The sequence below is a fragment of the Mycobacteroides franklinii genome, assembly GCF_001853795.1.
GTDB lineage: Bacteria > Actinomycetota > Actinomycetes > Mycobacteriales > Mycobacteriaceae > Mycobacterium > Mycobacterium franklinii.
In genome coordinates, this window is record NZ_MLIK01000004.1 from 685,027 (window position 1) to 739,430 (window position 54,404).

The 54,404-nt window shown below is 64.5% G+C and carries 62 protein-coding genes (2 of these 62 only partly in view); 29 read left to right on the forward strand and 33 right to left on the reverse strand.

Going from position 1 to position 54,404, the window contains the following annotated elements:
- On the reverse strand, positions 1 to 649 hold the 5' portion of the coding sequence (ychF, locus tag BKG76_RS03820) for a redox-regulated ATPase YchF (protein ID WP_070936105.1). Its footprint begins 425 nt before the window's first position; the window shows 649 of its 1,074 coding nt (coding positions 1-649); the start codon lies at positions 647 to 649; its stop codon lies beyond the left edge, outside the window.
- Between the two features lie 3 nt (positions 650 to 652).
- Here ychF and BKG76_RS03825 point away from each other — a divergent pair, with 3 nt between their 5' ends.
- On the forward strand, positions 653 to 1,039 hold the full coding sequence (locus BKG76_RS03825; protein ID WP_070936107.1) for a DUF488 domain-containing protein: 387 nt from the start codon (positions 653 to 655) through the stop codon (positions 1,037 to 1,039).
- Positions 1,040 to 1,063: 24 nt separating this feature from the next.
- Here the strand turns inward: BKG76_RS03825 and BKG76_RS03830 are convergent, their stop codons facing one another.
- From BKG76_RS03830 to BKG76_RS03845, 4 genes are all read right to left on the reverse strand, one after another.
- Positions 1,064 to 1,366 (reverse strand): hypothetical protein, encoded by a 303-nt coding sequence (locus BKG76_RS03830; RefSeq protein WP_070936109.1) that lies wholly within the window; start codon positions 1,364 to 1,366, stop codon positions 1,064 to 1,066.
- 66 nt (positions 1,367 to 1,432) lie between these two features.
- A complete protein-coding gene (locus tag BKG76_RS03835; RefSeq protein WP_070936848.1) occupies positions 1,433 to 1,759 on the reverse strand; it encodes a hypothetical protein in 327 nt (108 codons plus the stop codon).
- A gap of 116 nt (positions 1,760 to 1,875) precedes the next feature.
- On the reverse strand, positions 1,876 to 2,097 hold the full coding sequence (locus BKG76_RS03840) for a PspC domain-containing protein (protein WP_070936111.1): 222 nt from the start codon (positions 2,095 to 2,097) through the stop codon (positions 1,876 to 1,878).
- A gap of 33 nt (positions 2,098 to 2,130) precedes the next feature.
- Positions 2,131 to 2,454 (reverse strand): hypothetical protein, encoded by a 324-nt coding sequence (locus tag BKG76_RS03845; RefSeq protein WP_070936113.1) that lies wholly within the window; start codon positions 2,452 to 2,454, stop codon positions 2,131 to 2,133.
- A gap of 120 nt (positions 2,455 to 2,574) precedes the next feature.
- On the opposite strand from BKG76_RS03845, the gene BKG76_RS03850 reads away from it, so the two are divergent.
- From BKG76_RS03850 to BKG76_RS03860, 3 genes are all read left to right on the forward strand, one after another.
- Positions 2,575 to 4,839: a carbon starvation CstA family protein gene (locus tag BKG76_RS03850; protein WP_070936115.1), complete on the forward strand. Its 2,265-nt coding sequence runs from the start codon at positions 2,575 to 2,577 to the stop codon at positions 4,837 to 4,839.
- Positions 4,836 to 5,015: a YbdD/YjiX family protein gene (locus BKG76_RS03855; protein WP_070936117.1), complete on the forward strand. Its 180-nt coding sequence runs from the start codon at positions 4,836 to 4,838 to the stop codon at positions 5,013 to 5,015. Before BKG76_RS03850 ends, BKG76_RS03855 begins: the two co-directional genes overlap by 4 nt.
- A 62-nt stretch (positions 5,016 to 5,077) precedes the next feature.
- On the forward strand, positions 5,078 to 6,016 hold the full coding sequence (locus BKG76_RS03860) for a DUF6542 domain-containing protein (protein WP_207543733.1): 939 nt from the start codon (positions 5,078 to 5,080) through the stop codon (positions 6,014 to 6,016).
- Positions 6,017 to 6,022: 6 nt separating this feature from the next.
- On the opposite strand, the gene BKG76_RS03865 is transcribed toward BKG76_RS03860, so the two are convergent.
- On the reverse strand, positions 6,023 to 7,021 hold the full coding sequence (locus BKG76_RS03865) for a 4-hydroxy-3-methylbut-2-enyl diphosphate reductase (RefSeq protein ID WP_070936120.1): 999 nt from the start codon (positions 7,019 to 7,021) through the stop codon (positions 6,023 to 6,025).
- 60 nt (positions 7,022 to 7,081) lie between these two features.
- Here BKG76_RS03865 and BKG76_RS03870 point away from each other — a divergent pair, with 60 nt between their 5' ends.
- From BKG76_RS03870 to BKG76_RS03880, 3 genes are read left to right on the forward strand one after another with little or no spacing between them, the layout of a single operon-like run.
- Complete coding sequence (locus BKG76_RS03870) at positions 7,082 to 7,750, forward strand: lipid droplet-associated protein (protein ID WP_070936122.1); 669 nt, start codon at positions 7,082 to 7,084, stop codon at positions 7,748 to 7,750.
- Positions 7,743 to 8,975: an exodeoxyribonuclease VII large subunit gene (gene xseA / locus BKG76_RS03875; RefSeq protein ID WP_070936124.1), complete on the forward strand. Its 1,233-nt coding sequence runs from the start codon at positions 7,743 to 7,745 to the stop codon at positions 8,973 to 8,975. Before BKG76_RS03870 ends, xseA begins: the two co-directional genes overlap by 8 nt.
- On the forward strand, positions 8,972 to 9,178 hold the full coding sequence (locus tag BKG76_RS03880; protein WP_070936126.1) for an exodeoxyribonuclease VII small subunit: 207 nt from the start codon (positions 8,972 to 8,974) through the stop codon (positions 9,176 to 9,178). The genes xseA and BKG76_RS03880 overlap by 4 nt, the downstream gene beginning before the upstream one ends.
- A 13-nt stretch (positions 9,179 to 9,191) precedes the next feature.
- Here BKG76_RS03880 and BKG76_RS03885 read toward each other — a convergent pair whose 3' ends face one another.
- Genes BKG76_RS03885 through BKG76_RS24740 form a run of 5 tightly spaced genes read right to left on the reverse strand, consistent with a single transcriptional unit; the run spans position 9,192 to position 14,949 of the window.
- Complete coding sequence (locus tag BKG76_RS03885) at positions 9,192 to 10,130, reverse strand: MerR family transcriptional regulator (protein WP_070936128.1); 939 nt, start codon at positions 10,128 to 10,130, stop codon at positions 9,192 to 9,194.
- A 28-nt stretch (positions 10,131 to 10,158) separates the two neighbouring features.
- The gene (locus BKG76_RS03890) at positions 10,159 to 11,709 is read right to left on the reverse strand and encodes a flavin-containing monooxygenase (RefSeq protein ID WP_070936850.1); all 1,551 of its coding nucleotides are present in this window, start codon (positions 11,707 to 11,709) and stop codon (positions 10,159 to 10,161) included.
- Between the two features lie 47 nt (positions 11,710 to 11,756).
- Positions 11,757 to 12,686, reverse strand: a complete 930-nt coding sequence (locus BKG76_RS03895) for an alpha/beta fold hydrolase (RefSeq protein WP_083337901.1) — start codon at positions 12,684 to 12,686, stop codon at positions 11,757 to 11,759.
- Positions 12,683 to 13,480, reverse strand: a complete 798-nt coding sequence (locus tag BKG76_RS03900) for an SDR family NAD(P)-dependent oxidoreductase (RefSeq protein ID WP_070936130.1) — start codon at positions 13,478 to 13,480, stop codon at positions 12,683 to 12,685. Before BKG76_RS03900 ends, BKG76_RS03895 begins: the two co-directional genes overlap by 4 nt.
- Complete coding sequence (locus BKG76_RS24740; protein WP_236737515.1) at positions 13,477 to 14,949, reverse strand: cytochrome P450; 1,473 nt, start codon at positions 14,947 to 14,949, stop codon at positions 13,477 to 13,479. Before BKG76_RS24740 ends, BKG76_RS03900 begins: the two co-directional genes overlap by 4 nt.
- A gap of 160 nt (positions 14,950 to 15,109) precedes the next feature.
- Here BKG76_RS24740 and BKG76_RS03910 point away from each other — a divergent pair, with 160 nt between their 5' ends.
- A complete protein-coding gene (locus BKG76_RS03910) occupies positions 15,110 to 16,192 on the forward strand; it encodes a D-TA family PLP-dependent enzyme (RefSeq protein WP_070936134.1) in 1,083 nt (360 codons plus the stop codon).
- 76 nt (positions 16,193 to 16,268) lie between these two features.
- Here the strand turns inward: BKG76_RS03910 and BKG76_RS03915 are convergent, their stop codons facing one another.
- Positions 16,269 to 16,895, reverse strand: coding sequence for a DUF4245 domain-containing protein (locus tag BKG76_RS03915; protein WP_070936136.1), 627 nt, complete (start codon positions 16,893 to 16,895; stop codon positions 16,269 to 16,271).
- A gap of 63 nt (positions 16,896 to 16,958) precedes the next feature.
- Between BKG76_RS03915 and glpX the strand changes: the two genes are divergently transcribed.
- Positions 16,959 to 18,035 (forward strand): class II fructose-bisphosphatase, encoded by a 1,077-nt coding sequence (glpX, locus tag BKG76_RS03920; protein ID WP_232783652.1) that lies wholly within the window; start codon positions 16,959 to 16,961, stop codon positions 18,033 to 18,035.
- Between the two features lie 30 nt (positions 18,036 to 18,065).
- Entirely contained in the window at positions 18,066 to 19,460 is a 1,395-nt protein-coding gene (locus BKG76_RS03925) for a class II fumarate hydratase (protein WP_083337903.1), read from the forward strand.
- 19 nt (positions 19,461 to 19,479) lie between these two features.
- Here BKG76_RS03925 and BKG76_RS03930 read toward each other — a convergent pair whose 3' ends face one another.
- Positions 19,480 to 19,998 (reverse strand): hypothetical protein, encoded by a 519-nt coding sequence (locus BKG76_RS03930; RefSeq protein ID WP_070936137.1) that lies wholly within the window; start codon positions 19,996 to 19,998, stop codon positions 19,480 to 19,482.
- Between the two features lie 71 nt (positions 19,999 to 20,069).
- Entirely contained in the window at positions 20,070 to 20,630 is a 561-nt protein-coding gene (locus BKG76_RS03935) for an RNA polymerase sigma factor (protein ID WP_083337940.1), read from the reverse strand.
- A gap of 149 nt (positions 20,631 to 20,779) precedes the next feature.
- On the opposite strand from BKG76_RS03935, the gene BKG76_RS03940 reads away from it, so the two are divergent.
- From BKG76_RS03940 to BKG76_RS03965, 7 genes are all read left to right on the forward strand, one after another.
- Complete coding sequence (locus BKG76_RS03940) at positions 20,780 to 21,247, forward strand: Asp23/Gls24 family envelope stress response protein (protein WP_070936140.1); 468 nt, start codon at positions 20,780 to 20,782, stop codon at positions 21,245 to 21,247.
- Positions 21,244 to 21,537 (forward strand): hypothetical protein, encoded by a 294-nt coding sequence (locus BKG76_RS03945; RefSeq protein ID WP_070936142.1) that lies wholly within the window; start codon positions 21,244 to 21,246, stop codon positions 21,535 to 21,537. The genes BKG76_RS03940 and BKG76_RS03945 overlap by 4 nt, the downstream gene beginning before the upstream one ends.
- On the forward strand, positions 21,534 to 21,779 hold the full coding sequence (locus tag BKG76_RS24215) for a hypothetical protein (RefSeq protein WP_236737516.1): 246 nt from the start codon (positions 21,534 to 21,536) through the stop codon (positions 21,777 to 21,779). Before BKG76_RS03945 ends, BKG76_RS24215 begins: the two co-directional genes overlap by 4 nt.
- Positions 21,780 to 21,784: 5 nt before the next feature.
- Entirely contained in the window at positions 21,785 to 21,967 is a 183-nt protein-coding gene (locus tag BKG76_RS03950; RefSeq protein ID WP_070936144.1) for a DUF2273 domain-containing protein, read from the forward strand.
- A gap of 2 nt (positions 21,968 to 21,969) precedes the next feature.
- Positions 21,970 to 22,746 carry a hypothetical protein gene (locus BKG76_RS03955; protein ID WP_070936146.1) on the forward strand — a complete coding sequence of 259 codons (777 nt, stop codon included), beginning with the start codon at positions 21,970 to 21,972 and terminating at the stop codon, positions 22,744 to 22,746.
- A complete protein-coding gene (locus BKG76_RS03960) occupies positions 22,743 to 23,297 on the forward strand; it encodes a hypothetical protein (RefSeq protein ID WP_070936148.1) in 555 nt (184 codons plus the stop codon). The genes BKG76_RS03955 and BKG76_RS03960 overlap by 4 nt, the downstream gene beginning before the upstream one ends.
- 135 nt (positions 23,298 to 23,432) lie before the next feature.
- A complete protein-coding gene (locus BKG76_RS03965) occupies positions 23,433 to 23,642 on the forward strand; it encodes a CsbD family protein (RefSeq protein WP_070936149.1) in 210 nt (69 codons plus the stop codon).
- A gap of 60 nt (positions 23,643 to 23,702) precedes the next feature.
- Here the strand turns inward: BKG76_RS03965 and BKG76_RS03970 are convergent, their stop codons facing one another.
- The 6 genes from BKG76_RS03970 to BKG76_RS03995 form a co-directional block, all read right to left on the reverse strand.
- Positions 23,703 to 26,060 carry a penicillin acylase family protein gene (locus BKG76_RS03970; protein WP_070936151.1) on the reverse strand — a complete coding sequence of 786 codons (2,358 nt, stop codon included), beginning with the start codon at positions 26,058 to 26,060 and terminating at the stop codon, positions 23,703 to 23,705.
- Positions 26,061 to 26,062: 2 nt separating this feature from the next.
- Entirely contained in the window at positions 26,063 to 26,929 is an 867-nt protein-coding gene (locus tag BKG76_RS03975; protein ID WP_109420555.1) for a polysaccharide deacetylase family protein, read from the reverse strand.
- A gap of 22 nt (positions 26,930 to 26,951) precedes the next feature.
- The gene (locus tag BKG76_RS03980; protein ID WP_070936155.1) at positions 26,952 to 28,265 is read right to left on the reverse strand and encodes a PhoH family protein; all 1,314 of its coding nucleotides are present in this window, start codon (positions 28,263 to 28,265) and stop codon (positions 26,952 to 26,954) included.
- A gap of 326 nt (positions 28,266 to 28,591) precedes the next feature.
- A complete protein-coding gene (locus BKG76_RS03985; RefSeq protein WP_070936157.1) occupies positions 28,592 to 29,398 on the reverse strand; it encodes an acyl-ACP desaturase in 807 nt (268 codons plus the stop codon).
- Between the two features lie 129 nt (positions 29,399 to 29,527).
- A complete protein-coding gene (locus tag BKG76_RS03990; RefSeq protein ID WP_109420617.1) occupies positions 29,528 to 30,985 on the reverse strand; it encodes a glycine hydroxymethyltransferase in 1,458 nt (485 codons plus the stop codon).
- Positions 30,986 to 31,006: 21 nt separating this feature from the next.
- On the reverse strand, positions 31,007 to 32,215 hold the full coding sequence (locus BKG76_RS03995; RefSeq protein WP_070936161.1) for a DUF885 domain-containing protein: 1,209 nt from the start codon (positions 32,213 to 32,215) through the stop codon (positions 31,007 to 31,009).
- A gap of 53 nt (positions 32,216 to 32,268) precedes the next feature.
- Between BKG76_RS03995 and coaA the strand changes: the two genes are divergently transcribed.
- From coaA to BKG76_RS04010, 3 genes are read left to right on the forward strand one after another with little or no spacing between them, the layout of a single operon-like run.
- Positions 32,269 to 33,201, forward strand: coding sequence for a type I pantothenate kinase (gene coaA / locus BKG76_RS04000; protein ID WP_070936163.1), 933 nt, complete (start codon positions 32,269 to 32,271; stop codon positions 33,199 to 33,201).
- A gap of 40 nt (positions 33,202 to 33,241) precedes the next feature.
- Complete coding sequence (locus BKG76_RS04005) at positions 33,242 to 33,640, forward strand: nuclear transport factor 2 family protein (RefSeq protein ID WP_070936165.1); 399 nt, start codon at positions 33,242 to 33,244, stop codon at positions 33,638 to 33,640.
- Between the two features lie 41 nt (positions 33,641 to 33,681).
- The gene (locus BKG76_RS04010) at positions 33,682 to 35,364 is read left to right on the forward strand and encodes a GMC oxidoreductase (protein WP_070936167.1); all 1,683 of its coding nucleotides are present in this window, start codon (positions 33,682 to 33,684) and stop codon (positions 35,362 to 35,364) included.
- 75 nt (positions 35,365 to 35,439) lie between these two features.
- Here the strand turns inward: BKG76_RS04010 and BKG76_RS04015 are convergent, their stop codons facing one another.
- Positions 35,440 to 35,874 (reverse strand): hypothetical protein, encoded by a 435-nt coding sequence (locus BKG76_RS04015; RefSeq protein ID WP_070936169.1) that lies wholly within the window; start codon positions 35,872 to 35,874, stop codon positions 35,440 to 35,442.
- 139 nt (positions 35,875 to 36,013) lie between these two features.
- On the opposite strand from BKG76_RS04015, the gene BKG76_RS04020 reads away from it, so the two are divergent.
- Positions 36,014 to 36,922 carry an oxygenase MpaB family protein gene (locus BKG76_RS04020; RefSeq protein WP_070936170.1) on the forward strand — a complete coding sequence of 303 codons (909 nt, stop codon included), beginning with the start codon at positions 36,014 to 36,016 and terminating at the stop codon, positions 36,920 to 36,922.
- Here BKG76_RS04020 and BKG76_RS04025 read toward each other — a convergent pair.
- The 7 genes from BKG76_RS04025 to BKG76_RS04050 form a co-directional block, all read right to left on the reverse strand.
- On the reverse strand, positions 36,905 to 38,302 hold the full coding sequence (locus tag BKG76_RS04025) for a hypothetical protein (RefSeq protein ID WP_070936172.1): 1,398 nt from the start codon (positions 38,300 to 38,302) through the stop codon (positions 36,905 to 36,907). The genes BKG76_RS04020 and BKG76_RS04025 overlap by 18 nt on opposite strands.
- 67 nt (positions 38,303 to 38,369) lie before the next feature.
- A complete protein-coding gene (locus BKG76_RS25265; protein WP_407937642.1) occupies positions 38,370 to 38,534 on the reverse strand; it encodes a DUF5701 family protein in 165 nt (54 codons plus the stop codon).
- A 4-nt stretch (positions 38,535 to 38,538) separates the two neighbouring features.
- Entirely contained in the window at positions 38,539 to 39,762 is a 1,224-nt protein-coding gene (locus tag BKG76_RS04030) for a hypothetical protein (RefSeq protein ID WP_070936174.1), read from the reverse strand.
- The gene (locus BKG76_RS04035; RefSeq protein ID WP_070936176.1) at positions 39,755 to 40,138 is read right to left on the reverse strand and encodes a carboxymuconolactone decarboxylase family protein; all 384 of its coding nucleotides are present in this window, start codon (positions 40,136 to 40,138) and stop codon (positions 39,755 to 39,757) included. Before BKG76_RS04035 ends, BKG76_RS04030 begins: the two co-directional genes overlap by 8 nt.
- Positions 40,131 to 40,982 (reverse strand): NAD(P)-dependent oxidoreductase, encoded by an 852-nt coding sequence (locus BKG76_RS04040; protein WP_070936178.1) that lies wholly within the window; start codon positions 40,980 to 40,982, stop codon positions 40,131 to 40,133. The genes BKG76_RS04035 and BKG76_RS04040 overlap by 8 nt, the downstream gene beginning before the upstream one ends.
- Complete coding sequence (locus BKG76_RS04045; protein ID WP_070936180.1) at positions 40,979 to 41,740, reverse strand: SDR family oxidoreductase; 762 nt, start codon at positions 41,738 to 41,740, stop codon at positions 40,979 to 40,981. Before BKG76_RS04045 ends, BKG76_RS04040 begins: the two co-directional genes overlap by 4 nt.
- A 13-nt stretch (positions 41,741 to 41,753) precedes the next feature.
- A complete protein-coding gene (locus BKG76_RS04050) occupies positions 41,754 to 43,223 on the reverse strand; it encodes an aldehyde dehydrogenase (protein ID WP_070936181.1) in 1,470 nt (489 codons plus the stop codon).
- A 170-nt stretch (positions 43,224 to 43,393) separates the two neighbouring features.
- Here BKG76_RS04050 and BKG76_RS04055 point away from each other — a divergent pair, with 170 nt between their 5' ends.
- The 7 genes from BKG76_RS04055 to BKG76_RS04085 are packed head-to-tail and all read left to right on the forward strand — an operon-like array spanning position 43,394 to position 49,492.
- Positions 43,394 to 43,984, forward strand: coding sequence for a TetR/AcrR family transcriptional regulator (locus tag BKG76_RS04055; protein WP_070936183.1), 591 nt, complete (start codon positions 43,394 to 43,396; stop codon positions 43,982 to 43,984).
- Entirely contained in the window at positions 43,981 to 45,216 is a 1,236-nt protein-coding gene (locus tag BKG76_RS04060) for a cytochrome P450 (protein ID WP_407937635.1), read from the forward strand. The genes BKG76_RS04055 and BKG76_RS04060 overlap by 4 nt, the downstream gene beginning before the upstream one ends.
- Complete coding sequence (locus BKG76_RS04065) at positions 45,216 to 46,043, forward strand: SDR family oxidoreductase (protein ID WP_070936187.1); 828 nt, start codon at positions 45,216 to 45,218, stop codon at positions 46,041 to 46,043. The genes BKG76_RS04060 and BKG76_RS04065 overlap by 1 nt, the downstream gene beginning before the upstream one ends.
- The gene (locus tag BKG76_RS04070) at positions 46,040 to 47,431 is read left to right on the forward strand and encodes a cytochrome P450 (RefSeq protein WP_070936189.1); all 1,392 of its coding nucleotides are present in this window, start codon (positions 46,040 to 46,042) and stop codon (positions 47,429 to 47,431) included. The genes BKG76_RS04065 and BKG76_RS04070 overlap by 4 nt, the downstream gene beginning before the upstream one ends.
- Positions 47,431 to 47,631 carry a ferredoxin gene (locus BKG76_RS04075; protein WP_070936191.1) on the forward strand — a complete coding sequence of 67 codons (201 nt, stop codon included), beginning with the start codon at positions 47,431 to 47,433 and terminating at the stop codon, positions 47,629 to 47,631. Before BKG76_RS04070 ends, BKG76_RS04075 begins: the two co-directional genes overlap by 1 nt.
- Before the next feature lie 11 nt (positions 47,632 to 47,642).
- Positions 47,643 to 48,200: a Cif family virulence factor gene (locus BKG76_RS04080; RefSeq protein WP_070936193.1), complete on the forward strand. Its 558-nt coding sequence runs from the start codon at positions 47,643 to 47,645 to the stop codon at positions 48,198 to 48,200.
- A 5-nt stretch (positions 48,201 to 48,205) separates the two neighbouring features.
- On the forward strand, positions 48,206 to 49,492 hold the full coding sequence (locus BKG76_RS04085) for a cytochrome P450 (RefSeq protein WP_083337904.1): 1,287 nt from the start codon (positions 48,206 to 48,208) through the stop codon (positions 49,490 to 49,492).
- Here BKG76_RS04085 and BKG76_RS04090 read toward each other — a convergent pair.
- Positions 49,413 to 49,937: a DUF2165 domain-containing protein gene (locus tag BKG76_RS04090; protein WP_070936197.1), complete on the reverse strand. Its 525-nt coding sequence runs from the start codon at positions 49,935 to 49,937 to the stop codon at positions 49,413 to 49,415. The two genes, BKG76_RS04085 and BKG76_RS04090, sit on opposite strands and share 80 nt — an antisense overlap.
- Positions 49,938 to 50,018: 81 nt before the next feature.
- On the reverse strand, positions 50,019 to 50,801 hold the full coding sequence (locus BKG76_RS04095; protein ID WP_070936199.1) for a (2Z,6E)-farnesyl diphosphate synthase: 783 nt from the start codon (positions 50,799 to 50,801) through the stop codon (positions 50,019 to 50,021).
- Between the two features lie 100 nt (positions 50,802 to 50,901).
- Between BKG76_RS04095 and trhA the strand changes: the two genes are divergently transcribed.
- Positions 50,902 to 51,633: a PAQR family membrane homeostasis protein TrhA gene (gene trhA / locus BKG76_RS04100; protein ID WP_070936202.1), complete on the forward strand. Its 732-nt coding sequence runs from the start codon at positions 50,902 to 50,904 to the stop codon at positions 51,631 to 51,633.
- A 7-nt stretch (positions 51,634 to 51,640) separates the two neighbouring features.
- On the opposite strand, the gene BKG76_RS04105 is transcribed toward trhA, so the two are convergent.
- The 3 genes in view from BKG76_RS04105 to BKG76_RS04115 are tightly spaced (at most 28 nt apart) and all read right to left on the reverse strand, a layout consistent with a single transcriptional unit that may run on beyond the window.
- Positions 51,641 to 52,222: a hypothetical protein gene (locus BKG76_RS04105; protein ID WP_070936204.1), complete on the reverse strand. Its 582-nt coding sequence runs from the start codon at positions 52,220 to 52,222 to the stop codon at positions 51,641 to 51,643.
- 28 nt (positions 52,223 to 52,250) lie between these two features.
- The gene (locus BKG76_RS04110) at positions 52,251 to 52,625 is read right to left on the reverse strand and encodes a nuclear transport factor 2 family protein (RefSeq protein WP_070936206.1); all 375 of its coding nucleotides are present in this window, start codon (positions 52,623 to 52,625) and stop codon (positions 52,251 to 52,253) included.
- A gap of 10 nt (positions 52,626 to 52,635) precedes the next feature.
- Positions 52,636 to 54,404, reverse strand: the 3' portion of a protein-coding gene (locus BKG76_RS04115; RefSeq protein WP_070936208.1) for a thioredoxin domain-containing protein. 217 nt of this gene lie beyond the right edge of the window; only the last 1,769 of its 1,986 coding nucleotides appear in the window; its start codon lies off the right edge, out of view; it ends in the stop codon at positions 52,636 to 52,638.

Consider the following 54,404-nt stretch of genomic DNA (forward strand, 5'->3'; position numbering starts at 1 on the left):
GCGCCACTCGCTCCTCATCGCCGAGCACGGACTCGTCGGCGTTGAACACGTAGAGGAACGGCTTGGTGGTCATCAGGTTCAGCTCGCGCACCACCGACCAGTCCTGCCCTGTGGAGAACAGCGTCTTGCCACTGTCGAGCACCTCCTGCGCGGCTTTGGCGGCATCGGCGAGCGGCTGACGTTCCTTCTTGGTCTTGGCTTCCTTCTCCAGGCGCGGCACCGCCTTCTCCAGCGTCTGCATGTCGGCGAGAATCAGCTCGGTCTCGATCACCTCGATATCGGCGGCCGGGTCGACGCGCCCGTCGACGTGCACGACGTCGTCGTCGGCGAACACCCGCACCACCTGACAGATGGCATCGCATTCGCGGATGTTGGCCAGGAACTTGTTGCCCAGGCCCGCACCTTCGGAGGCGCCCTTGACGATTCCGGCGATGTCCACGAACGTCACCGTCGCGGGCAGCGTCCGTGCCGAACCGAATACCTCCGCCAGCTTGTCCAGGCGCGGATCCGGCAGCGGCACCACACCTTCGTTCGGCTCGATGGTCGCAAACGGGTAGTTGGCTGCCAGCACGTTATTGCGGGTCAGCGCGTTGAACAGCGTCGACTTTCCGACGTTCGGCAGACCAACGATTCCCAAGTTCAGGCTCACGAGATGGAGAGTCTACGGACCGCGGCGGATAAGAATGCTGAGGTGACCTTTTCCACCAAGCGAATCTACGAGACTCCCGACCCCTCGGACGGTTATCGCGTGTTGGTCGACCGGCTCTGGCCGCGCGGGGTCAGTAAGGCCGCCGCTCAGGTCGATCTCTGGTTCAAGGAGATCGCCCCGAGCCCCGATCTGCGGGTCCGCTGGCACCACGCGCCCGCCGAAAATTGGGGCCTGTACGCCGATAAGTACCGCGCCGAGCTGGACGCCAACCCCGCTGTAGACGTCGCGCGGGAACTCGAGCACACACATGGCACCCTGACGCTGCTGTATGCCGCGAAAGACCCCGAACACAATCACGCGATCGTGCTGCTCGACTTCCTCAGTGGTTAGTCAGCGGTTAGTCAGTGGCCGATCTCAGCAAGTGATGTCGACGTGCATGACCCGATGAGTCGACAGAATGGAGCCACCCCAGCTGGCGCCCGGGGCGTTGATCGAGGCGCCCGGCGCCAAGAGCCGACCGGGCCGCACTGCCGTCGCCTTGCAATCGGCCATGGGCCCACTCCCGACGCGATTGATCACCACGATATTGCCGCGAGCCTCCAGATCGGCGATGACGTCTGCGGCACTCTCACCGTCTTCCGGGCCGGCCAGCGCCGACGGCGCCACCAGTAGTGCCCCCGCGACCGTCAACGTAAAAATCGCACAACGAGAAAACATGGATGCTCCTGTGTAGAACCGCGATATCGCGGCATGACTGACATGGGTCGGGTCGCACCGACCACATCAGCACCTATGTACACAGCCTTTGAGCAGCACGGCCCGGCCGCGGTGACTAATAATCCGTTGCAGCACAGGCGATCCCCGCGTCGCCGTGAGCAGCACGTAGCGCAGCACAAACGCCAGCACCAGCAGCATCGACCCCGCGAGAACCCCGCGGCACATCTTGGCTATCTGCACGACCTGGGCGAAAGCATCAACCTCGGGTGCTTCCCCGGGTGCCGCGCTGGCCTGCGGATCGAGGACCTGCGTCGCCGACATCGACGACTGGCCCACAACGCTTCCCGGATTCACGCCGACGAAGCACAGGACACCGAGGACAACGACCAGCACAGCAACCCGTAGGGGGTACTCGTATGGCCGCATGTGCGCAGACTAACCCACGATTTGCCCCCGTGCCGAGTGTCATACACCCGGTGGTTACGAAAAATTAACTTTCTGCCCGCGCCTCACTGCTCCCGAGGAATGAGCGCCCACAACACCAGGTAGGCCAGCACCTGCGGTCCCGGGAGCAGGATCGACGCGACCGTCAGGACTCGCACGATCGTGACGTCCCATCCGAAGCGTTGCGCGAAGGCCGCGCATACCCCGCCGATCATCGTTCCGGTGCGGGGACGTCGCAGTGCAGTAGTCATGAGTTCACCGTAGACCGCCGAAACACCCTGGCGCATCGGGGAAGTCCCTGATGTTTCCTGACTTTCAACTCAGCATTTCAGGTGCACGTAGTACGTTCCGTGGTCTAAGACCTTCGTGGGGGCGGTGTTGGAATCGGATCCGACAGCCCGCTCATACCGGTACACAGAGGCGCCCTGGCGAACCTCGGTTACCATGCAGTCCTCGATCGGGAGATCACCCACCCGACTGAGAATGACGTAATTGCCCTGCTCCTCAAGGGAAGTGATCAGCACCTCAGGATCGCCGTAACCCTGTGGCCCCGCATGCGCAACGGCCGCCAGTGCCACTGCCGCAACCGGGAGTACCACCACCATGGCATCCAAAGCTGTTGCGAAACACGCCGATTTACTCACGGCTCGACGCTATGAATCAAGATCACGAGGCACATCAGGGATGGCCCCGATCTTTCCCTGATCTTGAACAGAGGGTCGATGCACTAGGGAGCCCGACGGCGGGCACATAAGGTAGCGCGCATGGCTACAGATGAGCCGCAAGTCCAGACTCCCCCGCCCGGCGTCGCGCTGTTGCGCACCGATCCCGATCTGCCACCCGTCGGCGTGATCGACAATCGGGCACCCTCACCCACCGCCCGCGTGGCGCTGATTTTGGTGGCACTACTGGGCGCCTTCGCCTGGACGATGATCGCGCTGCTGCGCGGGGAACACGTCAACGCGGTCTGGTTTGTCGTCGCGGCGATCTGCACCTACCTCATCGCATACCGGTTCTACGCCAAGCTTATTGAACGCAAACTCGTCAGACCTCGCGATGACCGCGCCACACCCGCCGAGGCGCTGGACAACGGCAAGGACTTCATCCCCACCGACCGACGGGTGCTCTTCGGTCACCACTTCGCGGCCATCGCCGGAGCAGGCCCCCTGGTGGGCCCGGTCCTGGCCGCGCAAATGGGATACCTGCCGGGCATCATCTGGATCGTCGTCGGCGTCGTGCTGGCGGGTGCGGTGCAGGACTACCTGGTGTTGGTGATCTCCACCCGGCGTGGCGGCCGCAGCCTCGGCCAGATGGCCCGCGACGAGATGGGCACCGTCGGCGGAGTCGCGGCGATGGTCGCGATCTTCGTCATCATGATCATCCTCATCGCGGTACTGGGTCTGGTCGTCGTCAACGCCCTCGGGGAAAGCCCGTGGGGTGTCTTCTCCATCGCGATGACCATCCCCATCGCGCTGTTCATGGGCGTGTACCTGCGTTACCTGCGGCCGGGGAAGGTCAGCGAGGTGACCGTCATCGGAGTGGCCCTACTGCTCACCGCGATCATCTCCGGGCGCTGGGTTGCCGAATCGGGCTGGGGCGAAACATTGTTCAGCCTCGACAAGACCACCATCGCCTGGCTGATGATGTTCTACGGATTCGCGGCGTCGGTGCTGCCGGTGTGGCTGCTACTGGCCCCCCGCGACTACCTGTCGACGTTCATGAAGGTCGGGACCATCGCGATGCTGGCCATCGGCATCCTGATCGCCCGGCCGGTGGCGCAGCTTCCGGCGGTAAGCCAGTTCGCCTTCAACAGCGCGGGCCCGGCATTCGCCGGATCGCTGTTCCCGTTCCTGTTCATCACCATCGCCTGCGGGGCACTCTCGGGCTTCCACTCACTGATCTCCTCGGGGACCACCCCCAAATTGCTGGAGAAGGAAAGCCAGGCCCGATTCATCGGCTACGGCGGCATGCTCACCGAGTCATTCGTCGCGGTCATGGCCTTGGTCACCGCGGCGATCCTCAACCAGCACTTGTACTTCGCGATCAACGCCCCCAGCGCGGCGACCGGTGGCACCGCCGAAACCGCCGCCGCCTACGTCAACGGCCTGCCGCTCAGCGGCCCGAAGATCACCGGTGAGCAGCTGACGCAAACCGCACGCGATATCGGTGAGACCTCCATTGTTTCGCGCACCGGCGGAGCCCCGACACTGGCCATCGGGATCTCCCACGTCATGTCGGACGTATTCGGGGGCAGCGGTTTCAAGGCCTTCTGGTACCACTTCGCGATCATGTTCGAGGCCCTGTTCATCCTCACCACCGTTGACGCCGGCACCCGCGTCGCCCGCTTCATGCTGTCGGACTCGCTGGGGAACCTGGGCGGGCCGCTGCGCCGCTTCAAGGACGCGTCCTGGCGACTGGGCGCATGGATCTGCTCGGCGATCGTCGTCGGCGGCTGGGGCTCGATCCTGCTCATGGGAGTCACCGACCCTCTCGGCGGCATCAATACCCTTTTCCCACTGTTCGGCATCGCCAACCAGCTGCTGGCCGCAATCGCCCTGACGGTCGTGACGACGATCGTCGTCAAGCAGCGGCTCTACACATGGGCATGGATCCCGGCCCTTCCCCTGGGCTGGGATCTGATCGTCACGATGACCGCGTCCTGGCAGAAGCTCTTCTCCGCGGATCCCGCCGTCGGGTACTGGAAGCAGCACCAGCTTTACGCGGCAGCCCGGGACGCGGGCCTGACGAGTTTCAAGACCGCCAAGACCCCCGAAGCCATGGACGCCGTGATTCGCAACACGTTTGTGCAGGGAACGCTGTCGGCCGTCTTCGCCTCGTTGGTGTTGATCGTCGTCGCCGCCGGAGCCTGGACGTGCCTGCGCGCGGTCCGGTCCGGGGGCCTGCCGACAAGTGAGGATCCGGACGAGCCCTCGAGGATCTTCGCGCCCAGCGGCTTCCTGGCCACCGACGTGGAGAAAGAAATCGAAAAACAATGGTCAACACCTGAACCCGTCGGGACGCGGACATGAAGGTGATCAAGGGACTGCTGTGGTGGTTCACCTCGGTCATGGGCGACCACGACTACCAGCGCTACGTGGAGCATCTGCGGCGCCGCCACCCGGGTGTTCCGGTGCCCACCGAAGGCGAGTTTTGGCGTGCGCGGTACGCCGACGCAGACGCGAATCCGTCGGCGCGATGCTGCTGACACAAGCGCGCTGACGGGCACCGTTACCGAACATCCGGCTCGGCACCGGTACCTTTCAACATGTGACAGGTCAACGCGCCCGCTCATCGGTGGAAGCCGATCACCGGTCGGCACACCCCGATATCCCGGGCGTGCCGTGGTGGGGTGCCATCCTGATAGCGCTTGCCGGAACCCTGCTCGGATTCGCACTTGACTTGATGACCAATGGTGAGAAGCTGACCGGCGCGTTCGCTGGCTGCTACGCGGCCGGCTGCGTCGTCGCGGTTCTCGCGGTCCGGTACGCATCAATCTTTACCGCCGTCGTACAACCGCCACTGATCCTGTTCGCGAGCATCCCGACGGCTTACATGATCATGTCGCAGGCACCACTTTCCGGCGGAAAGTCGACAGCGATCACCATCGGGTACCCGCTGATCGAACGTTTTCCGCTGATGATCAGCACCGCGCTGGGCGTCCTGATCATCGGGGTGGTGCGCTGGTACTGGGGAATCTTCACCGGCAAGCCCGTCAAGGAAAAAGCCGCGAAGCCCGCCAAACAGAAGGCCACCAAGGCAGCCAAGCCGAGGACGTCCACCAGGAGCCGGGTACAGGCACTGGTCGATACCGAGGGCACACAGGCCAAAACGACCATGTCGCGCCGTGTCGGTGGCGCCGACAAGCCCACCACGCGCACAACACGGCACGGACGACACGAGTCTGCGGCACGTCGACGTCCCACCCATGATTCCGAACCCGTATCGCGGCGGGCGTCGTCATTGGGCACCCCGTGGGAGGACGAGCGCCCGATGCGCACCGAACGTCGTCCCGCACGCCGCATCCGCGACGAATACGACGACTACGGGTACGACGCCGGATACGAGGAACGGCCCCGTTACCGGGAGCCACGCGCGGAGGCCCCACGCGAACCGCACCGTCCCGCGGTGCGATACCGGGATGAACGTCCCCCGGTGCCGCCACGGCGTCGTCAAGACCGATACGACGCCTGGGACTACGACCGCTAGCGTGAACTAGTGGCGTGCCGCCCGCAGTTCACGCGGCAGCGAGAACACCAGAGTTTCATTGGCCGTGGTAACCGGCTGCACCTGCCCGTATCCGTACTCCGCGAGCCGCTCCAGCACGCCGCGCACCAGCACCTCCGGCACGGAAGCACCCGAGGTGACGCCGACCGTGGTCACGCCCTCAAGCCAGGCCGGGTCGATGTCCTCGGCGTAGTCGACCAGGTACGAGGCGTTCGAGCCCGCACCCAGCGCCACTTCCACCAACCGCACCGAGTTCGACGAGTTGCGTGAACCGACAACGATCACCAGTTCACATTCGGGGGCCATCGCCTTCACCGCGACCTGACGGTTCTGGGTGGCGTAGCAGATGTCATCGCTGGGTGGGTCCTGCAGCGTCGGGAAACGCTCCCGCAGGCGCTGGACGGTCTCCATGGTCTCGTCGACGCTCAGCGTCGTCTGAGACAGCCAGATGACCTTCTTCTCGTCGCGGACGGTGACCTTGTCCACCGAGCCCGGGCCGTCGACCAGCTGCACATGGTCCGGAGCCTCACCGGCAGTGCCGACGACTTCCTCGTGACCCTCGTGGCCGATCAGCAGGATGTCGTAATCGTCTCGGGCGAAGCGCTTCGCCTCCTGGTGCACCTTGGTGACCAGTGGGCAGGTGGCGTCGATGGTCTTCAGGTTGCGCGCCGCGGCATCCACATGCACGGTCGGCGCCACTCCATGGGCAGAGAACACCACGATCGCGCCCTCGGGCACCTGATCGGTTTCGTCGACGAAAATGGCACCCGCCTTGGCCAGCGTGTCCACCACGTAGCGGTTGTGCACGATTTCGTGCCGCACGTAGACGGGGGCGCCGTGTTTCTCCAGCGCCCGCTCGACCGTCTCGACAGCACGATCGACGCCCGCGCAGTAGCCGCGCGGCTCGGCCAGCAGCACACGCTTGCTCGTCGCCGGGCCGACGACGGTGCTCACCATCCCCGGAGTGCCCATATCGACTGCAGACATAGTCACCAGCTTACGGCCCAGTCTTTCGCTGCACGACCGACGTAAGGCAAGCTTGAACCTATGATTCGTCCTCCGTTCGGCGTCCGGTTGCTTCTTGGGGTCGCCGCTACCGTTCTCGAAGAGACTCGCAAGCTGCCTCAGGCAGTGCTGACCTATCCCATGACGGCGGCCAGCCAGACCGTTCAGAACTTCATGCGGTTCCAGCAGACGGTCACCGAACTGGCCATCAAGGGCGACGAGGCCTGGGAAAACATCTTCCCGCCCACCGACGAGCAGCCGGAGTGGGCGACGTTCGACGAGGACCTCGACGAGCTCGACGCACCCGAGCCCGACGAGACGCAGGCCACCGCCGTCTACGAGGACGCCGCCGAGCGGATGACGCAGGGACGGTTTGCGCTGTACTCCTCGGAGGCTGAGACCGCAGTGCCGGCACCCGAGTCCGAGCCGGCCGCCAAGCACGCGGCGCCGCGCAAGGCACCGGCGAAAAAGGCCGCCGCGAAAAAGCCGGCACCCACGCCGGCCTCCGAACCCGCCGATGGGGATGCTCCCGACGTCGTCGCGGAACTCGGCTACCACGACCTGACGCTGGCCCAGCTGCGGGCGCGACTGCAGTCGCTGTCCGTGGCCGAGCTCGAGGAGCTGCTGGCCTACGAAGATGCTCACAAGGCCCGGGCGCCCTATCAGACCTTGCTCGCGAACAGGATCACCCGCGCCGCTGCCCGTGGCTGATCCGGGAACAAGCCCCGAAAATCCCTGGCCGGTCCGGGCCGTCGCGACCCGGGTCGCCAAGTGGATCGACCGCCTGGGGCAGGTGTGGGTGGAAGGTCAGCTGACGCAGATCGATATCCGTCCCGGCAGCAAGACGGTCTTCATGGTGCTGCGCGATCCGGCCGCCGACATGTCGCTGACCGTCACATGCCCGCCGGACATGGTGCGCAACGCTCCGGTGAAACTGACCGAAGGCACCCAGGTAGTGGTGTGCGGCAAGCCCACCTTCTACACCGTGCGCGGATCGTTCTCGTTGCGGCTCAGCGAAATTCGGGCGGTGGGTATCGGCGAACTGTTGGCCCGGATCGAACGGCTGCGGCAGCTGCTGGCCGCCGAGGGGCTGTTCGATCCACGGTTGAAGCGCCCTGTTCCGTTCCTGCCCTCGCGCATCGGGCTGATCACCGGCCGCGCCAGCGCCGCCGAGCATGATGTGACCTCGGTGGCCTTGGCACGCTGGCCCGCAGTGCAATTCGCGGTGCGCAACACCCCGGTGCAGGGCCCACACGCGGTGGCCGAGATCGTCGCCGCATTGCAGGCGCTGGACGCCGACCCCGCGGTGGATGTGATCGTGCTGGCCCGCGGTGGCGGCAGCGTGGAGGATCTGCTGCCGTTCTCCGATGAGACGTTGTGCCGCGCGATTTCGGCGTGCCGCACGCCGGTGGTGAGCGCCGTCGGCCATGAGCCCGATAACCCGCTGTCGGATCTGGTCGCAGATCTGCGCGCCGCAACTCCCACCGACGCCGCGAAGAAATTGGTGCCCGATGCCGCGGCCGAGCAGGCGCTGATCCTGGATTTGCGGCGACGCTCGGCGCAGGCGCTACGCAACTGGGTGCAGCGCGAGGAGCGCGGGTTGGATCAGGTGCGCAGCCGGCCGGTGCTGGCCGACCCGCTGCGGATGCTGACGACACGGCACGATGAAGTCGCCGTCGCCCGAACGGCACTGCGCCGCGACGTGCGACGGTTGGTGGACTCCGAATCGCAGCGGGTCGAGCACCTGACGGCGCGGCTGACCACGCTGGGTCCGGCCGCGACATTGGCCCGTGGGTACTCGGTGGTGCAGCGCGTGCGTGACGATGGCACGGTTGAGGTACTGCGAACGGTGAGCGACGCACCCACCGGCGCGTCTCTGCGAGTAAGAGTTTCGGACGGTGCCGTGACGGCGACCGTGACAGGAGAGGGTTCATGACGGAATCCGTAAGACCCACGGGCGAACTGGGCTACGAGGAAGCGCGCGCGGAACTGATCGAGGTCGTGCAGCAGCTCGAACAGGGCGGGCTGGATCTGGATACCTCGCTAGCGCTCTGGGAACGCGGTGAGGCACTGGCCAAACGCTGCGAAGAGCACCTGGCGGGTGCGCGCAAGCGCATCGAAGACGCCCTGGCCGAATAGGCTGCTGCGAGTCCTACGCGGTGTCCGACGTGGACGCGGGTGCAACCAATCCCGCGAGCAAGTCGGAGAACATCGATTCGATGGTCGCTTCGATCGAGACCGCCAGCGTGTCACGCACCGAACTGACGGAGTACGTGCGCAATTTGACGAGCAGAGTGAGCAATTCGCGGATCTGCGCATCATCGAGTTGCTTTCCGCCCGATTCGAGGCGGGCCGTCACCATGTGTGCGCCGGACTCCACCAGGATGCAGCTGATCTCTTCGATATGCGGCAATACCTTTTCGTACACGTCGATCTGCTGATCGAGGCCCATCCCGTACTGGCGAATGTCGTTGAAGGCCTCGATGAGTTTGGGCCGGGTGATGACGGCCGAGTCACCGGTGACGCGGATGAGGCCCAGCGCCACCAGGCGATCGCGCGCGGCCGGGTCATCGACCAGTTGCTCGGCCTCGGCTCGCGACACCGTGCTGGGTCTCTCGTCGGCCCACGTACCGACGAGAGCGGTCTCGATGCCGAGGATGTCACCGAGGTCCTTGCCCTCTTCCCACGCGGTCAGCATCTCCTGCAGGTGCGCCAGGTTGTAGCCACGGTCGAGCATGGACGTGATGAGTCGCAGCCGCGCCACATGAGATTCGTTGTAGATGGCCAACCGCCCGACTCGCGCCGGGGCAGGCAGCAACCCCCTATCGCGATACACGCGAATATTGCGGGTAGTCGTTCCGGCAGCGCGTGCCAGGTCATCGATGCGGTACTCCTGCGGCGAGATCCCACTGACCGCGGCCGAGTCAACGGGAGATTGCGCAACGGTCGTAAAAAGCTGTTCAACAACAGCTTTCACGGCATCCCGCGACTGCCGCCGGATCTGTCGCGGGGCGCGGCGCAGCCCGGCAAGTATCGACGTGATGGATACCTGCTGCCGTTCCATCGGCGGGGAGGGGCGGTGTGGCGGCATGGCGGACCTTGTCGGTGTCAGGCGGTTCTTAGGTGGCTATGTTCGCATTCGCCGCAGCAGTGTCGTGCGCGCGCCGCGCTGACAGGTTGGCCGATGTCCGGCCCCGCCCGCTGAACGAGTAGTCATCCAGGTTGAATCGCCGACTGCGGATCGCCGATTCCAGCGTGGTCGTCGGCCGCAACGGCACATCGCCGTTCTTGTCGAAGTAGTAACTGTTGGCGCTGGCGCAGCTGTCTTGCCAGAAGATCTGGTTATGCCGCCGGCTCAGCATCTCTTGGAAGAACCGATCATTGGCTTCCTGGGTCACCTCGACACGGTCGGCGCCGACCTTGCGGGCATGCGAGAGAACACGAATGATATGTGTCGTCTGCGCTTCGATGAGCGCGAAGTAGGACGATCCGTTGTACCCGTACGGACCAAAGATGTTGAAGTGGTTGGGAAATTGCGGCACCGAAACGCCCTCGTAGGCCTGCAGCCGCTCGCTCGACCACTTGTCGCGCAGGCTCAGACCGCCGACACCGCGCAGCTCGTAGGTGGGCATGTTCTCGGGGTCCATCACCTTGAAACCCGTCGCCAAAATCAACACGTCGAGCTGATGCACGGCGCCGTCGGCGGTGTGCACGGCATCGGCGCTGATCTCCCTGATGGGCGCGGTCTCCAGCAGGACGTTCGCCCGATTGAAGGTGGCCAGGTAACCGTTGTGGAAACTGGGCCGCTTGCATCCCAGGCCGTACTGCGGTGTGAGGTCGGCACGAATCTTCGGGTCCCGCACCTGTGACCGCAGGTAAGCGCGGCCCAGTTTTTCCGCGAGTGGCCGGACCCGCAGAATCCTGTCGTAGTGCGCGGGGATGGGGAAAGTCGCTTCGACAAACGCCTGACTCACGAGCCGCGTTATCTGCTGTGCCCCCGGAACGTGGCGCAGCGCCCAGCGAAATGGCGTGGACAAGGCGAAGTCGGGTTTGGGCATGCACCAGATGGGAGTGCGCTGAAAAACCGTCAGGTGCTGCACGTCCGCGGCGATAGACGGGATGATCTGCACCGCAGAGGCTCCGGTCCCGATGATCCCGACACGCTTACCGCGCAGGTCCTGATCATGATCCCACCGCGCGGTGTGCATCTTGACACCGGCGAACTCCTCGACACCGCGAATGTCGGGATTGTTGGGTCGGGTCAAGACACCGGACGCACTGACCACATAGCGGCAGGTGCGCTCGGCACCGTCCGCGGTGGTGATGCGCCAGAGGTGTGCAGCAGGATCCCAGCTGGCGGACAGGACGCTGGTGCCGAATTGGATATGTTGGGCCAAGCCATATTTGGCGACGCATTGTTCGGCGTAGCGTTTCAGTTCCTGCCCTGGCGCGTAGGAACGTGACCAGTCGCGGCGCTTCTCAAACGAGAACTGGTAGCTGAACGACGGGATGTCGACGGCAATCCCCGGGTAGGTGTTCCAGTGCCAGGTGCCGCCGGGTCCGTCGGCCTCATCGAGGATGACGAAATCTTTGAACCCGGCCTCTTTGAATTTGATCGCGAACCCGATGCCGGCGAAACCGGCACCGATGACGATCACATCGTTGTGCATTCCGCCCCCGGTGGGCAGTGGGGCATGAGCGGGACGGTCGATGGTGGTCACGAGAGTTTCTCCTGCACGGTGGTTGATAAGGCGTGACAACTGAGTGCGTCAGCGATCGCGGCACGGATGATCTCGGCAACGCGCGCCGGCTGGTCGTACTGAGGGCAATGCCCTGAACCGTCGATGAATCGCAGCATCGCATCGGGATGCTTGTTACGCAAGGCTTTTGCACCTCGCGGTGGGCATACCCAGTCTTTACTTCCCCATACCGCGGTCACCGGGACCACAAACCGCCAGTTCCCCAGGGCATCGGGCCGGCTTAACTCGGCGATGGTGTCACCACCCAGCAGCAGCAGGCGTCGGAGATCGCCAGGGCCCCAGTGCGACGCGTACTGGGCTTTGGCCTCCGGGGTGAGACGGCCCGAGGCCACCGCGCGCGCGAACCCCGCGCTGATCCATGCCGGCGCCGTAACGGTGCCGCGGAACATCGGCCGAATGGGCAAGCCGAGCAACCAGTCGGTGGCCGGCCGAACGCGCCGTACCAGTCGCATCCACCATGTTGTGCCTAACCCGGCAGGACCAATGGCGACCGCGGCGACCAACGGGAGATCCGCGTCCTGAGCAGCGCGCAAAACCGCCAGACCGCCCACCGAATTGCCCACGAGGACAACACCCTCCCCGCGATCGAATTGGCGCACCGCGGCTGTTAGGAAATCGTCCACCGCAGACAGATACCCGGCCGCCACCGGCCGTGCTGCCCGCCCGAAATGCGGTAGATCGACCGCCGCACAGCGGTGCCCTTGCTCACCGAGCAGGTCGAGCACCGACCGCCAGCCGTCTGCCGATTCGGTGAATCCGTGGATCAGCAGGACCGTGGGCCCGCTGCCATCGACGTCCAGGACCCGGGTCCGCACGTCGCCGATCATGGCGACCTTTGTATTGCGCTGCGCGCGTTTACGCGCTGCTGGCTCGGCCGTGGTGTTCATAGCCTCGCCACCAATCCGCTGAGCGCGGGCACGAGCCGCAATGCGTGGTAGCCCAGTTGCGTCTCGAAGCCGACAGACACCATGGCACGGTCTCGTGCTGCCGCCGCCGTGACGGCTTTGGCAACCGCGTTGGGCGAGTGACTGATACTGAACACCTTTGACAATCGGTCTTTTTCGGAGATTGCGGTGCCGCGCAAGCGGGTGTTGTACAGGATCGGAGTGTTGATCACACCAGGACAGATCACCGATACCCCAACCCGCCGGGACGAAAGGTCAGCGCGCAGACTTCGCGAAAATGCGACCACGGCAGCTTTTGAGGCGCAATAGGTTGCCATTCTCCGGTTCGGCAGATAGGCCGCGCCCGAGGCGATGTTCACAATCTGTCCGCGCCGACGGGCAGCCATCGTGGCCCCAAACGATCGACAGCCGTGCACCACTCCGTCGATATTGATGGACCGCAACCATGTCCAGTCATCTTCGGTGGTGTCTAGGAACGGCCCACCGACTCCGACACCGGCGTTGTTGATGAGAATGTCGACATCGCCCACCTCCAAATTCACCGATTTAGCCAGCGCGGCAACGGCTTCGGTGTCAGCGACGTCACACTGATAGGAGTGGGCCTGCGCGCCGTGTCCGCGGCATCGCTCGGCCGTGTCCTTGGCGCTGGCCTCGTCGATATCGCTCGCGACGACCACCGCACCAAGTCGGGCGTAACGCTCGGCGATCGCCGCACCGATCCCGCTGCCCGCGCCGGTGACGACGACGACCGCACCGCGAGCCTCGATGCCGCTCATAGCGCGACCTCGCGTCGCCGGGCAATCATGGGTAGGCCGTGCTTGGGCCGCAAGGTCAAGGTGGCCTCGGGCTCGATGGGATGCCCGGGCACCAAGTCGAAAACGTAACGCTGACTGAGCATTGCGGTGATCAGCACCGATTCCATGACGGCGAACCCCTGCCCTATGCAGCTTCGCTTCCCGCCGCCGAAGGGCAGGTACGCCGACCTCGGTCGGTCCTTGCCCGCACCCGGCATGAACCGGCCGGGGTCGAACTCTTCCGGATTGGGCCACCATCGCGGATCGTGATGGATCAGGTGGGTGGGCACGATGATAGTGGTGCCCTTGCGCACACGGTGACCGCCGATCACGTCGTCGCGCACCGCAACACGCGGGATCGCCCAGGCAGGTGAGAAGAACCGCATCGACTCCATGAAAACCGCTGTTGTCCAAGGAAGATTGGGCAGATCCTCGGCTGTCGGGGTACGTCCCGCAAGCACCGCGTCGATTTCCTCGAACATGCGGTCGCGAGCACGCGGATTCAGTGCCAGCAGGTACCACATCCACGACAGTGCATTGGCGGTGGTTTCATGCCCGGCGAGCATCAGCGTGATCGCCTCGTCACGCACCCTCTTGATCGGCATGCCCCCCTTCTCGTCGGAGGCGTTCAACAGATGGTTCAGCAGGTCCGGCGTATCAACCGGATTCTCCCGGCGGTCATTGATGACCTGCCACACCGCATTGTCGATCAAGGTGACGATCTTCTGGATGTCGCGAAACGGGGGCGGCAACGGCAAGGGGGTAAACGCCACCCGCGCCAGGCCCCGCCATACGGTCGGCGGAGGTGCCGCCACCATGAATACACGCAGCAGACGTTCGCCGAAGCGCAGCCCGCCCGTGACCATCGGAGACATACCGGTGGCGACGGGCCCGAACTGCTGGCTGAACAGCGAGTTGCCCACCACGTTGAGCGTGAGTTCGACCATCTCCGAAACCATGTCGACCTCGATGCGGCCCTCACGCCGCTGCAGTTCGCTGAGCAGTTGGTCAATCGGTTCGATCATCAAATCGACAAGCCCATTGAGATGCCGCTTGGCGAACATCGGAGACAGCATGGTGCGATACCGCTGCCACGACTCCTCCTCGTCGGTGAACAGGCTGACACCCAGCAGGGCGCGCAAAAGTTCATATTCGAATGACTTGTAGTAATTGAGCCGTCCGGCATGCAGCACATGATCGACATACTCGGGATGGCAGAGGGTTATGAATCGTCTAGTCCCCGTACGGAATCGAGCGATGTCATGCCCGCGTACCCGATCTACCCAGCCCGACCGGTAACTCAGCCCGACTAGAAGTGCGTCCTTGATCATGGGCGCCGCAGGGAAGCGGGCGGCCGGCGCAACCGGGGGCCCGGGAGCCTCGGCAGTGAGCGTGCGCCCCGCCGGGCACACACCACCGGATTGCGGTACTGGCTCATGCACTGTCGTCATTGACAATTCTCCTCACCGGCACGCCGCCGTTGGCGCCATCAGCAAGACAACAGCCAATGTTGTCATTTGTCAATGGCAACATTGGCTGTTGTCTTTTTGACCCGGATCTCCGATCAATCGGGTCGGCGGTGCGACCGACCCCCTCCCGTAATGTCGCAGCATGTGCGAGACAGCGGAAAACCCGAGACTGGATAGTCTCGACACCCCGTTCCTGGCCGTCGATCTGGCGGTGATGGACCGCAACATCGAACGGCTGGCCGGACGCCTGCGCGGCACCGGGGTCCAGCTGCGGCCACATGCCAAGAGCCACAAGTGCATCGAGATAGCGCAGCGACAGATCGACAGTGGCGCGATCGGCCTGACCGTCGCCACGATCGGCGAGGCCGAGGTCTTCGCCGAAGCCGGATTCACCGACCTGTTCATCGCCTACCCACTGTGGCTGACCCCGCACAAGGCAGAGCGGCTACGCACAGTGGCCTCCACCGCGGAGCTGCGTGTGGCGGTGGATTCGGCTGCGGGCGCCCGGCAGTTGGCCGAGCACCTTGGCGATCTGCCCCTCACCGTTGTCGTTGAGATCGATTCCGGACATCACCGCACCGGGGTCACCCCAGAGGAGGCCGGCGCGGTTGCGGCAGCAGCACGAGCGGCCGGGCTGAACGTTGTGGGTGTCTTCACCTTCCCGGGCCACGGCTACACGCCCGGACAACGTCGACAGGTCGCCGCGCAGGAATCGCGTGCGCTCGACGCGGCCGCCAAAAGCCTGCGCGCACAAGGGATCGAACCCTCCATACGCAGCGGCGGCTCCACCCCCACCGTCGGCGCCGCCGACAACATCGTGCTGACCGAGGTGCGACCCGGCGTCTACCCCTTCAACGACGCCCAGCAGTTCGAGTTGGATGTCTGCACGCTCGACGACATCGCGCTCAGTGCCGTCACCACCGTGGTGCACACCCGGGACCGGACCGCCATCGTGGATGCGGGCAGCAAGATCCTGGGCGCCGACCGACCGGGTTGGGCCACTGGTTTCGGGCGCCTGATCAATGAACCGGATGCCCGCATCGTCGCGCTGTCCGAGCATCACGCGACCATCGAGTTCCCCGGCGCCGCACCATCTCCCGGAACCCGGCTGCGCATCGCACCGAATCATCTGTGTAACGCCGTAAACCTGGTCGACTCACTGGTGATCGACTCCGCGGATGGCCCGCAGCACTGGGCGGTGGCGGCACGGGGCGCCAATACCTAGCGGGTATCGAGATCCACGTTGTGCAGCAAGACACCGAGAAGATCCCTGCATTTCGTCGATCTCGACGCAGCCGGACCTAACGGGGAAGTGGCGTAGCCGTCTGCACGGCGCGTGCGACGGTCCGGAAGGCCTCAGCATCCCCGGCGCCGGTGACGGCCACGGTCACCTTGTTGTCCAGCCGGGTAACCCACAGCGGCTCGACTCCTTCGTCGCCCTCGTAGGCCACCCAACGCACACCGTCGACATCCTCCGGCCCGCGTGGGACCAGCGACGTGTTCACCTTCGGGACAAGCTTTTCCTCGGGTGCACCGCTTTGCATCACCGCCATGTAGGCACCCGACGGGCTCAGATACCCCACCTTCGACAGGGGCGTTCCGTCGACGCTGTCCCGTCCACCGGAGTTGGACCGCCACCCCTCGGGCAGCGACGGCTCACGGACCGGAAATGGGAACTGCCGGGCGTCGGCCTGCAGCGCGGCGTGCGCGTCGTAAGAAGGCGGCTGACCGACGGTCGGCCCGCTCGGAGTGAACGAGCACATGCCGAGCACTCCGGCCAGCACGATGCACACCAGCACCAGCGGGGCCATCGACCAGAACATGTCGCGGCCGTCCTGGAACAAACGCGGCTTGGCTGGCCGCGGCGCCGGGACGGCCACACGGTCGTTGGGCCCCTCTGGCGGGGATGCGTCTGCCATGCTTCCCATCCTCGCAGGCGCCGCCTGATGCTCTTCGCGCAAGCGGCTCATCGGTACTTCATGCACTTCGCGATGCTCTTCGCGCAAGCGGCTCATCGCGCCATGAAAGAATCACAACTCATGAGCCCGTCGCGCAGAGAAGCCCCGGACCGCAACCTGGCATTAGAGCTGGTCAGAGTGACCGAGGCCGGTGCCATGGCCGCAGGCCGGTGGGTCGGCCGCGGCGAAAAGGAAAAGGGCGACGGTGCCGCCGTCGACGCCATGCGTGAGCTGGTCAACTCCGTTTCCATGCGCGGTGTGGTCGTCATCGGCGAAGGCGAGAAGGACAACGCCCCGATGCTCTACAACGGCGAGGAAGTCGGCAACGGCGACGGCCCGGACTGCGATTTCGCGGTGGACCCGGTGGATGGCACCACGCTGATGAGCAAGGGCATGCCCAACGCCATTTCCGTGCTCGCGGTTTCCGAGCGCGGCACCATGTTCGACCCGTCGGCCGTCTTCTACATGGAGAAGATCGCCGTCGGCCCCGACGCCGCCGACGTCATCGACATCAGCGCTCCCGTCTCGGAGAACATCAAGCGCGTCGCCAAGGTGCGTAACTGTTCTGTATCCGATATCACTGTCTGCATCTTGGATCGGCCCCGTCACGGCGAGCTGATCCAGAACGTCCGCGAAACCGGCGCCCGCATCCGCCTCATCTCCGACGGCGACGTGGCCGGTGCCATTTCCACCGCCCGCCCCAACTCGGGCACCGACATGCTGCTGGGTATCGGCGGCACCCCCGAGGGCATCATCGCCGCGGCCGCCATGCGCTGCATGGGTGGCGCCATCCACGGCAAGCTCGCGCCTCGTGACGACGAGGAACGCCAGAAGGCCATCGACGCCGGCTACGACCTCGACCAGATCCTGACCACCGAAGACCTGGTCTCCGGCGAGAATGTCTTCTTCTGCGCCACCGGTGTCACCGATGGCGATCTGCTGCAGGGCGTCCGGTACTTCGGCGGCGGCTGCACCACGCAGTCGATCGTGATGCGCTCCAAGTCCGGCACCGTCCGGATGATCGAGGCGTATCACCGCCTCACCAAGCTCCGCGAGTACTCCGCGGTCGACTTCACCGGTGACGACGACGCCACCCATCCTCTCCCCTAATTCCATCATCGACGACGAGAAGGAAGACCATTGTCTGAACAGCAGTACCGCATCGAGCACGACACCATGGGCGAGGTCCGGGTCCCCGTGGAAGCACTGTGGCGCGCGCAGACTCAGCGCGCGGTCGAGAACTTCCCCATCTCGGGGCGCGGCCTGGAGCGCACGCAGATCCGTGCGCTCGGCCTGCTGAAGGGCGCCTGCGCCCAGGTCAACAAGGATCTGGGTCTGCTGGCGCCGGAGAAGGCAGACGCGATTATCGCTGCCGCGCAAGAGATTGCCGACGGCAAGCACGACGACCAGTTCCCCATTGACGTGTTCCAGACTGGTTCGGGTACCAGCTCGAACATGAACGCCAACGAGGTCATCGCCTCGATCGCCGCCAACAACGGTGTGACCGTGCACCCGAACGACGACGTCAACATGTCGCAGTCCTCCAATGACACCTTCCCGACGGCCACGCACCTGGCCGCGACGGAAGCCGCTGCGCGCGATCTGATCCCGGCGCTGGAGTACCTGCAGCAGGCGCTGGCCACCAAGGCCAAGGCCTGGAAGACCGTGGTGAAGTCCGGCCGCACGCACCTGATGGACGCGGTGCCGGTGACCCTGGGCCAGGAGTTCGGCGGCTACGCCCGTCAGATCGAGGCCGGCGTCGAGCGCGTGAAGGCGACGCTGCCCCGCTTGGGTGAGCTGCCGATCGGTGGCACCGCGGTGGGTACCGGCCTGAACGCCCCCGACGGCTTCGGCGCGAAAGTTGTTGAGGTACTGAAGCAGTCGACGGGCCTGTCGGAGCTGAAGACGGCTACCGACTCGTTCGAGGCGCAGGCCGCCCGCGACGGGCTGGTCGAGGCGTCCGGCGCGCTGAAGACCATCGCGGCGTCGCTGACCAAGATTGCCAACGACATCCGCTGGATGGGTTCCGGCCCGCTGACCGGCCTCGGCGAGATCCAGCTCCCCGACCTGCAGCCCGGCAGCTCGATCATGCCCGGCAAGGTGAACCCGGTGCTGCCCGAGGCCGTCACCCAGGTCGCGGCGCAGGTGATCGGTAACGACGCCGCCATCACCGTCGGCGGACTGTCCGGCGCGTTCGAGCTCAACGTGTACATCCCGGTCATGGCGCGCAACCTGCTGGAGTCGTTCACGTTGCTGGCCAACGTGTCTCGACTCTTCGTCGACAAGTGCGTCGACGGCCTGATCGCCAACGAGGAGCACCTGCGGACGCTGGCGGAGTCCTCCCCGTCGATCGTCACCCCGCTGAACTCGGCCATCGGCTACGAGGAAGCGGCGGCCGTCGCGAAGGAAGCACTCAAGCAGCGCAAGACGATTCGGCAGACGGTCATCGACCGTGGCCTGATCGGCGACAAGCTGAGCATCGAGGAGCTGGACAAGCGCCTGGACGTGCTCGCCATGGCGAAGGTCAAAGACTAAGACCCGTCACCGTGGGTGCCTAGTACGACGGCAGGACGATGTCCTCCCAAGTGACGGTTATGTCCGTGGGCTCGATACCGATGATGTCGTTGACCACTGAGGCAGCTCGCTTCCTCAGTGCGTCACCGTCATCGAGGTAGGTACGGTCACGATCGGCAGTACCGATGGCCACCAGGTTGATGCGTAACGCCGTCACCGCCTGCCCGTCCACGTTCACGTCCACGGCAGCGATCGCCGCTGAGGCCTCGGCGGCGAGCTCGGCCAGGCTTGATGTCAGCGCTTTCGCCAACGCCAGATGACTGACGGTGATCCCAGGGATTGCCGTGCTGATCGGTTTGCCTCGGCGTGGCAGTGCGGCGATCCGGTGTGCGACGGCGGCGCGCAGCTGCTCCAGGGCTGATCCACCCTCATGCCAGGGAGCTGCCGGTACACGGCCATCTGCTCCGCCGTCGAGCTCGGCCAATCGGCGGGTGGCATCGGCGATCCATGCCGTGGCGTCAGCGACGGCATCATGGTTGTCCCCGGTTCTCGCATCCATCAGTTCTCCAGTGTTACGCCATATGCCCTGAGCTGTACAGCTGGCGGACTGAATCTGGTCTCCGTGTTCGCTCATGGACGGAAGTCCTTCAGCGTTTCCGCCAGCCGCTTGCGGGTGCGCTGCAAGTTGCCGCGAACCGATCCCTCGGTGGTCCGCAGAACGGTCGCTATCTCCGCCAGAGGTAGGTCGTAGACCTCACGAAGCCACCAGGCCGCACGTGCCGCATAGGGCAGCTGCGATAGCTCACGGCTCAACGCGGCAAGGAAATCACCGTCCAGCGCTCGTTCACTGGGCCCAGCACCGACATCCGCGACGTCGGGCACGTCGTCGATATCGAACTCGCGACGGCGCCGCCGCATCGCGTCAACGGTCTTCCGGGACGCAAGTGAGTACAACCAGGTACGGAACTGTGACCGAAAGGCAAACGAGGGCAGCCCTTTCCAGGCGGCGATGAACGTCTCCTGGACGATGTCGTCATGCTCGGCGCGCTCCGGATACGTGCGGGCAACGAATCTCAGCAGTGCGGGACCATGACGGACAACCAGAACATCGAACGCCTCCGGGTCCCCTTGCTGGGCGCGTCGGGCAAGCATCTCGTCCGACAACGACGCCAGCAGTTCGCCCCGCGGCAAGAGCGGCAGCACCACTGTGTCCCCTGTCGTCTTGAGCACGAAAATGTGCGTTAGATCTCATCGGCGTGCGCAATACCAACCGTTGCCCGACGAACTCATTGTGCCGGACGGAAATGTCCGGAAGTTGAGACAAGTCGAAGGAGAAGCTGATGACCACGGCAACCCAGACCCCCGAAGTGCGTTCGTCGAAGCAGGTAGACAAGTCCGGTAGTGCTGTCGAGAAGGTCGCGAACCATGGCGTCACCACCATCGCCGACGTGGTGGTCTCCAAGATCGCTGGTATCGCCACGCGCGAGGTCGATGGCGTCTACGACCTGGGAGGCCAAGCTGCCCGCGTCGTGGGCAAGTTGCGCGAGACGCTGCCGGGTTCACCCAGCCTCACGCAGGGCGTGAGCGTCGAGGTTGGCGAACGTCAGGCGGCCATCGACATCGGGATCGTCGCCGATTACGGGATCGCCATCCACGACCTGGCCGAGGGAATTCGCAGCAACGTCATCTCCTCTGTCGAGAACATGACCGGACTCGAGGTCACCGAGGTCAACGTGACCGTGCACGACGTGCACTTCGCCGACGGCGATGACGATGCGTCCGACGCCGGAGAGCCACGAGTCCAGTGACGGACGCGACCGGGGAACGGGTCGATCGTGTGGTCGCGGCGGTAACTGCCGTCGACGGCGTCATCGGCCTGTATTCCGGAGGGCTAGGAGTCCCCGCCACACACCTGCCCGGTCGGACGGTGCGAGGTGTGCGGCTGGGGGCCGACGGCGGTGAGGTTCACGTGGTGCTCGACCTGCGGACGGGTCTACTCGACGTGGCGGCTCGGGTGCGCCGGGCCGCCAGCGAGGCGGCGGGTGTGCCGGTTGTCGTGGTGGTCGACGACGTGGCAGTGGCCGAAGCACAGGCGTGACCACCGTGCTCGATGTTGAACGGCAGGCACGCCGCGAGGCCGTGCGAAGGCATCACCCCGACGCGGGTGGATCGGCGGAGGCGCTCATAGCAGCGCTCCAGGCGCTGGCCGACGAACGGGCCCCGCGGCGTACCGCGGTTCGGGTACAGCGGACCTGGCGTGGCCGGTTGACGACCCTGGCGAGCGCGGCTCGGCGGCGCCGCATCCGGAGACAGCGCATCAGATATCTCGATAGGAGATGACGAGAATGAATGGAAATTATGCAGTGATCGGACTGTTCGCGGGCCTGCTGCTGGCGATTGCGGTCGTCACTGGTGGCCTTATCGGATTTCTCCTCGCCGTGGTGTTGGCCGGGGCCGGTGGTGCCATCGGTGCCCATCTCGATGGCACCATCGATCTCACCGCGCTCGGTCGCCGCGACCGGAGCTGACGATGGTGACCACTACTGAGGTGGTGCCGGTGCGCGGGGCCACCCGCGTGCACGAGCGGGTGCGCCATCGATTGATCGAGCATGCCGTGCTGTCGGTGCCCGGGGTGGTGCACCACGGCAGCATTGCGCCCGGTCGGGCATTGCCCTCGATCACCATCGCCGACGACACCCGCCCCACGGTGAACGTCAAGATCGCGGCTACCTGGCCCCATGACGGTGCGCGCGTTGTCGATGCAGTCCGGGCAGCAGTGATCCACGAATTGCACGAATCGCTCGGGGAAGCACCGGCCGGTGTGAACGTGCGTATCGCGCGGATCGAGAGCAATCGCACGCCGGCCGAAGTAGCCGACGCCTACGCCGCCGGAGCCGCGGACCCGCAGGAGAGCGACACCGCGCCAGACGTAAGCAGTAGATACCGCGGACCGCACCGTGTGGCCGGGTCAACCATCACCAGCATCCTCATCGCCGTTGCACTGATTGTCCTAGGCGTAATCGTGTTGCGCGACGCGGCGATCGGTGTCGGATGGGTTGGCGGTTCGGCGTCGACTGCCGTAGCGACCCGGTGGGCGCAGCACGCGCACTGGATGTGGTGGACCTGGCCGGCAGCCGTGGCGGCGGGGATCGCGGGGTTGACCCTGCTCGTTCTCACGGTGAAACCGCGACGCCGCACGCATGTCGCGGTGGGCGATGGAATCTTGGTGTCCCATGCGTCAGCTCACCGATGGCGCGACGAACATCACGGCTCGCTTCGTGAGAAGAAGGGCGGAACCAATCAGTGACACGCACAACGCAATTCATCGACAGGCTGCTTACGGCGCTACTGGGCATCGTGCTGTTGACAGGCGCGGCCTGGCTGATCGGCTACGGCACTCACACCCGCCTGGCCCGACAGGCGGCGGCAGCGGTCGACCCACAGGCCCCGGCTCGCGCGCTCGATTGGCCGTGGCTATCGGGAGTTCTCGCGGGAACAGGGGTCGCTGCCTTGCTCGTCGGCCTATGGTTAGTGCTTGTCCATCTGCGCCCCACGTCGGTCCGCAGTCTCGGCGACGCCGATGGAGAGGTCGACCTGTCCCGATTGGCCGACGCGGCCGCGGATGACCTGGGGCGCCACCCCGCCGTACAGAGTGCCCGCGCAGTGACATTGCGCGAGAAGGGCCGGCCGGTGGTACGGGTCACCGTCGGCGTCTCGCCCCAGACGTCAACCACCGAGATCCGCCGCCTCGCCCGACAATGCGGTGCCGATATTCGGCGTGCGGCCAACGGCGACCTGGACTTCCAGCTCCTGGTCAAGGACGTATCCCCGGACAAGGTCCGCCCACAGGTCGTATGAACACGGTGTCGCGCGCATTTGCGTATCCATGCGAGATGAGATGAATGAAAGAGCTTGGGAGCAAACGTGAATCGAGCGATTGCCCCCGGGATTAGGTAACGATCCAGCACCGCCCAACGGAAAGGGTTCCACACCATGGGAATAACCGACGACGCAAAGAACAAGGCAGAAGACTTGAAAGGTCGCGCGAAAGAGGCCTTTGGAGCGGCCACCGACAACGACGACCTCAAGGCAGTGGGTCAGGCGGACCAGGGAATCGCCTCCGCGAAGCAGGCGATCTCTGATGCCGCAGACAAAGTGAAAGAAGGCGTCGAAGCGGTCAAAGACAAATTGACCGGCAAGTAGTTCACGCCCTGGTGTCGGGGCCGGCACGGTGAGCACACGCCCGCGCCGGTCCTGACGCTGTCAACGCGGCCGCGATATGGTCACCGTGGAGACCGCCTCCTTGGCGACGTCATCGGCGGTGAAGACCAACGGGCGCAGCTGTTCCGCGCTGAAGGCCTGAGCCCCCGCGTAATAGGCTGGATTCCTCGCATCATCCGGGTTTCCGTAGACCAGAAGGCCTTTCGCATCCGGCCCGTCGGGGCCGTATTGCAGCGCCATGATGAAGCTGTCGCCCTCCTGGATAGGGTAACCATTGAGCACCCCCGAGGCTTCCGGGATGGCGCGCAGTTCGGTACCCGGTTCCAGTCGTTCGCCGGGATTGGGCTGCGGCTCAGATGTAGTGCCCCAGGAACAGCAATCCACGACGTTGGCAGCACCCTCGATATCTGTTCCACCGCCAACCGGCAACAGACGACCGGTGTGGAATTCGCGCTGCAGATTTCCCAACGGGGCGTCGACAGGGATGCGGGCCCGCTGCAGTAGCCGCACGGCGGCCGCCAGTTCGGTGAGCCAGGGCTTGACATCGGCGGCCGGAACCGAGGGTGAGCCAATGGGATTGGCTGGATCGAAGCCATCCGCGAAGAGCCTGCCCCGGTCCTTACGCTCTGCGGCGGTGAAGCGGGAGAGCCATTCGCGGAATACGACGGCCCCACGCGCGGTCTTGGTGAATCTGCCGTCCCAGCCCGCCAGCGCGGAACATGCCGGCGCGAGATCGACACCGTCGACAACCTTGGTCGCGGTACAGGCCCGCACCAGGGGCACGCGCAGCTGATCGGCGAGAATCGCGCGATCACTAAACAACGCGGCACTCACATCGTCGACCGACCACTTGCCACTGTTTTCGGCGAGCAGGCGTGCGTTGGTCTTGGTCCGGGGTGACAGTATCCACCCCTCGCCGCCCTGCTGTGGTTGATAGCCGGTGAGCAGCTGATCTGGATTCGCAAGCCACATACTGTCATTGGCGTTGAAGACGTAGTCGCGCCGCTCCAGCTGCGGCATGTGGTCATATCCGATGAGCCCGGGCGCCGCGGCGTTCTCGTCATCAGCCCAATCAAAGAGCGACCGGGATCCGTTGAGCACCACCATGCCCGCGGAACGATAGGCATCGCTCATCAGGCCCGGCTTCTCACGGTCGACTGCCCAGGCGGCAAGGGCATCCTTGGACAAATTGGGCGTGGCCGAGCTGTCGACGATCCAGGCACGGCCGTCAGCGCTGGTCGAGACGGTATTCATCCATGGCACACCGCGATTCGCACGGAACACGTCTTGGAACTCATCCATGGAGTGCGCGGTGGCCATGCCCAGGTACTGCGACAACATGGTGTTGGTCTCGGCGTTGGCATCGGCCAACGCAACGGCCTGCGTGCGGGTCCAGCCCACGGTGTCCACGTCGGCAACCGGGCCGTGTTTGGTCGTGTAGAGCGTGCGGCTCACCGGTGAAATGCCATGATCTCCGGCGACTTCGATGGTGATGGGATCGGGGGTCATCGCCTGACGGTGGCCGTCGACGTAGTACACGGTGGGGTCCGACGGATCCAGGTCGTAGCGATACAGCGCGAAGCGGCGCCCGGCCGCCACGGTCGCCGTCCACGCCACCGCATCGGTGAATCCAAGCTGCACCAACGGCATTCCCGAGAGCGCGACGCCGTAGACGTTGAGTTGCCCGGGAATGCTCTGGTGCGCCTCCCAGAGACGGTTCTCCCCCGTCCACGGATAGTGCGGATTGGCCAATAGCAGACCGCCGCCCGTGGTGGAGCGTTCCGAGCCCAGTGCCCACCCGTTGCTTCCGATGGGCGGTGGAGCCGGCAGCGCACCCGGATGGGGTGCCGACGTGCCCGACGGTGGTTGCGCCCTGCCGATTTCGGTGATCATGGAGGTGCTGGACACCGTCATCATGACATCGGAGAAGTGCGCGTACAGATCCTGCGCGGTGATCGGGCGAACCCAACCGGCGCCGTCGCACCAGCCGCCGTTCGCACCGTTCACCGCCAGCGACTCGTTGAATCCGGCCACGTATCCGTCGACCAGTTCACGCACTCTGACCGGCTGATCGGCCCAGCGCTTGGGTGCGTTCTCCCACAGCTTGAGGTGACGGTAACCGAAGTCCATATCGACATTGCGATTGTTGACTCCCGGCCCCAACCACTTGCTGCGCTCACCGCGCACCTTGACGATCTGGTCGATCAGCGTGCAGGCACGATCCTCGCTGAACGCGTACCCGGTGCCATAGCCCAGCGAGCCCCAATCATCGGCGCTGACATGCGGAACACCGCGTTCGTCCCGGCTGATCGTCGCCGAATAGCGTTGAGGGGCGGGAAGTACGACGCTGGCGGGTCCGACCAGAAGTGCCGTGATCAACACCAAAGCGACGAGACGCACCCCTACTGCCCGACAGTCGGGCCGCCCGCACCCTGATTGGGCAGGTCGGTGATGGGGATATTGGTGGCGGGCAGCGGCGACGGAGTGTTCGGCAACGGCGGAATCTCCGATGCCGGAATATCTTTCAGGAGGTTGACCGGCGGACCGTTTTCCCTGCTGCCGTAGCTGGTGCCGGGTTCGCGTGGGCCGAGCATCTGCGTGACGGTCACCGCGTGGTAGCCGTTGGCCGTCAGCACCGGTAAGAACTGCTCAACCAGATCGACTGTGCTCGAATAGGTGTCGTGGAAAAGCACCACCGATCCCGGCTTGATTTGTGACATCAGGATCGCCCGGGAGGCGTCGGTGTTCGAATCATTGGCCCAGTCGAACGGGATGACATCCCAGTTGATGTCGGCCAGGCCTTGCTTCTTGGCCTCGGCGAGCACCTGGTCGTTGATCAGGCCGCCGGCGGTGCGGAACAGCTTGGGACGCTGTCCGGTGGCCGCTTCGATGGCGTCGCTGGCCTTGCTCAGCTGACCCGCGATTGCCTCCGGTGGGACCGTCGTCATGTTGGGGTGTTCCCAGGTATGACTGCCGAGCTCCATCCCGGCGTCCACCACCCGCTTGGCGCCTGCCGGATCACGCTGAACCTTGTTGCCGATCTCGAAAAAGGTGGAGTGCGCGCCGTTGGCTCGCAGGATGGCCAGTAGCCGGTCGGTGAACGGGCTGGGGCCGTCGTCGAATGTCAGCGCAACACACTTCTCTCGCTGGCAGTCCACCGGCTCGGCGAAGGCGCGCTGCTTATCGGTGACGACGATCGCGGCCGCGATCAGACTTCCCACCGCGGCCGCGACCATCGTCCAACGAAAGACGTCACGCTTTGATAGCACGCTCAACAGCGTAACCGTCAGTTCATGAAGAGAGCCCGGGGCCGAACTCCTCCAGCATCTCGGTGACCAGCGCTGCGATGGGTGAGCGCTCGCTGCGCACCAGCGTGACGTGCGCGAACAGCGGATGCCCCTTGAGCTTCTCGATCACCGCGGCCACGCCGTCGTGACGACCGACACGCAGGTTGTCGCGCTGCGCCACATCGTGTGTCAGCACCACTCGTGAGCCGGTACCCAGTCGCGACAGCACCGTCAGGAGCACGTTGCGCTCCAGGGACTGCGCCTCGTCCACGATCACAAAGGAGTCGTGCAGGGACCGACCGCGAATGTGCGTCAGCGGGAGCACCTCGAGCATGCCCCGCGCGAGTACCTCTTCGATGACTGCGGGTGACGCCAGCCCTTCGAGAGTGTCGAAGACGGCCTGCGCCCACGGGCCCATCTTCTCGCTCTCACTGCCCGGCAGGTAGCCCAGTTCCTGGCCGCCCACGGCGTACAGCGGGCGGAACACCACTACCTTGCGGTGACTGCGCCGCTCCAGCACCGCTTCGAGTCCGGCGCACAGCGCCAGCGCCGACTTACCGGTACCGGCCTTGCCGCCGAGGGAGACGATGCCGACCGACTCGTCAAGCAAGATGTCCAGTGCCACACGCTGTTCCGCGGACCGGCCGCGCAATCCGAAGACCTCACGGTCACCGCGCACCAACTGCACCTGCTTGTCCGCGTTGACGCGGCCCAGAGCGCTCGAGGTTCCACCCAGGAGACGGATTCCGGTGTGGCACGGTAGATCTCGCGCCGACTCCAGATCGGCCTCACCGGACTCGAAGAGTGAGTCGATGACTTCGGCGGTGGTGTCCAGCTCGGCCATACCGGTCCAGCCCGAGTTCACCACGTCCTGCGCCCGGTACTCGTCCGCAGCCAATCCCACCGCGCCCGCCTTGACGCGCAATGGAATGTCCTTGCTCACCAACGTAACCAGCTTGCCCTCGGCGGCGAGGTTGAGCGCGCACGCCAAGATCCGGGAGTCGTTGGAGTCGGTGCGGAAGCCCACAGGCAGCACCGAGGGATCGGTGTGGTTCAACTCGACATGCAGCGAACCACCTTGTGTCCCAACAGGAATGGACTGATCCAGACGGCCGTACTCTAGCCGCAGATCATCGAGCATCCGCAACGCAGTGCGGGCGAACCAACCCAGCTCGTGATGGTGACGCTTGCCTTCCAGCTCGCTGATCACCACCAACGGGATCACTACCTCATGTTCGGCGAATCGGTTTGTGGCCCAAGGGTCGGACAACAACACCGAGGTGTCGAGCACATAGGTACGGATTGTCCCAGGGTTCATTGAAGCAGTCACCGAGCGCTCCTGACATCCGTGCGGCACCACACGCGATCTGTCGTGGACGCGGTCGGTACCGTGTGTGGACGCCTCATGAGACCGTCCACATCAGGACCGGGGCCGGTCCTGTCGCTCTCGCCACGATCAGTACCTCCCGGATAGCAAAGCATGTCGCTAGCCATCGCTTTTGACGCTACTCGCACCTACCCACAGATGCCGCGCACCGAATCAAGCGTGTTGACTAACACCGGGTTAACGCGCATTTCGCGCGAGTGTCGAGTTGTCACACGAGTACACAAGTGCCCCCACAAAGGGTGAAACTCGGCGAAGCTTTAGAGCCGCTCGGTGACGCCCCACTTGTCGGTGAGTTCGCGAACCACGGCCTGCACGGTGCCCTCGTCGATGATTCCGGCCTCGGCCACGGTGGCGATCTTGTCCTCGTAACCGTCGATATCAGCGCCGATGACCTGCAGCTCCGCGGCGCGGGCCTTGATGGCCGCGATGGTGTCCTCAGGGTGCAGACGCAGGCATTCGAGCACGATGTTGCTGAAGATCTGCTCGTGGCGGCGCTCGTCCTTCTCGATGTTGGCGAGCAGGCCCTTGAGTACGGAGTCGTCGGTCTGCGCGGCCAGGTTCTGGACGAACACCGCATGCATCTGCTCGAAGAACGCGTTGAACACCAGCGTCTCGATCTGGCTGTACGAGTCGGCCCGGTAGCCCTTCATGACATGCGCCAGCCGGGTGTCTTCGTCGGCATTGGGGTCGGCGTTGCGGGTCACCACGAGGAACTCGCGCAGCGCGATGGCATGCAGGTTCTCCTCGGCGGTCCAGCGCCCGATGAAGTCCGCCCACGGGATGATCTCCAGCGAGAAATGCTCGACCATCTCACGGTGGTAACCCGCCAGGTTGTCCTTGGTGATCAACAGAATCTGAATGGCGTCGACGACGGCCTTGGGCAGCTTGACGTCAGAGGGTTCCCAGTCGCGTCCACCCAGGAAGGCGAAGTTCTCGCCCTCGTCGTAGGGGACGTGCTCATGGGAGTACCAAAGCTCCGCGCTATCGCGGTGGCGATCGATGTTCTCGGCGACGACGTCCGTCAGCTCAAGAGTCAACGCATTGGGTACAGGTTTCTGTGCCATGCGGTAACAGTAACTCGGTGAGAGAAAAATGTGAAATCGCCGCGCCAACCCCCGCGAGCTGGCGTTTAGCCCTCAGAAATCGCCGAAAATCGTAGGGCTAAATGCTCGCTCGCGGGGTGACTTTGGACCCTAGAGAGTCAAACCCGGGTACAGCGGGTTCGCCGCCAGCAGCTCAGCCGAGGCGGCCTTGACCCGGTCCGCGACTCCGTCGGCAAGCGTGTACTTGGCCTTCGAGGTGCCGTCGGCCTCGGTGTTGGACAGCACGTCGACGACGAGCTCGGCCACCTTGTCGAACTCATCGGCGTTGAATCCGCGGCTGGTGAGTGCCGGGGTGCCGAACCGGATGCCGCTGGTGTACCAGGCGCCGTTGGGGTCGGCCGGGATGGCGTTGCGGTTGGTGACGACGCCCGCGTCCAGCAGCGCCGATTCGGCCTGTCGCCCGGTGAGCCCGAAGGACTGCACGTCCAGCAGCACCAAGTGGTTGTCGGTGCCGCCCGTGACCAGGCGTGCGCCGCGCTTGAGGAAACCCTCGGCGAGCGACTTGGCGTTATCGGCGACACGCTGCGCGTACGCCTGGAACGAGGGCTGGCGCGCCTCGGCCAGGGCGACGGCCTTGGCGGCCATCACGTGCGACAGCGGCCCGCCCAGCACCATCGGGCAGCCCTTGTCGACGGCATCGGAGTACTCGGCGGTGGCCAGCACCAGGCCGCCGCGCGGGCCGCGCAGCGACTTGTGGGTGGTGGTCGTGGTGATGTGGGCGTGCGGCACCGGGTCCTCGTCGCCGGTGAACACCTTTCCGGCCACCAGGCCGGCGAAGTGCGCCATGTCCACGAACAGGGTGGCGCCCACCTCGTCGGCGATCTCGCGCATCTTGGCGAAGTTCACCCGGCGCGGGTAGGCCGAGTAGCCACCCACCAACACCAGCGGCTTGAACTCGCGGGCCGCCGCGGCCAGCGCGTCGTAGTCCAGCAAGCCCGTCTCCGGGTCGGTTCCGTAGCTGCGCTGGTGGAACATCTTGCCCGAGATGTTCGGGCGGAAGCCGTGGGTCAGGTGACCGCCGGTGTCGAGCGACATACCCATGAGCCGTTGATTGCCGTACTGGTGGCGCAGCTCCTCCCAGTCGGTCTCGGACAGGTCGTTGACGTTGCGCACGCCCTTCTCCGCCAGCGCCGGCGCCTCCACCCGGGTAGCCAGGATTGCCCAGTAGGCAACGAGATTGGCATCGATACCCGAGTGCGGTTGCGCGTACGCGTACGGCGCCCCGAACAACTCGCGGGCGTGCTCGGCGGCCAACGACTCGACGGTGTCGATGTTCTGGCAACCGGCGTAGAAGCGGTGACCGATGGTGCCCTCGGCGTACTTGTCCGACAGCCAGGTGCCCATGGTGAGCAGCACGGCAGGCGAGGCGTAGTTCTCACTGGCGATCAGCTTGAGCGAATCGCGTTGGTCGGCAAGCTCTTTGCGGGTCGCGTCCGCGATGCGCGGCTCGATGGTCTCGATGACCTGCAGGGCCGACTGGTAGGCGGCACTGGCGGTCTCGGCATACTGCGCACCCTGCGCGATATCGCTGGAGGCTGAAGTCGTCATGACCATCAGCCTAGTCGGCGGCTACACCAGGGTGGACGCCACCAGGGGCTCATCGAGCAGCCTGCCGAAGCGGGTCGTCAGTGACTGCTCCGGCGGGCGACGGTCCAGCCATCCCTTCAACAATTGATAGCCCTCGACGTAGGTGGAGATGTACGCCCGCCACAGCGGCGAGGACAGGAATGTGAGCATGTGCCGGGCTCGCTCGTCGGGCACCAGCAGCCAGCGTTTGAGGAAGGCGATGACCTCCTCGGCATCGCGATGCTCGTCGTGAAGCATGAGCGCAGCGTCCTGTCTGACGTTGATCAGCCCGGCGCGTGCTCGCCCTACGGCCTGCGCCTGCTCGCCATCGAAGCGCAGCCCCAGGTCGGCGTAGATCTCTTGGGCCCACAGGCCCCAGTCCTCGCCGACGGCCGCGTAGAGCGCCAGGTCGGCGAGCCCCTCAGCCATCAGGCACTGCGGCGTGTTGACCAGGAATATCGTTTGCTCCGCTTGTTCTCCGATTCGCACCAGGCCGGCCTCCTTGCGGCAGTGCTCGGTGTGGTGTCCCGGGTAGGACTCGTGGGCGATCAGGGCGGGCACGTTGTTCAGGTACTGCTTGAGGTCGGAGTTGACGGCGACCGTCGAGCGATAGTTGCCCTCGTAGTAGTTGAAGCCCGACCACGGCTTGTCGCTGACAACCTCGTACGTGACCGTCTCGGTGTCCGGCAGCGGAAAGTCGGCACGCACCCGGTCGCGCAGCGCGCTGGAGAAGGCGTCCACACATTCCTGCAGCCGGTTCGGATCGATCTCCTGGAGCCGGTCGTAGGCGGTCTTGCGTTCCAGCAGCGAACCGCCTTCGGGCAGAACGGCTTCCAAAGCACGGTGCGCTTGGCGGTAATTTTCCTCATCCCCCTTGGCGATGCGCACGTCGAAGTAGTCATGCACCTCGTCGACAAATCCGATGTCTTCGCCGGCGAACTTGCGCCCGGCACAGGCCAGTGCCTTCAGGTGAGTGTCGATGAAGGCCTTGCGCGCCCCGTCGAGGTCGCTTGCCGCCAGCTCCGCCCGCAGCGCGCCGGCCTGGCGAGCGAGTTCGGCGGGGTTGGGGGTGGGCTCGTTCTCGACACGCTGCCGCAGCGCGGGATCACCGGTGAATGAGTCGACATATCCGCTTTCGATGCGGTCAAATCGCAGCCCGAGCAGCAGATATTCGGTGACGACACTGTTCTTCGACTCGCCGTTATCGCCCATGTCACACAACCCTAGTGCCGCGTTCACGAATGCTTCCTGCAAGACTTGCCTTCATGCCGCGGCTGAGCGAGCCGAGCCCCTACGTGGAGTTCGACCGGAAACAGTGGCGCGCGCTGCGCAAATCCACGCCGCTGGTTCTTACCGAAGAAGAGCTCATCGGCCTGCGTGGCCTGGGCGAGCAGATCGACCTGACCGAGGTCGCCGAGGTCTATCTGCCGCTGGCCCGTCTCATCCATCTCCAGGTGGCCGCCCGGCAGCGGCTGTTCGCCGCGACGGCGACGTTCCTGGGAGACCAGCACCCGGACCGTCTGGTTCCCTTTGTCATCGGGGTGGCGGGCAGCGTCGCCGTCGGCAAGTCGACGACAGCCCGTGTGCTGCAAGCGCTCTTGGCCCGGTGGGACCACCATCCCCGGGTGGACCTGGTGACCACAGACGGATTCCTCTACCCCAACGCCGAGCTCTCCCGGCGGAACATCATGCACCGCAAGGGTTTTCCTGAGAGCTACAACAGACGTGCGCTGCTACGGTTCGTCACCGAGGTCAAATCCGGTGCGCGGGAGGTCACCGCGCCGGTGTACTCGCACCTTCTCTACGACATCATCAAGAACGAGAAACACGTTGTAGAGCAACCCGATATCTTGATTCTCGAGGGTCTGAACGTGCTGCAGACCGGGCCCACGCTCATGGTCTCGGATCTGTTCGATTTCTCGATCTACGTGGATGCCCGCATCGAGGACATCGAACAGTGGTACATCTCCCGCTTCCTGGCGATGCGCTCCACCTCATTCGCGAATCCGTCCTCACACTTCCACCATTACGCCAAGCTGTCCGACAAGCAAGCAACCCTTGCCGCACAGGAGATTTGGCATTCGATCAACCTGCCCAACCTGCGGCAGAACATCCTGCCGACCCGGCCACGCGCAACGCTGGTGCTGCGCAAGGATGCCGATCACTCGATCAACCGACTGCGCCTGCGCAAGCTATAGGTCGCCTTGCGCCAAGTAGACCGAATGGTATATTCGGCACATGATCAACAACGTGGTTGAAACCTGGCACGGCATCATTTCCGGCGCCAACCCGGAAGCGCTCAACGACCTGCTGGCCGAGGATGCGACCTTCTACTCTCCCGTGGTGTTCACCCCACAGCAGGGCAAGCAGATCACCGCCATGTACTTGCTGGCAGCCTTCGCCACGCTTGCCGGACCCGATAACAACTTCCACTACACCAAGGAAGTCCTGGACGGGAACACCGCGGTACTCGAGTTCGAGGCGACCGTGGACGGCAAGTACATCAACGGAGTCGACATCATCACCTGCGACGATGCCGGAAAGATCGTGGAGTTCAAGGTCATGGTCCGTCCGCTGCAGGCCATCAATCTGCTACACGAGAAGATGCGCGCCGCGTTAGCCCAAGCGCAAGGCTGATTTCACCCCACAGCTCACGACCAACCAGTAGGTTGACCGCCATGGACTATGACTACGACGTAGTCGTCATCGGGTCCGGTTTCGGTGGGAGCGTTGCGGCCCTCCGCCTCACCGAAAAGGGCTACCGAGTCGGCATACTTGATATGGGAAAACGCTGGAAACGCGAGGATTTTCCCCCGAACAACTGGCACGTTCGCAAGGCGATGTGGGCACCCGCGCTCGGGTGCTTCGGACCGCAGCGACTTACCGTGTTGGGCAAGACCTTCATTGCCAGCGCGGTGGGCGTGGGCGGTGGATCGCTGATCTACGGCAACACCCTGTATGAGCCGCTGGAGCAGTTCTACACCGACAAACAATGGGCCCACATCACCGACTGGAAGTCCGAACTGGCGCCCTATTACGACCAGGCCAGCCGGATGCTCGGAGTCGCGCAGACTCCGCACACCACCCCACCCGATGAGGTGCTACTCGCTGTCGCCAAGGACCTGGGCGTCGAGGACACCTACCACCCCACCAATGTCGGCGTCTTCTTCGGCGATGAGCCGGGCAAGACCGTGCCGGATCCGTTCTTCGGCGGCGCCGGCCCCGAACGCTCCGGCTGCATCGGCTGTGCTGCCTGTATGACCGGCTGCAAGCACAACGCCAAGAACACCACCGAGACCAACTACCTGTACCTCGCGGAACACGCTGGCGCAGAAATACATCCGCTGACCGAGGTGCTCGACGTGCGGCCCCTTCAGGATCGTGAGGGCTATGCGGTCAGCACCAAACAAACCGGGCGGCTGGTACGCAAGAAGAAGCGCACGTTCACCGCACAGCATGTGGTGTTCTCGGCGGCATCGCTGGGAACACAGCGGCTGCTGCACAAATTCAAGGATTCCGGGTCGCTGCCCAACCTGTCGGATCGCCTGGGCGAACAGACACGCACCAACTCCGAATCCGTGCCCATCGTCTATTCCCCCACCCGCGACGACTTCTCGCAAGGCGTCGCCATTACCTCGTCGATCCACCCTGAACCCAACACCCATGTCGAGGTGGTCCGATATGGGGAAGGCTCGACCTTCCTGAGCATGTTGGGCACCAACATGGTTGACGGCGGCCCGTGGCGTTTCGCGCGCACCTGGCTGGCCAACGTGCGGCACCCTGCCATGGTGTTCCGATCGATGTTCCCCTACCGCGCCGCGCAGCACTCCATCATCGTGCTGGTGATGCAGTCGTTGGACAACTCGCTGACCACTTATCTCAAGCGCGGGCTGTTCGGCAAGAAGATGACCACCAAACAGGGCTCGGGAGAACCGAACCCGGATTGGATCCCGGTCGCGCACGACGTCGCACGGCGGATGGCCGAGAAGGTCGACGGGTACGCGGGCAGCACCCACCTGGATTCGATGAACATCCCGCTGACGGCCCATTTCATCGGCGGCTGCCCCATCGGCGATTCTCCCGAGACCGGCGTGATCGATCCGTACCAACGGGTCTACGGATATCCCGGGCTGTATGTCTCCGATGGTTCGGCGATCTCGGCCAACCTGGGGGTGAATCCGTCATTCACCATTACCGCCCAGGCCGAACGCGCAATGGCGTTCTGGCCCAACAAGGGTGAGCTCGATCCACGGCCGGCGCTGGGCTCGCCCTACAAGCGCGTCTTCCCGGTGCAGCCCAACCGTCCGACGGTTCCGGAGTCCGCACCCGGCGCGCTGCGCTTGCCGCTGACGCCGGTCTAGACATGAAGGTGCCGGGCCACCATGAGAGATGGCCCGGCACCGGCTCACCGCGGAATCGGGTGAGCATGTGGGCGGCTACGCGGAGCGCAGACGCCGAAGTCCCATGAATTGGATGTCCGCCATGACGGCGGTGTAGATGCCGAATACGATGCACAGCGTCACGCCGGCAGTGGTCAGCGGCACCCATTTCATGACGCCCGCCGCCACATAGATCGCGGTGGCTACCAGATTGCCCACGATGTAGACGATGCCGATCGCGGGCAGCTTCGAACTGTCGGCCCGGCTCAACACGAAAGCCAGCACGCCATATCCAATGAGCGCGGCGGCATGCACGATCTGAAATCCGAGCGATGGGCCGAGCGGCTCGACGAGCCACTTTGCCGCGATCAACAGTACGACGGCAACCGTCCCGGTGGCTACGCCGTCCACGCCGATACCGAACCGCAGCAGTGAGTCGGGCCGGGCAAATCGTGTACGCAGTACCGAGGCGTTGTCTGAAGCTATGGACATGGGGACTCCTTGGGAAGGTTCCGTCTGGAAGTTCGGGACACTCTGAACGCTCCCTACGTTGCCGCCGATGTACTGCCATCTCGACATTCGGCACTGCCAATTTCTGCCAATTGCCCGCGTAGTGTGCCATCATCAAAGGATGGCAACAGCGGATGTCATCTCTATTGCGCCCGGCGCACAGCTGGGGCGTCATTCATTGTTATGGCGCTGGGCCGGCGATATGCGGATCGCCCTCACCGGCGGTACCGCCGGGCTCCTGCAAACGATGGATCCGGCCATCGGCTACGCACTGATCGAGCACTCAAACTTCTTCGCCGACCCCGTCGACAGAGTGTTCCGATCGTTGCCCCCAATCCTCGGCACCGTCTATGACGAGCCCGCCGCCGGTACCGGGGTGAAGGTGCGTGATTTTCACCGCGACATCAAGGGAATCCAGCCCGACGGCGTGCGGTATCACGCGCTGAACCCGACGACCTTCTGGTGGGCCCACGCGACGTTCCAGGTGATGGTCGAGCAGACCATAGACAGATACTCCCGCTACCGACTCTCCGATGCCGAACGCGAGCAGCTCTACCAGGAGGGCGTCGAATGGTATCGCCGCTATGCGATGAGCGAGCAGCCGCTGCCGCCGAATAGGGCCGCGTTCCAACAGGAGTGGGACCGCTACTGCGATGAGGTGCTCACCCCGAATCCCGCCGCCGACTACCTGATGAAGGTCATCGAGGGGCGTGCCGTTCCCGATATGAGCAAGTCGCCCTATCTACCCGTGGCCTCGTACTTGAAGCCCGCCGCCAAACTCGCGTTGCCCACCACCCCGATGCGGATGGCGTTGGCGCCTCCGCTACGGCTCACCATCTACGGCGGCCTGCCACCCCAGGTACGCAAGCGTTTTGGGATCCGGTGGAATCTGGCGGACGAGACGGCCTACCGGGCGTTGTTGCGCGCCGTGCCGCTGGTGTGGCCCTTCATCCCGACGTCGTGGCGATGGCATCCGGGCAGCCATGCCGGATGGCGGCGAGAGCGGGGCCGGCTACCGCGCAACTGGTGACGAGCCGTTGGTGCGAACACCATTGGGCACCGGGACGCTCTGTGCGCGCAGGTCCGCGGCGATGAGCTTGGCCGCGGCGTTCTGCCAGTTGTGCAGAGAACGCTGCGGCACCTCGGTGACCAGCCACTGCCACGCTTGACGCGACACCGGGTCCAGTCCCGCGGCCGTCGCGCCTTGCGCATACGCCCGCACACCCATGACGTACGGGAAGTACAGGGCGTTGTAATAGCGCCACTGATCGGTGGTGCCGAAGTCCCCGTCGTCCCGGGGTTTGAGCCGCGAGATGGATTCGGCGAGCACCGCCCTGAGCTCATTGGCGCGTTCGACGGGCTGCGCCGAGGCGCCGCGACCGGTAAGCCGTTCGTCGATGACCGGCAGCGCGGCCAGCGGGCTGGCAACGAGTTTGGCGAGGTCGCCGTAATGGCTGAGGGCACGCCGAGTGAGCCGAGTAAAGCTGTCGTCATCGATTCCCGCAATAGGCGATGCCGATTTGAGCGGCAACGCGGCCTCGGTATTGCGCAGCTCGGAGCGTTCCTGGCGCAGCTGCGGAGACCGCGAGAACGCCAGGCGGTCAAGGAAGTCGGCGAACGGGCCCGATTGCACCTGGATGCAGACCGCCAAACCGACGCTGGTGAACAACAGCACCACCAACGCGACAGACTGGCCGACGACGGCGATGCCGATCATGGCCTGAGCACCGAACAATGCCCCCACAAGAATCGAGGCGACAAAGGAGCGCAGCATGTCGCCGCGCAATGCCTGGCCCTCGTCGAAGGCGTCCCAGAGTGCTACGCCCAATCCGAGGAGCACCAGGTCGAAGCCGGTTGAAGCCAATGCCAGCCAGCTGGGCACGATACCGAGCGGGATGATCAGCTGGGCATCGCCGAGAGTGAAGAACATGGTGGCGACGAGAACGACACCACGTGCCGAGCCGGGTATCGAGGCGCGCCGGCGGAACAACAGGACGGCGGCACCGATGGCAGCGGTCCCATTGGCACAGAACATGATCCAATGCCCGAGCCGCGCGGGGCCCGCGATGGTGCCCGCCAATGACGCGCCCACCAGCAGGACCACCGCCAGGACGACACCGGGCACGGCCATAGCCGCGCGATCACGCCACCGATCACCGCTATTGGTGAGTTCGAGCAGCACCAACAGCCAGGCCACGCTCGGGACGATCGCGGTGAATACCTCAATGCGGCCCAGAAGTTCGGCATCGGAACCGGGCGTGACACGGATAGCGTCGAGCGCGACAACGAGGGAATAGCCGATCAGTCCGATGGCCGCCAGGACCAGAACGGGCTTGCGGGGGTTGCGCGCGAGCAGATACAGACCCAGCCACCAGCTGAGCCCGAAAACCAGTGCCGACATCGCCACCATTACTCATAGTGTGACAGGTGCCAAGTCGGCGTGTCACCCCTGGCTATCGAGCTCGACACGGGGCGATCTACGCGACAACCCGGCCCCTGCACGAAGCCATCCCCAGCCAGGTATGCGGATTGCGATCCCAGCACCAGCCGAGCTTGGGCCGCCCATCCGATATCCAGATCGCGGGGACACGCGTCAACGCGTCAATCCCCCCTTCGAGTTCCCGCCCGAGATGAGCGGAGATCGCCTCAGACCACGGTCAGCGGTAGCGACTTACGTGGCTCGAAGACGAACCGCGATCCCCCACTGACATTGGCGATCATCACCTCGGGCAGCAGCGTGTCTTCGCCCTCATGCTCGAGGAACGAGGCCACCCAATCCGCTGCATGTCCCGCCACCTGCACACCGATATGCGGATCGACCGCCGTCGCAATGGCCTGCAGTGGTCGCGTTTCCGCGGGCCCACACAGCGAGATCCAGGCGTGGTCCTGGTGTGCGGGCGACTCCCACACATGGAGCTGACCACCGGATATTTCAGCGTTCACATATCCGACGGGACTCAACAGCGGATGCAATTCCAGCACCCGCAGCACCCCCTCGACACCCCCCGGCATCTGCAGCGCGTGCTTGATCCGCGCCGCTGCGACACCGGCGAGTCCGATGAGCTGCTGGGTGCACACGGTGCGGGCCAGTTCCGCATCGGACGCCCTCTTATGCACGGCGATCGAGAACCCGAGAAACAGCAGATGCATCTGCAGACAAATCTCGTCCGCGATCCGCACCAGCGCGGAATGCGAGAAGGAGCCGAAGTTCAGATCCGATAGCAGCGGCCCGGAGTAGTCCGAGGCACCCACCTCAGACGTGTCGATACCGTCCAATTCCCAACCGGCGGCGACAGATCTGCCGACGACATCCAATGCGGGGATGCCCGATACGGCCGGATACGACTCGTCGATGGTCACCGTCCACGCACAGTGCGGGTGCCGATCGGCCGAGGCACGCGGGGGCCGATGAATCGGCCGTACCTGAGCGCGTGGGTTGGTGGCGAACGCCGTCGCATCGAAGGTCGGGTCCTCGATGTCGTGGCACATCCCCGTCACATAGTCGGGCCCGAGTGGTTCCACATCGAGCAGCGCGCCACAGTGGTCGAGATGAAACTCCCCGTGCCACTTGTCATGCACGGTATAGCGGAAGTCCATGAACTGCGGCGGCGCCCCGATATCGAGCTGCATGCCCTTGAAGATGGTGATCACATCATCGCCCTCGAACCGCAGCGCCCTCTGCATGCGCCGGGTGTAGATCGGGCTGGAGGACGCCCACTCCTCGATGGCAACCTGCAACATCTCTTCACGGCCGAAATGCTGTATGCAGTATGCCATTCCGGAGCGGTCGATCAGCTGACCGATCAGCAGTAGCTCCGGAACCAGAGTCGCCAACTGGTCCCGCGACAGCCCGGAAAATCGGCTAGTCACCCGAGGATTCCTTCGTGCGCTCAGCTTTATTCTGTTGTGCCACGGCCATCTCGACATGCTTGTTAACCCGCTGCCCCAGCGGCCAGCCGACATAGTGCGTGATGAAGATGGCGACCTCACGCAGCTCTGCCTCGGTGAGCTCACCGTTCCTCAGCGCCGCGCCCGTCTGGATCTCCAGGATCTCGTCGAGCCCCAGAGCACTCACCGCACCGAGAAGCAACAGTCGGCGATCCCGCATCGACAACTCGGGGCGTGTCCAGATGGTGCCGAAGAGATGCTCGATCGTGTATTTGAAGTAGTCGCCCGGGATATCGGGCATATCCCAGCCGTAGACCTCTTTCATCTTGTCCAGGCCCTGGCGGCGCACGTCATCCATTGCTTGCTCCTTCACTGTGTGGCACACCAAGACTTGCCGCCAACCGTTCTCGCGCCAGCGCCGCCAGCGGCAGTTCCACCGATTTCTCCTCGCCCAGCGCCAACGCCAGGCTGAGATCCTTCTCACCGAGGCCCCGCACATGGGTGAAAATTGGCAACCAGAAGCTTTCGGATGTCACCGGTTCGGTGGTGTCCCGCAGCATGATGGCGCCCGGCCCGCCGGTGATGGCATCCGTGTGACGTACCACCTTGCCCAGGTCGGTGATGTCCAACCCGCAGCTTTCGGCCAAGCGCTGCGCCTCGCCCGCCGCGGTGAACGCCACAAAATGCAACAGGTTGCGCGCCAGCTTCATTCGGGTGCCCGCGCCCGGGGCTCCGGCGTGGATCACCAACGATGCCCACGCGGAGAAGGGCTCCTTGATCCGCGCGAAGGTCTGCTCATCGGCGCCCACCATGGTGGCGAGCTCGCCCTTGTGCGCGCCGGGCGCGCCACCGCTCACCGGCGCATCGATAACGTGAATCTGCTGGGAGGCCAGCTCATGCGCAAGCTGGACCGCGGTCGAATCGCTGATCGTGGAGTGGATCGCGATGATGGTTCCGGGCTTGACCTTCGGCGCGAGCTCGTCTACCACTTCACGCACCTGCGCATCATCGAGCACCGTCACGCTGATGAGGTCTGCGTCCGCGACATCGGCGAGGCTATCCGCCGCCCGGGCGCCCGCCTCGACAAGTGGCGACATGGCCTCGGCCCGCAGGTCGAAGACCGTGAGACCGTCGGGCCAGTCCACAAGCCGCTGGGCCATGGGCGCACCCATGTTTCCCAGACCGACAAATCCCAGTTTCATGACCGGATGATCTGTCCGCCGTCGACGTTGAACACCTGGCCGGTGATCCACGATGCCTTGTCAGACAGCAGGAATAGGCACATGCCCACCATGTCGTCGACGGTGCCCATGCGGCTGAGCGGGATGTTCTTGACCAGCTCACTGCGGAACTGCTCCGGCACGGTGCCGCGGGTGGCCTCGGTATCTGTGGGTCCCGGCGCGATGGCGTTGATGCGGATCTTCTGACCACCCAACTCCCGTGACAGCTGCTGCGTCAGACCGTTGATGCCGACCTTGGCCAACCCGTAGAAACCCGAGTACAGCCACGCGGCCGTCGACGACTGGTTGACGATGGCGCCGCCGCCGCGTTTGGCGATGTGCTTGTAGACCGCCCGCGTGCACACCAGAGCCCCGTCCTGGTTCACGCTCATGAACTTCTTGTAGTAATCCCAGGGCACCGAGAGCAGCAGGTCCAGCTTCATACCGCCATAGATCGCGGCGTTGTTCACCAAGTAATCGATGCCGCCGAACTCGGCGACCGCCTTATCTGCCATGGCAATTGCCGAATCAGGATCGGAGACATCCACACCGGCGAAAATGGCCTTGCCTCCATCGGCGACTATCTGTTTGGCTACGCCCTCACCCAATTCGACGTTGATATCGGCGACCACCACCGCAGCACCCTCGCGGGCCAGCGCATGGGCGTATGCCTCACCGATACCCTGTGCTGCGCCGGTGACAATGGCGACCTTGCCCTCAAACTGCCCAGTCGAACTCACGTTACGATCCTTCCTATTTCACTGCCGTCGCAATGACTTTGGTCTCCAGGTATTCCTCGAAACCGGCCACACCCATTTCCCTGCCGTTGCCCGATTGCTTGTAGCCTCCGAATGGCACATCAGCCGAATACCACACGCCACCATTGACATTCACGGTTCCGACCCGCAGACGGGACGCGACCCGGGCGGCGCGCTCGTCATCCCCGCTGAATACCGTCCCGGACAGTCCGTACGGCGAATCGTTGGCGATCCGCACCGCGTCGTTGTCGCCGTCGTGGGCGATCACCACAAGCACGGGACCGAAGATCTCCTCACGTGCCACCCGCGCCTCGTTGGTAAGACCCGCCACCACGGTGGGCTCGATGAAAAACCCGCGATCCCTGCCTTCGGGCCGACCACCACCACAGGCGAACGAACCACCCTCGGCGACAGCCAAATCCAGATAGGACTGCACCCGGTCACGCTGGCGCGCCGAGATGACGGGCCCACAGATTGTTCCCGGTTTGGTGGGGTCCCCTGGCCTCAGCGAGCCCATCGTGGCAGCGGCTGCCTGCACCGCGTCGTCGTATCGTGCGCGCGGCACCACCAGCCGGGTGGTGATGGCGCACCCTTGCCCGGCGTGCATTGCTGCCGTGAAGGCGGCGACGGAACAGGCCGCACCCAAGTCTGCGTCGTCGAGCACGATGAACGCCGACTTCCCGCCGAGCTCAAGGAAGACCTTTTTGACGGTGGCGGCGGCATCGGTCATCACCGCGCGTCCGGTGGCGGTGGAGCCGGTGAATGACACCATGTCCACCCGGGGATCCGTCGACAGCTGTGCACCGATCCGATGGTCGCCGGAGGTGACGATGTTGACGACGCCCGGCGGAAAGTCCGTGTGCTCGGCGATGATTCGCCCCAGTACCGCCGCGCACCACGGAGTGTCCGGTGCGGGCTTGAGTATGAGGGTGTTGCCTGCGGCGAGTGCCGGGCCCACCTTGGCGAGGTTGATCTGATGCGGAAAGTTCCACGGCGTCACCGCGCCCACCACGCCCACCGCTTCGCGCGCGACAGTGCGCCGAGTCTGGATACCCATGGGTGAGGCAACGCCGAGATCAGCGTTCCAATCGAAGGTTTCGGCGGTATCGGCGGCGAACCGCAGATCGTCTACCGGCCCCTCCAGCTGCGCGCCGGCGGTCAGCATCCGCGGTGCACCCACCTCGGCGATGGTCAGCTCTCGCAATTCCTCGATGTGCGCCTTCATCCCCTCGCGGAGCTGACGAAGGCATTGCACGCGCAGCCCCACATCCCGCGACCAGTCGGTGTCGTCGAATGCGCGGCGCGCCGCCTCGATGGCATTGCCCATGTCGTCAGCGTCGGCATCGGCAGCGGTTCCGAGCACCTCCTCGGTGGCCGGGTTCACCGTGGGGAACCGCCCCGCGCCTCCGGGGACCAGCTTTCCGTCGATGAACAGTTCACTGTCACCATCGGCCAGAAGCGTCATCTCACCTTGTCTCCAATTCTGGACACTTGTCCATTCCGTACTCACAAACCATAACCACGCAAATCCCACCATGGCAAGGCCATAGCCAGGTCGCTCCCAATAATTGATGGTGGACAGCATTTTTCACACTCGATCTTGCCGCGTAGCGCACTTGACGCTAATCTGGACACGTGTCCAGTGAAGTTATGGCAGCCCTCACAGATGAAACGCCGCGGAACAAGCGGCAAGAAGAGACGATCCACAAAATCGTCACGGCGGGCCGGGAGCTGCTCGGCGAGACCACATACGCAGACATGACGATCCGCGGTGTCGCAGCCCGCGCGAAGGTCGCCCCCGCCACCGCGTACACGTACTTCTCGTCAAAGAGCCACCTTGTCGCTGAGATCTATCTGGACCTCATCCATGAGGCGCCCTACTTCACGGACGTCAATGACACCCAGGCCACCCGGGTCACCAAGACGCTGCGAAGCCTGGCTCTTGTCGTTGCCGACGAGCCCGAAATCGCGACCGGCTGCACCACGGCGCTGCTGAGCAATACCGACGAGGCCGTGCGCAGTGTCCGCGACAAGATCGGACTGGAGATCCATCGGAGGATCCGTTCCGCGATGGGGCCGGACGCCGATCCACGCGTGGTATCGGCCCTCGAAATGACGTTTTTCGGCGCGCTCATGCACGCGGGTAGCGGCACCTTCACGTATCACCAGATCGCCGACAAGCTGACCTTCGTCGTGGATCTCATGTTGGGAGAGCGCGACCGATGAGCCGCTTGCGCGAAGAGACGAGGGAAATGACGGCGTCACCTCTAGCGCTCGACCCGTACAACTATGACTTCCACGAAGACCCGTACCCGTACTACCGGCGATTGCGTGACGAAGCACCGCTGTATCGCAACGACGAGCTGAACTTCTGGGCGCTGTCGCGACACCACGATGTGCTGCAGGGCTTCAGGAACAGCGAGGCACTGTCCAACGCCAATGGTGTCTCGATGGACAAGGCCTCCTTCGGGCCGCACGCCAAACTCGTCATGTCGTTCCTGGCCATGGACGACCCCGAGCACCTTCGGCTGCGCACGCTGGTATCAAAGGGATTTACCCCCAGGCGCATTCGTGAGCTCGAGGAACAGGTCGTCGCGCTGGCACGCACCCATCTGGAACGAGCACTGGCCGGCGCGTCCGACAGGTCTTTCGACTTCATCGCCGATTACGCCGGCAAGCTGCCCATGGACGTCATCTCCGAGCTGATGGGTGTGCCCGAACCCGACCGCACCCGCATCCGGGAGCTGGCCGATGGCGTCATGCATCGCGAGGACGGACTGGCCGATGTGCCGCCCGAGGCCATTCAGGCGTCGATCGATCTGATGACGTACTACATCGACATGGTCAAGCAGCGTCGTCGCCGCCCCACAGGAGACCTGACATCGGCGCTGCTGCAAGCGGAAATCGACGGGGACCGACTCACCGACGAAGAGGTGCTGGCATTCCTGTTCCTCATGGTGATCGCCGGGAACGAGACCACCACCAAGCTGCTGGCCAACGCGGTCTACTGGGGCCATCGCAATCCCGACCAACTCGCGGCCGTGCATGCCGATCACGAGCGCATACCGCTGTGGGTGGAAGAGACACTGCGCTATGACACATCAAGCCAAATTCTGGCTCGCACCGTCGCCCAGGACATGTCGTTCTACGACACCACGATTGCGGCCGGTGACGTTCTGTTGCTGCTCCCCGGGTCGGCCAACCGCGACGACCGGGTATTCGACGGCGCCGACGAATACCGCATCGGCCGCGAGATCGGCGCCAAGCTGGTCAGTTTCGGCAGCGGCGCGCATTTCTGCCTCGGCGCACACCTGGCCCGCATGGAGGCCAAGGTGGCCCTGACCGAACTGTTCACCAGGATCAGGCGCTACGAGATCGACGAAAGCAACTCCGTACGTGTGCATTCCAGCAATGTCCGTGGATTCGCCTACCTGCCCATCACCGTGGAGGTCAACTGATGCCGCGTTTTGATCCGCACCCAAAGCGGCGCCCGTCCATCATCGCCGGAGCCTCCTCGGGCATCGGCGCGGCAACGGCCATCGAACTGGCGGGCCGCGGATTTCCGGTCGCGCTCGGCGCCCGCCGCGTCGACAAGTTGACCGATCTCGTCGACAAGATCCGCGCCGACGGCGGCGAGGCCGTCGCGTTCCCGCTGGACGTCACCGATGCCGACTCGGTGAAATCGTTTGTCGCGGAGAGCATTGACGCACTGGGTGAGATCGACCTTCTGGTATCCGGCGCCGGTGACATGTACCCGGGCCGCGTCCATGAAATGAGCGCGGACACCTTCGCCGCGCAGATTCAGGTACACCTGCTGGGTGCCAATCGGCTCGCCACATCGATCGTGCCCGATATGGTGGCGCGCCGGCGTGGTGATGTCATCTTCATCGGCTCCGATGTCGCACTGCATCAGCGTCCGCACATGGGCGCCTACGGTGCCGCCAAGGCGGCACTGCTCGCGATGGTCAACACCATGCGCATGGAGTTGGAGGGCACCGGCGTTCGGGCATCGATCGTGCATCCCGGCCCCACCCTGACCTCGATGGGCTGGCAGCTCTCCGCCGAGCAGGTCGCTCCCATGCTGGAGGATTGGAAGAGCTGGGGTCAGGCGCGCCACTCCTATTTCCTGCGCCCCTCCGATATCGCGCGTGCGGTCTCCTTCGTCGCCGAAACACCCAGGGGTGTACACATCCCCGAGATGGAGGTGCAGCCCGAGGCGCCACTCAAGGATGCACCGCCGGACAAACAGAAGCTTGAGCTCGGTGAAGAAGGGATGCCGTCATGACCACACCCACCGTCCCCCGAGTCTCCGGCGGCGCGGATCAGTACGGGCATCTCGAGGAGTTCCGTACCGATCCCATTGCGCTGATGAAGCGCATCCGTGAGGAATGCGGAAACGTCGGCACTTTCCAGCTCGCCGACAAGCAGGTCGTCTTCCTTTCCGGCGCCGAGGCCAACGAGTTCTTCTTCCGTTCCAGCGATGAAGATCTGGACCAGGCCGAGGCCTACCCGTTCATGACACCGATCTTCGGCAAGGGGGTGGTCTTCGACGCCGATCCCGAACGCCGCAAGGAGATGTTGCACAATGCGGCACTGCGCGGTGAACAGATGAAGGGGCACGCGGCCACGATCGAAAATGAAGTACGCCAAATGATCTCGCGCTGGGGTGAGAGCGGCGAGATCGACCTCCTGGACTTCTTCGCCGAACTGACCATCTACACCTCGTCAGCCTGCCTGATCGGCAAGAAGTTCCGCGATGAACTGGACGGCAGATTCGCCCACCTCTACCACCAGCTGGAGCAGGGCACCGATCCGCTGTGCTACGTGGACCCATACCTGGAGATCGAGAGTTTCCGCCAGCGCGATGAGGCACGCCTGGGCTTGGTCGCGCTGGTTCAAGAGATAATCAACGGCCGGGTGCAACGGTCCGCTAGTTCCCCGACGGATAAGAGTCAGCGCGACATGCTCGACGTGCTGATCATGATCAAGGACGAGGATGGCAATCCCCGCTTCACCGCCGACGAGATCACCGGCATGTTCATCTCGATGATGTTCGCCGGGCACCACACCAGCTCGGGGACCGCCTCATGGGTGCTCATCGAGCTGCTGCGCCATCCCGATATCCAAACTCAGGTCATCGATGAACTGAACGAGCTGTACGCCGACGGCAGCGAGGTGAGTTTCCATGCGCTGCGGCAGATCCCGAAGCTCGAGAACGTGCTCAAGGAAACCCTGCGGCTACATCCGCCCCTGATCATCCTGATGCGGGTCGCCAAGGGCGAATTCGAGGTGGGTGGGTTCCCCATCCACGACGGGGACATGGTGGCGGCCTCCCCCGCCGTCTCGAACCGGATTGCCGAGGACTTCCCCGACCCGGACGGCTTCCTACCTGACCGCTACGAGAAGCCGCGCCAGGAAGACATCGTCAACCGCTGGACGTGGATACCGTTCGGCGCCGGCCGGCACCGCTGCGTGGGCGCCGCCTTCGCCACCATGCAGATCAAGGCGATTTTCTCGGTGTTGTTGCGCGAGTATGAGTTCGAGATGGCCCAGCCCGCCGACTCGTACCACAATGACCACTCCAAGATGGTGGTGCAGCTGGCGAAGCCCGCCAAGGTCCGCTATCGCCGCAGGAGTAGCGGGGCCGGCGACACCCAACACCGGAGCGCCTGATGACGTACCGGGTCGACGTAGACGCCGATCTGTGCCAGGGACATGCCATGTGCGAGCTGGAGGCCCCCGACTACTTCCGCGTGCCGAAACGCGGCACCGTCGAAATTCTGAACCATGAACCACCCGAGGACGCCCGCGACGAGATCGAGCGGGCCGTCGAGGAGTGTCCCGTCCGAGCACTGTTCATCACCGAGAAATAGGAGCGTCGACGATGCCGCAATTCCCCCGCCAAGAACTCGACGATGTCGTCGCGGACTGGCTCCAAGCCAACCTGGATGCCGAGAAGACAGGCGACTGGAAACCGTTGGCACGCTTCTACACTGATGACGCCACCTACGGCTGGAACATCGGCCCCAAGGAAGACGTGATGTGCGTCGGTATCGATGAAATACGCGACATTGCGTTGGGGCAGGAAATGGAAGGGTTAGAAGGCTGGACGTACCCGTATCAGAAGGTGATCGTCGACGACAGGCAAGGCGAGGTCATCGGATTCTGGAAGCAGGTGGTCACTGGTGGAAATGATGAAGCAGGCGGTGACGATCTGACCGTCTACGGCATCGGGGGCAGCTGGTTCCGGTATGCGGGTAACGGCCAATGGAATTGGCAGCGCGACTTCTTCGACTTCGGCCACGTGTCCGCCCTGTACATGGATCTCATCAAGGCAGGCAAGCTCAGTGAAGGCATGCAGAAGCGCATCCAGCGCGGCCTGTCGGGCGAGAAGGTGCCCGGCTACTACCCCCTGGGCAAGACCCCGGTCCCCCTCTGGTGACCGCCATGAAGACCGCCGCCGAATTGGGCCTTCCCGCGGATTTCGATTTCACCGATCCCGAGTTGTACGGGAACCGGATGCCCCATGAAGAGTTCGCCACCCTGCGTCGCGAAGCTCCCGTCTGGTGGAACCCGCAACCGCGCACCGTCGGCGGGTTCACCGACGACGGGTATTGGGTGATCACCAAACACCATGATGTACGGGAGGTTTCACTACACACCGATATCTTCTCATCGGGCCGCAAGGGTGCCATTCCCCGCCTTGAGGATCACATCAGCCCCGAAGAGTTCCAGGCCACGCTGTCGGTCCTCATCAACAAGGACGCCCCCGAGCACACCCAACTTCGCGGATTGGTGTCGCGCATGTTCACGCCGCGCTCCATCGCGGCGCTGCGTATCACCCTGGAGGAGCGTGCCGAGCGAATCGTGCAGGCGGCACTGGACGGCGGGCATGGCGAGTTCGTCCGCGAGGTGGCCAGCGAGCTGCCGATGCAGGCCATCGCCGAATTGATCGGCGTCCCAGAGGAAGACCGCGTCAAGCTCTTCGAGTGGAGCAACCAGATGACGGGGTATGACGAGGCCGATGTCGAGATCGACCCGCGTATCGGCGCCGCGCAGATCCTCGGATACTGCTATCAGCTCGCCGAACAGCGTCGCGACTGTCCGGGGAACGACGTGGTGTCCCGCCTGCTGTCCGGCACGGTGGACGGTGAGCAGCTCACGCCCGAACAGTTCGGATTCTTCGTCGTGATGCTGTCGGTGGCGGGCAATGAAACCACCCGGAACGCAACCACCATGGGCATGATGGCGTTCCTGGAACACCCCGACCAGTGGGAGCTGTTCAAGACCGGCCGCCCCGCTACCGCGGTTGACGAGATTGTCCGGTACACCTCGCCACTGATCTCACAACAGCGAACTGCGCTGCAGGACACCATGATCGGCGGCGTACCCATCGCGGCGGGCGAACGGGTGGTGATGCTCTATCCGTCCGCCAACTTCGACGAGGAAGTCTTCGAGAACCCGCATACCTTCGACATCACGCGCGACCCCAACCCCCATCTGGGTTTCGGTGGCACGGGTGCGCACTACTGTCTGGGCGCCAACTTGGCGAAGGTTGAGCTGGAGATCATCTTCAACAAGATCGCTGACCGAATGCCGGACATCTCGCGCATCGGGGATGCGCCCCGATTCCATTCGGGGTGGATCAACGGCATCAAGAAGTTCGACACGGCGTACTGTCCTCGGTCTGATCGTCCGGCGAGAAACGCCCGAACCGCACAAACATCAGGGTGAACAGGGCAAGCACGGAACATCGAAAGGCCACCTCGGTCCCGGTCCACTGCGTTGAGCGCCACATCTGGAACCACTCACCGCCGATCACGATGAACCCTCCAAAGAACTGCACGATCACCATCAACAACCCTGCCGTGGACACTGCCCGCGCCTGGGATGTACGGCCCCACAACCATTGCCACACGCTCACCAGAAGTACGACGCCCGCAAGCGCCTCCCACACGATGATGAGGCAGTAGGTCACGGTCTGCGCCGCCGGCGAACGAACCGCGCGCCACATGATGTCGACATCGAGTCCCTGACCGGCCGGTTGGCCAAAGTTGGTGGTATCCATGGCGAGAACATGACGAACGAACGCCTCATTGGTGTGGAAGTCGGTGATGTTTCCGAACGCCACCACAAGCATGTACAACGCCATCAACCCCACGAGCACGGTGCAGACCATCCGGGCGGTACCAAGCCTTGCTAGTACAGCCCCCACGCGATGAATCAACAAACCTCCTCGGCGAGCGTCACCGCAGGGTCGCTATTGCCCGAAGCGCCGGTTCCTCGCGGCGTAATCGCGCAGTGCGCGCAGGAAATCCACCCGCCGGAACTCTGGCCAGTACGCGTCGGTGAACCACATCTCGGAATAGGCACTCTGCCAGAGCAGGAAGCCGGACAACCGCTGCTCCCCCGATGTGCGGATCACCAGGTCTGGATCCGGCTGCCCTGAGGTGTACAGGTTCTCGGAGATGCCCTCAACAGTCACCGCCTGCACCAGCTGCTCGGCAGTGGCGCCGTTGGCGAGCTCCTTGTTCAGCAGGGTGCGCACCGCGTCGGTGATCTCCTGCCGGCCGCCGTAGCCGACCGCGACGTTGACATGGAAGCGAGCATCCGAAGGGGCGGACTTCACGGCCTGGCGCATACGTTCGGCCACTTCGTCGGGCAGCAGATCGAGGTCACCGACGCTACGCACACTCCACCGGTTCTGCGGAGCGCACAGCTCCTCGACCACATCGGTGATGATCTCCAGCAGCTCCCCGAGTTGCTCCGGGTCACGCGTCAGATTTTCCGCCGACAGCAGGTACACAGTGGCCATCTCGACGCCGGCATCCTCACACCAGCCGAGCATCTCACCGATCTTGCGGGCGCCCATCCGGTATCCGTGGCTGACATCGGTGTACCCCGCCGACCGTGCCCAACGACGGTTTCCGTCACACAGGACAGCGATATGCCGAGGTTTCGACGCCTTGGCCAGCTCCTGACGGAGCCGCATTTCGTAAAGCTTGTACAGCGGTTCCTTCAGCGTCGGCGGGATGATCTCCACAGACCCAGCCTAGCGAGCCAGTCGCGCACCGGAGCAGCAGATATCGATCTGCACAGAACGTTCACAATCACCGTCCAGACAACAAGGGATACTGTGACGCATGCAGACCGATGAGTCTCCTGCACCCGAAGCACCCACCGCTGAACTCTCCATCCCGATGGCCGCACTGGTCGGCGGCATCGAGACCTTGCCGATCAAACCCAAGGCACGCGGCTGGATCCATTTCTATGCCTGCGTCATCGCGATCGTCACGGGGATTGTGCTGGTATCCGTCGCATGGTCGGTGCGCTCACCAAAGGCCGGCCTCGCGACCGCCATCTACAGCCTGACAGTGCTGGGCGTGTTCGGCGTCAGCGCCGCGTATCACCGGGTGAACTGGAAATCGCCGACCACCCGCACCTGGATGAAACGCCTCGATCACTCGATGATCTTCGTGTTCATCGCGGGCAGCTACACGCCCTTCGCGATGCTCGCGATGCCGCGATCGGAGGGCAATCTGGTGCTGGCCATCGTGTGGGGTGGCGCGCTCGCCGGGGTGATCCTGAAGATGTGTTGGCCGACGGCTCCGCGTTGGGTGGGAGTGCCGCTGTACCTGCTGCTCGGCTGGGTCGCTGTCGGCTTCTTCCCGACACTGCTCCATGGCGCCGGAGTGCCCGCGGTGGTGCTGCTGATCGTCGGCGGCGCCCTCTACAGTATCGGCGCCATCTTGTACGCCGCGAAGTGGCCCAACCCGTGGCCGCTGCACTTCGGGCACCACGAGTTCTTCCATGCCGCGACGGTCATCGCCGCGACATGTCACTACATCGCGGTCTGGTTCGCCGTCTTCTCGTAACGGCCCCTCACGCGAGCGCCGCCTGAACCGTGGCGAAGTTCCGGACAACGGATTCGGCGTCGTCGGCAGCCATCGTGTGGACGACGCGGCCGAGGGCCGATTCCTCGTCACTCGTCAGGGGCACCCCGTCCGCGGTTTTCCCGACGATCGAACTCACCTGTCGGACCCAAGCCTGGAGCAGAAGGATGCGCTGCCTGCAGTAATCGGCATAGCCGGCGTCGTAGTGGTCCCCCAGGTGGATGCGGGCCGAGTTCAGGTGCTCGTCAAAGTAGGCCGCGCTCGCGGCGTGCGCGATCCCCCGCGCACGCGAGTCGTTCGGCTGTGGCCGGTTCCCGTCGATCCAGCCACGCACCGCCGCGATGATCGGGCTGAGCGCCGCACGCTGCGCCACGCTCAGCCCGCTCTCGAAATCGAACTGCCGGACCGTATCGCCGACGAGGTCAAGGGCCCCCTTGAGCTCGTCGGCGTTCACGTCGACCGGGCGTTGCGGGTCCAGCATCTGCATCGTCCTGGTGAAGACGAAGACTCGCTGCAGATAGCTGTACAGGAAGCCCAGCCCTTCGAGCTGGTCGCGTGCAGAGGCAATCATGCGGCGAACATACAGCGCCGCAAGCGGTCTAGAGCTGCTTGATGTCGTCCTGGGTCCAGAAGGCCCGCATCGAGGTGATCTTGCCGTTGTCGTCGAAGGTCATCACGTCGATGGGCGCGATGACCATGCCGCCGTTCGCGTGCTTGATGGTCAGCTCGAAGTTGAACGCGGCCTCGTTGTTCGTGGCCCGCACCAGCTTCAGCTCGCCGTGACGGTCCAGCGGCTCGATGGTGGCGTAGAAGCCCTGGATCGCCTCACGGCCCTTGAGGACGTCGGCACCCAGCGGATCCTCCACGGTCGCGTCATCGGCGTACAGGTCGGCGATCTGCGCTGCGGTGCCCGAGGTGAGCAGATCGCAGTAGCTCTGGACGACGGCGAGAACTTGTTCGCGGGTTACGGTCATGCCCCGGACGCTACCTACCCAACGCGGCGTCTAATTGTGCGGTCCCGGTGACCGGGAGATCGCAGACGGTGCCCCGGCACACGTAGGCCGCGTCGGCGTCGTTGATCTGTCCCCTGTCGCGCAGTAGCTCGCTCGAATCCTTAACCCCACCAACGACAATCGCACCACCGGGGGCGGACAGCCGGGCCCGTCGCAGCAACGCGGAGGTCTCCGCGTCACAGGCCACCGCCACCTGGATCGGCCCGCGGACCGCGGCTTCGGCCACCGCCAGCCAATGACCGGCCGACCGCGGTGCGCGCGCCAGTGCCATGGACGCCGCCGACAGCGAGGCCTGCGCGGCGCCCCGGTACCGGGCCTCCTCCAGCAGATAGCCGGCGATAAGCAAGGCTTCGGTCACCGAGGACGCCCCGGACGGGGTCGCACCATCAAGCGGATCGCTCGGACGCAGCACCAGCTGCTCGGCATCGTCGGCGACATCGAACCAGGCGCCGGGCGATTCCGGATCGGCGAAATGGTCCAGGGCGGTGTCCAGCAGCTGTGCGGCAGCCTCGCGCCAACGCCATTGGCCGGTCACCTGATACAGCGAGAGCAGGCCCGTCGCGAGTGTGCCGTAATCCTCCAGCACACCGTCACCGTCCGATACCTGGCCTCCCAGACTCGCCCGCCGCAGCCGCCCGTCACGCACATGCAGCTCCAACAGTGCGGCGGCACACCCACCCGCCGCGTCCAGCAGATCATCACGGTCCAGGGCGATCGAGGCTTCCACGAGCGCGGTGATCGTCAGCCCATTCCAGGCGGTGACCGCCTTGTCGTCGCGGCCGGGTTGCACTCGCCGCAGCCGCTCCGCCAGCAGCACCGCGCGTACACGTCGCCACCGATCCACGTCTGCATCGCCTTCGGGGTCACGCAGCAGCTGCAGCACCGAGCTGCCGTGCTCGAACGTTCCCGTCGGCGTCACTTCGAAAAGTGTTGCGGCCCAAGCGCCATCCTCGGGGCCCAGAACCTCGGCAAGCTGCTCGGGTGTCCACACATAAGTGGAGCCTTCGGAGCCGTCGGCGTCGGCATCCAGCGACGAGACGAACAAATCCCCCACCCGCAGCTCGTTCAGCAGGAAATCGGCCGTCTCCGAGGCGATCCGACGTGCCAGCGCATCGCCAGTGCGGCGCGCCCAATGCGCGTAGACGCGCAGCAGGAGTGCGTTGTCGTACAGCATCTTCTCGAAGTGCGGCACCACCCAGGCGGCGTCCACGCTGTACCGCGCGAACCCTCCGGCCAACTGGTCGTAGATGCCGCCGCGCGCCATCGCCGTCGCGGTCCGGGCTACCACCCCGAGCACCGCGGCGTCCCCGGTTCGTTCGTATCCGCGCAGCAGCGCCTCCAACAGAGACGACGGCGGAAACTTCGGCGCCCCACCGAAACCCCCGAAGCGCATGTCCTCGGCCGGCAGGATCGCGGCGATGGCGGCATCGCACAGCGCGATGTCCACACCCGGCCCCGCGGGTAGGCGGCCCGACATCTCTTGCAGCTGACCGGTGATGCTCGATGCGGCCTCTTCCACCTCATCGCGACGTTGGTCCCAGGCCTCGCGCACCGCCGAAAGCAGCTGCAAAAAACCCTGTTTCGGATAGTACGTGCCGGTGTAGAACGGCCGGCCGTCCGGGGTCAGGAAACATGTCATGGGCCATCCGCCCTGGCCGTTCATCGCGACGGTCGCGTTCATGTAGACGGCATCCAGATCGGGACGCTCTTCACGATCGACCTTGATGTTGACGAACCCGG

What these genes read in the sequence shown, in the direction of transcription:
- BKG76_RS03825 (WP_070936107.1), top strand. Translation starts at nt 653, where the DNA reads ATGGAGAGTCTACGGACCGCGGCGGATAAGAATGCTGAGGTGACCTTT.
- BKG76_RS03830 (WP_070936109.1), bottom strand. Translation starts at nt 1,366, where the DNA reads ATGTTTTCTCGTTGTGCGATTTTTACGTTGACGGTCGCGGGGGCACTA.
- BKG76_RS03840 (WP_070936111.1), bottom strand. Translation starts at nt 2,097, where the DNA reads ATGCGCCAGGGTGTTTCGGCGGTCTACGGTGAACTCATGACTACTGCA.
- BKG76_RS03850 (WP_070936115.1), top strand. Translation starts at nt 2,575, where the DNA reads ATGGCTACAGATGAGCCGCAAGTCCAGACTCCCCCGCCCGGCGTCGCG.
- BKG76_RS03855 (WP_070936117.1), top strand. Translation starts at nt 4,836, where the DNA reads ATGAAGGTGATCAAGGGACTGCTGTGGTGGTTCACCTCGGTCATGGGC.
- BKG76_RS03865 (WP_070936120.1), bottom strand. Translation starts at nt 7,021, where the DNA reads ATGTCTGCAGTCGATATGGGCACTCCGGGGATGGTGAGCACCGTCGTC.
- BKG76_RS03870 (WP_070936122.1), top strand. Translation starts at nt 7,082, where the DNA reads ATGATTCGTCCTCCGTTCGGCGTCCGGTTGCTTCTTGGGGTCGCCGCT.
- BKG76_RS03880 (WP_070936126.1), top strand. Translation starts at nt 8,972, where the DNA reads ATGACGGAATCCGTAAGACCCACGGGCGAACTGGGCTACGAGGAAGCG.
- BKG76_RS03885 (WP_070936128.1), bottom strand. Translation starts at nt 10,130, where the DNA reads ATGCCGCCACACCGCCCCTCCCCGCCGATGGAACGGCAGCAGGTATCC.
- BKG76_RS03890 (WP_070936850.1), bottom strand. Translation starts at nt 11,709, where the DNA reads ATGCACAACGATGTGATCGTCATCGGTGCCGGTTTCGCCGGCATCGGG.
- BKG76_RS03895 (WP_083337901.1), bottom strand. Translation starts at nt 12,686, where the DNA reads ATGAACACCACGGCCGAGCCAGCAGCGCGTAAACGCGCGCAGCGCAAT.
- BKG76_RS03900 (WP_070936130.1), bottom strand. Translation starts at nt 13,480, where the DNA reads ATGAGCGGCATCGAGGCTCGCGGTGCGGTCGTCGTCGTCACCGGCGCG.
- BKG76_RS24740 (WP_236737515.1), bottom strand. Translation starts at nt 14,949, where the DNA reads ATGACGACAGTGCATGAGCCAGTACCGCAATCCGGTGGTGTGTGCCCG.
- BKG76_RS03910 (WP_070936134.1), top strand. Translation starts at nt 15,110, where the DNA reads ATGTGCGAGACAGCGGAAAACCCGAGACTGGATAGTCTCGACACCCCG.
- BKG76_RS03915 (WP_070936136.1), bottom strand. Translation starts at nt 16,895, where the DNA reads ATGGGAAGCATGGCAGACGCATCCCCGCCAGAGGGGCCCAACGACCGT.
- glpX (WP_232783652.1), top strand. Translation starts at nt 16,959, where the DNA reads ATGCTCTTCGCGCAAGCGGCTCATCGCGCCATGAAAGAATCACAACTC.
- BKG76_RS03930 (WP_070936137.1), bottom strand. Translation starts at nt 19,998, where the DNA reads ATGGATGCGAGAACCGGGGACAACCATGATGCCGTCGCTGACGCCACG.
- BKG76_RS03940 (WP_070936140.1), top strand. Translation starts at nt 20,780, where the DNA reads ATGACCACGGCAACCCAGACCCCCGAAGTGCGTTCGTCGAAGCAGGTA.
- BKG76_RS03950 (WP_070936144.1), top strand. Translation starts at nt 21,785, where the DNA reads ATGAATGGAAATTATGCAGTGATCGGACTGTTCGCGGGCCTGCTGCTG.
- BKG76_RS03955 (WP_070936146.1), top strand. Translation starts at nt 21,970, where the DNA reads ATGGTGACCACTACTGAGGTGGTGCCGGTGCGCGGGGCCACCCGCGTG.
- BKG76_RS03965 (WP_070936149.1), top strand. Translation starts at nt 23,433, where the DNA reads ATGGGAATAACCGACGACGCAAAGAACAAGGCAGAAGACTTGAAAGGT.
- BKG76_RS03980 (WP_070936155.1), bottom strand. Translation starts at nt 28,265, where the DNA reads ATGAACCCTGGGACAATCCGTACCTATGTGCTCGACACCTCGGTGTTG.
- BKG76_RS03985 (WP_070936157.1), bottom strand. Translation starts at nt 29,398, where the DNA reads ATGGCACAGAAACCTGTACCCAATGCGTTGACTCTTGAGCTGACGGAC.
- BKG76_RS03990 (WP_109420617.1), bottom strand. Translation starts at nt 30,985, where the DNA reads ATGACGACTTCAGCCTCCAGCGATATCGCGCAGGGTGCGCAGTATGCC.
- BKG76_RS03995 (WP_070936161.1), bottom strand. Translation starts at nt 32,215, where the DNA reads ATGGGCGATAACGGCGAGTCGAAGAACAGTGTCGTCACCGAATATCTG.
- coaA (WP_070936163.1), top strand. Translation starts at nt 32,269, where the DNA reads ATGCCGCGGCTGAGCGAGCCGAGCCCCTACGTGGAGTTCGACCGGAAA.
- BKG76_RS04005 (WP_070936165.1), top strand. Translation starts at nt 33,242, where the DNA reads ATGATCAACAACGTGGTTGAAACCTGGCACGGCATCATTTCCGGCGCC.
- BKG76_RS04010 (WP_070936167.1), top strand. Translation starts at nt 33,682, where the DNA reads ATGGACTATGACTACGACGTAGTCGTCATCGGGTCCGGTTTCGGTGGG.
- BKG76_RS04015 (WP_070936169.1), bottom strand. Translation starts at nt 35,874, where the DNA reads ATGTCCATAGCTTCAGACAACGCCTCGGTACTGCGTACACGATTTGCC.
- BKG76_RS04020 (WP_070936170.1), top strand. Translation starts at nt 36,014, where the DNA reads ATGGCAACAGCGGATGTCATCTCTATTGCGCCCGGCGCACAGCTGGGG.
- BKG76_RS04025 (WP_070936172.1), bottom strand. Translation starts at nt 38,302, where the DNA reads ATGGTGGCGATGTCGGCACTGGTTTTCGGGCTCAGCTGGTGGCTGGGT.
- BKG76_RS04035 (WP_070936176.1), bottom strand. Translation starts at nt 40,138, where the DNA reads ATGGATGACGTGCGCCGCCAGGGCCTGGACAAGATGAAAGAGGTCTAC.
- BKG76_RS04040 (WP_070936178.1), bottom strand. Translation starts at nt 40,982, where the DNA reads ATGAAACTGGGATTTGTCGGTCTGGGAAACATGGGTGCGCCCATGGCC.
- BKG76_RS04050 (WP_070936181.1), bottom strand. Translation starts at nt 43,223, where the DNA reads ATGACGCTTCTGGCCGATGGTGACAGTGAACTGTTCATCGACGGAAAG.
- BKG76_RS04060 (WP_407937635.1), top strand. Translation starts at nt 43,981, where the DNA reads ATGAGCCGCTTGCGCGAAGAGACGAGGGAAATGACGGCGTCACCTCTA.
- BKG76_RS04065 (WP_070936187.1), top strand. Translation starts at nt 45,216, where the DNA reads ATGCCGCGTTTTGATCCGCACCCAAAGCGGCGCCCGTCCATCATCGCC.
- BKG76_RS04070 (WP_070936189.1), top strand. Translation starts at nt 46,040, where the DNA reads ATGACCACACCCACCGTCCCCCGAGTCTCCGGCGGCGCGGATCAGTAC.
- BKG76_RS04075 (WP_070936191.1), top strand. Translation starts at nt 47,431, where the DNA reads ATGACGTACCGGGTCGACGTAGACGCCGATCTGTGCCAGGGACATGCC.
- BKG76_RS04080 (WP_070936193.1), top strand. Translation starts at nt 47,643, where the DNA reads ATGCCGCAATTCCCCCGCCAAGAACTCGACGATGTCGTCGCGGACTGG.
- BKG76_RS04085 (WP_083337904.1), top strand. Translation starts at nt 48,206, where the DNA reads ATGAAGACCGCCGCCGAATTGGGCCTTCCCGCGGATTTCGATTTCACC.
- BKG76_RS04090 (WP_070936197.1), bottom strand. Translation starts at nt 49,937, where the DNA reads ATGGTCTGCACCGTGCTCGTGGGGTTGATGGCGTTGTACATGCTTGTG.
- trhA (WP_070936202.1), top strand. Translation starts at nt 50,902, where the DNA reads ATGCAGACCGATGAGTCTCCTGCACCCGAAGCACCCACCGCTGAACTC.
- BKG76_RS04105 (WP_070936204.1), bottom strand. Translation starts at nt 52,222, where the DNA reads ATGATTGCCTCTGCACGCGACCAGCTCGAAGGGCTGGGCTTCCTGTAC.
- BKG76_RS04110 (WP_070936206.1), bottom strand. Translation starts at nt 52,625, where the DNA reads ATGACCGTAACCCGCGAACAAGTTCTCGCCGTCGTCCAGAGCTACTGC.